The following is a 53,984-nucleotide window of genomic DNA, read 5'->3' as shown; positions in this document are numbered from 1 at the left end:
GCGAGGGCCTGTGCATTGGCATGGTCGTCGGCGAGGCGGTCGACGTGGTGGTCGAGCGCGTAGATGCAGGCGGCGGCGCAGATTCCGGCCTGGCGCATCGAGCCGCCGAGACGCTGCTTCCACTGCCAGACCGCGTCGATGAAGGTGCGCGAGCCTGCGAGCACGCCGCCGATCGGCGCGCCGAGGCCCTTGGAGAAATCGATCCAGGCCGAGTCCCAGCCGGCGGTCATGTCGCGCGGAGAGATACCACTGGCGACGGTGGCATTGAGCAGGCGCGCGCCGTCCATGTGAGTGACGAGGCCATGCTGCTTGGCAATCGCGACGATCTCGTCGAGCGCGGCCTTCTTCCAGATCGTGCCGCCGCCGATGTTGGCGGTCTGCTCGACGCTCACGACGGTCTGCGGCGGCTGGTAGCGCGTGCGCGGATGCAGCGCCTTGCGAAAGGTTTCCGGCGTGAACTGGCCGTCGGGTCCCTTGAGCTGCGTGACCTGGAAGCCGCCGATCGCGGCATGCGCGCCGCCTTCGCGGGCGATGATGTGCGCGGTCTCATGCGCGAGGATCTCGTCGCCGGGGCGGCAATGCACCAGCGTCGCGGTGACGTTGCACATCGTGCCCGAGGGCATGTAGACCGCGGCTTCCTTGCCGAGCAGATCCGCAACGCGCTCGCACAGCGCATTCACGGTCGGATCGTCGCCGACCTGCTCGTCGCCGACCTCGGCGCGCGCCATGGCATCGCGCATCGCAGCCGTCGGCTTGGTCTGCGTGTCCGAGAGCAGATTGATGCGCACCGGCGGCGCCTTGGGATCAACAGGGGGAGGGGTGTAGAGCATGGCTGGTCTCGTCATTCGTTTAGTCGAATAGTTGCGGTCTGATGTCTTGCGCACCGTGAAGGACGGCGCGGATTTCGACGTGGTCGGTCTGCATCGTGTAGAAGATCAGATGGGATGGGAAGCGGAAACGTGGGTAGCCGACCGCGAGTTCGTCCACTTGCTGGCCGATGAGAGGGAAATCGGCGAGACGTCCGAACGAGCGGATCAGGCCTGCATAATAGGCTTCGGCCTGATACTTTCCGAAGCGGCTCTCGGTGAAATCGTAAATGTCGATCAGATCGGCCCGGGTACGCTCCGATAGCCGGTACTCAGCCATGGCGCCGCCGAGCAACACGTCGCCGCGCGGCAGCGAGGATATCTTCCGGAGTGTCCGAAGTGAAATTGTTGCAATCGGGCTGAGCGAACAGGGCTTGATATCGGCGGACCTGCTCGTCGCGGGGCAGCTTGGCCCATGCCTCGAGCTCCGCTTCCGAAGGCGTTGCCGATGGAACGATATTAGTGAGCTGGTCGGCAGTCTGGGACATCAATAATTGTAGGATACCATAAAAAAAGGCCCCGGAAACCGGGGCCTTTGAATGTCGTTCTGCCGTGCTTATCAGCGCGAATAGAATTCGACGACCAGATGGGGCTCCATCTGCACCGGGAACGGCACGTCGGAGAGGCCGGGGATGCGGATGTACTTAGCAGTCATCTTGCCGTGGTCGACTTCGAGATAGTCGGGCGTGTCGCGCTCGGGGAGCTGGCTGGCTTCGAGCACATGGGCCAGCTGCTTGGAGGCTTCCTTGACCTCGATCACGTCGCCGACCTTGAGCTGATAGCTCGAGATGTTGACCTTGCGGCCGTTCACCTTGATGTGGCCGTGGTTGATGAACTGGCGGGCGGCAAAGATCGTCGAGACGAACTTGGCGCGGTACACGACCGCGTCGAGACGGCGCTCGAGCAGACCGATCAGGTTCTCGCCGGTGTCACCCTTGAGGCGGCTCGCCTCGACATAGATGCCGTGGAACTGACGCTCGCTGATGTTGGCGTAGTAGCCCTTCAGCTTCTGCTTGGCGCGCAGCTGCACGCCGAAGTCGGAGAGCTTGCCCTTGCGGCGCTGGCCGTGCTGGCCGGGGCCGTACTCGCGGCGGTTCACGGGGCTCTTCGGGCGGCCCCAGATGTTCTGGCCCATACGGCGATCGATCTTGTACTTCGCCTCACTGCGCTTAGTCATCGCGTCCTCTTCGGTTGCATGGTTTGAGGAAACGCGCCCTCCTGTGTGACGGGATGGATCCCGGCACCGACAGGTCCGATCCCCAAAGCTCAAGGGAGTGGACCACGGGTCGCGAAACGCTTCGCGGGCCGAAATCGGCCCGCGAGCAGGCGGCTTTTAGGGGAGTTTGGGGTTCGCTGTCAATGCGAATGGCCCGGAATCACGTCCCGACCGCCCGGATCGGCTTTGCGCCGGCCGCTCGCAATTCGGCAGCGATTTCAGTGTTCAGGACCTGTTCCAGCCGGGTCAGGACCCGGGCAATGGGGGCAGCGTCCGTGACCCGGTGATCCCAGCGGATCACGACGTGGATGGTCTGGTCGGGCTCGACCAATCCGTAGCTGACGATGAAGGGGCCCGGCGTGACCGGATGGAGCTCGCCGCCGCCATAGGCGGCCACCGAGCTGACCGCGAAGCTGCCGAACCAGTTGCCGCGCTGCCGGCCGAAATTCAGGCCGATGGCCCAGGACAGGCGGCGCAGCGGCAGCGGCAGGCGGGTCGCCCGCATGATCTTGCGGAACATCGGGACGTCGTCAATCGGTGCCGTCTTGGCGCGCCGGATCTCCGCCTCGACCGCGGCCAGTGCCATGGCCTCGGGCGCCGCGATTCGCTGCGGCATCACGCATTCCTCGCCAGCCTCGACCCGGGCAATTGCCACCAGAGCCACGCTCCTGGGCAGCTCGTAGAGCGTGGGACGGGGCCATTTGGCGTAGACGGTGCGCAGGATCGGCTCGTCCCTGGCGACCAGGGCGAAGGCCTTGACGAACATCGCGGCCCAGCCGGCGGGCGCGGCTGCGCCGGCGCGGGCCTCCAGCAGGGGGCGGATCTGGAGCGAACGAGACAGCGACACGAACGGCACGTCCATCGACGCCCGCATGAGGTCGCAAATCAGGCGGCGCGGCAGCGAAATGGTTTTGGGCGTCCCGCGCATCGCTCGTTCAATTCCCGCAGATGAAAAAATGTGCAGCGAGCGGGTTCCCGCTCGCCGCCTGCTTTAGCACGAACCAACCCGCCTGGGGTCGGTCGGTTCGACGCATCAGGGCGCCGGCGAGGCCAGCGGCTTGGTCTTGTCGACGACGTAAACTCCCAGCACTTTCATAGCCTTATCGCCATGAGCCTTGGCGTCATGCACGACACCTGCCGGGATCTGGTAGGAATCGCCGGCTTTCAGGGTTTTCTCGGGCTGCCCATCAATCAGGAGGTTCAGCTCGCCTTCCAGGACGTAGCCGGTCTCGATGCCGGGATGGGTATGACGTCCGGCGGTGCCCCCGGCCGGGATTTCCGCGATGGCAGTGACGGTATTATGGCCCTCCGGGAATTCGACCTTCTGAAGCGGAGTGCGCTTGATTCCGGGCTGCTGGGCGAAGGCGGCCACGGCAAGGCCGGCAAAGGTCAAAGCGAGCAAAGTCTTTTTGAGCATGGTTGTTTTCCTCCCGGGCGCGACCCTAGCAGCGTCGCGGTTCCCGGCAAGGTGGCAATCAGCTCGCTCAGCGCTTGATGCCGTCGAACGCCCCCATGATGCCGCGCTGGAAAAGCGACCAGTCGAAGCCGAGCGCGATGGCGCGGTAGCCGCGATCGACAAGCGCGTTGGCCTGGTCGGCGGTGCGGGCAACGCCGCCGATCGGCACGCCGCTTCTGAGAATGCCGGCCTCCGCGCGCGCGACCAGCTCCAGCAATTCCGGATCGTCCATCTGGCCGCGCTTGTTGATGGACGTCGCGAGATCGCCGGGGCCGATCACCGCGACGTCGATGCCCGGCGTCGCCATGATCTCGTCGATGCGGTTGACAGCCTCGACATGCTCGATGGTGATCATGCAGATCATCTCGTCGTCGGCGCTGGCCATGTAGTCCGGCATCGACTGGCCCCAGCGGAACGGGGCATGGAAGGGACCCCAGAGCCGATCGCCGCGCGGCGGATAGCGTACGCTGCGCACCGCCTTTTCGGCGTCCGCGCGGCTGGTGATCATCGGGAAGTTGATACCGAAGGCACCGATGTCCATCGGCGCCTTGGCAAGCCACGGCTCGTTGGCCGCGATCCGCACCAGGGGCGTGCACGGCGTGCCCGTCGTCGCGGCGATCATCGCGTGCGCTTCGGTCAGCCCGATCGGTCCATGCTCGAGATCGACGATGATCCAGTCGAGCGAGCGCGCCATGATCTGCACCATCTGCACGCTCGGGATGGTCGCGATCGCGCCGAAGGCGGGGCGCCCGTCGCGCCAGAGCTGGCGGAGACGGTTGAGTGGCGTGGACGGGATCGACATGGAAAGGCCTGCAGCTAGGTGACTACGGCAAAGCCTAGCAGCGCAGCACCGAGGCGCAAGGTCAGGCCAGCGCGCGCCCGCCGAAGAACGGCGTCAGCGTGGCCGAAAGGCCGTGCGCGCGGTTCGAGGTGAAGATCATCTCGGCGCCGGACTGCACGATGTCGCCAGTGCGCGGGCCGAGTAGATCCGAGACGCGGCGGGCGATTGCCGGCGCCGGATCGATCCAGTCGACCGGCCAGGGTGCCAGCCGCTTCAGACGGTCCAGCAGCAGCGGATAATGGGTGCAGGCGAGCACGATTGTATCGGTGCGTGCGCCGGCGTCCTCGGCATCGCCGACGAAGCAGGGGGCGAGCTCGGCAAGGACGTCGCCGTCGCTGATCGGGTGGCCGCCAAGCGCGGCTTCGGCGAGCGAGGCGAGCTCGGGTGAGCCGACCAGCGTCACCTCGCAGCCTTGCGCGAAATCGCGGATCAGGGCCTTGGTGTATTCGCGCTTCACCGTTCCCTTCGTGCCGAGCACCGAGACGCGGCGGGTCCTCGACTGTGCGCAGGCCGGCTTGATCGCCGGCACGGTGCCGACGAAGGGCACGGAATAGGCGGCGCGCAAGTGAGACAGGACCAGGGTGGACGCCGTGTTGCAGGCGATGACGACGATATCAGGGTCATGCGTGCCGATCAGCTCCCCCATCAGCGGCACGACGCGGGCGATGATCTCGTCCTCGCTGTGGTGGCCGTAGGGGAAGAAGGCGTCGTCGGCGACGTAGACAAAGTGCGCGTCGGCGCGCGCCGCCACGACCTCACGCAGCACCGTGAGCCCGCCAAGGCCGGAATCGAACATCAGGATCGTCGGAGAATTGGTCACGTCATTACCCTAGCCCACCATGGTTACCATTCGGTTTTTGGGGCGGTTTTGCGGCGGAGCACCCAGAACGCGTTGGCGAGGTTCATTTCGCGTGCCCGATCATATCCGCAAAATTCCGGGGGAGAGGGAAGTACGACGCACACCTCTCCGAACGAGGGCGTAAGATACCTCGCGGCTGGTCCAATTTGCGCTTCCAGGAGGCGTCATGCTCACTGTCCATCATCTCGGCAAATCGCAGTCCGAGCGCATCGTCTGGCTCTGTGAGGAGCTGGCCATTCCTTACGAGCTGAAGCGCTACACCCGCGATCCCGTCACCATGCTGGCGCCGCCCGACTACAAGGCGCTGCATCCGATCGGGGCGGCGCCGGTGATCACCGACGGCGATCTCGTGCTGGCCGAATCCGGCGCCATCGTCGACTACATCATGGCCAGATATGGCAATGGGCGCCTCGTGCCCCGGCCCGATGATCCGGATTTCGCCCAGTTCCTGTACTGGTTTCACTTTGCCAACGGCACGCTGCAGGCCGGCATGGGCCGCCTGATGATCCTGAGCCGGCTCAAGCTCGCCGAGGACAATTCGATGCTGGTCGCCACCAAAGGGCGCGTCGACCGTGCCTTCGATCTGGTCGATGCGCGCGTCCGCGATGCCGAATATCTGGCCGGCACCACCTTCACCACCGCCGACATCATGATCGGCTTCTCGCTCACCACGATGCGCTACTTCCAGCGTTATGACCTCCAGCGTTGCCCGAACGTGGTCAAATATCTCGGCCGCATCGGCGGTCGTCCAGCCTATCGGCGCGCAATGGAGAAGGGCGATCCGGGCATGGCGCTGCTGCTGAGCTGAGTGTCGGTCACGCGATCCTGTTCGTCGTGGCGGCCCGTTCCGTCGCCAGCTGCTTCTGCAGGCGATCGATGTTCTGCAGGAGGCGCTGGCTGGTCAGCACCAGGAAATAATAGCCGAATTGCGGATCCTGGAAGTAGATCTCGAGCAGCCGGTCATAGGTGATCGTGAGCACCTGGCCGTCTTCGATGCATTCGATCGTTCCGGTGCGCCGGTTATCGGGCGTCAGGAAGCCGAGCTCGCCCATCAGTGCGCCCGGCCCGATCTCGACGTTGATCTCCTTGACCAGGAACTTGCCGGTGACCGTGAGGAGCATTTCCTTCGCCGAATCGCCCAGCTTGAACAGCGTGTCGCCGCGGCGATATCTGCGCTCGGTCATGAAGGGCTTGAGCCATTCGATCGACATGTCGCCTTCGGCGGCATGGCGCGCCTTCTTGACCAGCTTGAGCATCTGCCGCAGGCGCAAGGCGTTGATCGGAAGCATCAGCAGATAGAGCAGGAACGTTGCGACGTTGGCGGACAGCGCGCCGAAGATCGCAAAGAACGCGCAGCCGATCATGTTGGCGACGCGCAGCGGCACCATCGTCCGCATCAAGAGGGTGGCGACGAAGAAGACCGCCCCGACCACGGCGAACATATTGGCCAGCGTGATGTTGCTGACGAAGATCTCCAGCAGCCGGTTGAAGATCGCGTCGTAGGTGACGTTGTTGGGATCGAGGCCCATCTGCACCAGGATCTTCGCGATCCTGAGGTTGTCCGTGGCCGCCTCGAGAATGCGGTCGAGGATCGAGGAAATGTCTGCGCTGCCGGACGGCATGGTACTAATCCCGCGTAAGGCCTTCAGTCCTGGTCGGTGTGCTCGACACGTATAGCCGAAATCGCATGACGGCCGCCTGAAATGAAGCCTTCAGCCGCCATGTCGCAAGAGGCAAATTTTAGCCCGATCGGGCGTTTCGGCAATTGCCCGTTGGTTGTCCGGTAGCCCGCGGCGGCCGTGATTCGGGCAGGGGCGGCGGCGCGGAGGGGGCTGCTGCCCCAGGGCGGGGGCGATCTTCGGCTTATGGCTTGGCGGCGGGCTGCACGACCTGCTGCTCGATGAGGCCAAGATGTCCCGGCAGTGAGCCGGCGCGCAGCATCATGGCCACGCTGCTCGCTTCCTCCAGGGTGAAATTGCCGGAGATCTGCCCCGAGCCGCCGGTGATGGGTTCGCGGATCACGGGGGCGGAGATCACCCTGTCGTCGAGCACGATGGCGAAGGGTTTTCCGATATTCTCTGCGGTGATATGGGCGAAGCGGCGCGTGCCGCGGCCGTTGAAGCGGAACGAGGCGATCGGGTCCTTCGTGCCGCTCGCAAATCCCGGGCCCGCATGGCTGATGTCGTCGCCCTCGAGCGCGCTGTCCCTGGCAACGAGATAGGGCTTGTTGTCCTTGAGGCCGAGCAGGACTTCCGTGCCCGCCGGAGGCGTGGCGGATTGTGCCTGCTCCGGCGCCATCGAGAGATCGATCAGGCGGAAGCTGACCTTGACCTTCCTGGCAAAGGTCGCGGTGATCCGTTCGGGCTCCATCATGCCGGGCAGGAAGATGCGAATGCGATCCGTTCCATCCGGCTGGACGCTGGCGAGCTTGATGCCGGCGTCCTTGAGGCGCTGCTCGATCATGGCGATGGAATCGTCGACGAGATCGCGCAGCCGCGCAGCCGATGCGGCATCGGTCGGCGCGAGCCTGACCAGCCCGTCGCCGCCATCCGTCACGGTGAGCGCGTGCGAGGGCAGTCCCTCCGCATCTGATGCGAGCTTGCGGGCGAGTTGCTCGCGGCCCTTGGCGTCCGCGATCCTCAATTCGACGCCGCCGTCGCGGATCGCAAGGCCCGAAAAGGCGACCTTGCCTTCGCGCAGAGTCTTGTAGACGTCGTCGCGCAAATCCGTGACGACGCTCTGGCGCAAACCCTCGCTGTCCACCTTGTAGATGATGCGCGAGCCGCCCAGCTTCTCCATCTTGTCGGCGACGAAGGCCGCGATCTTGGCGCGCATCTTGTCGAACTGGCTGTCGGCGAGCGCGGTGCAGGGCAGGGCGATGGCCGGGACGAGGACGAGCGCGACGATCAGCCGTGTGAAGCGGTCTCGCAGGGGCCCAATCATGATAACCTCGAGTTTTGCGGCAGGACGCTGGCAAGAAAGTCCAGTGCCGGTTTTTGGTCCCCGGATCGGGCGTGGAGGTTCAATGGCCGTCCAGGCCGAGCCTGATCGCCGCACTCGTTAGGGAATGGACGAACGCCAAATCATCCATCATTCTGTCCGCGCTCGACCGGTCACCGGTCCGGGCCTCGTCGACCCAAAATGTCAAAAGACAGGAGGCGGGGAAATGAACCTGAGGGAGGACGGAATTCCATGGCGGGCATCCACGCGCTCGATCGGCTCATCGGCAACGACTATCCTGATCTTCAGACCGACGCGGAGGTGCAGGCCTTCCAGCAGGTGCCCTACGCCGAGCGCATCGCAGCCGAGAGCACTTACGACGCCATCACGTTAGGCGCGGCGCGCAACCCCGACGGAGCGGCGCTCCAGTTTCTGCAGAATGCCGATCCCGCCGACACGCCGGTCGTGGTCACGTACCGTGATTTCATTGCGCGCGTCACGCAGGCCGCCAACATGTTTCACGCGCTCGGCGCGGAGAAGGGCGACGTCATCAGCTTCATGCTGCCGCTGGTGCCCGATGCCTTCGTGACGCTGTTCGGCGCGGAGGCCGCCGGCATCGCCAATCCCGTTAATCCGCTGCTCGAACCGCACCAGATCGCGGAAATCCTGGAAGCTGCGAACACCAAGATCCTGGTCGCGCTCGGGCCGATGCCGGGCACCGACATCTGGCAGAAGGTCGAGCAGATCCGCCCGCAGCTCAAGCACCTCAAGGCGATCGTGCAGGTGTTCGGCGGCGGCGATCCGGACAAGGGCATCTTCGCCTTTGGCGACCTGATCAAGCAGCAGCCGTCGGATCGGCTCGTCAGCGGGCGCAAGATTCGCGGCAGTGACATCGCCGCCTATTTCCACACCGGCGGCACCACCGGCACGCCGAAGCTGGTGCGGCACACCCATACCAACCAGGTCTATCAGGCCTGGGCGCTCAATCTGCTGCTGAAGGGGAAGCCCGGGACCAATTTGCTGTTCGGCATGCCGCTGTTTCACGTCGGGGGATCGCTGACACAGGTGCTGACGATGCTGTCGAGCGGGGGCTCGCTGGTCGTGCTGTCGCCGAGCGGCTGGCGCAATCAGAATGCGGTGAAGAACATCTGGGGACTGGTCGAGCGCTTCAAGCCCGAGGCGCTGTCGAGCGTGCCGACGGTGCTGGCTGCAACGCTCGCGGTGCCGCCGGGCAATGCCGATATCTCCAGCCTGAAATATGCCGCCGGCGGCGGTTCGGCGATCCCCGTCGCCGTCGGCTCTGCGATCCAGGAGAAACTGAAGCTGCCGGTGGTCGAAGTCTACGGCATGACCGAGACGTCGAGCGTGCACACGCTGGCTTATCCGTCACGACCGATCCGGCTCGGCTCCGTCGGCTTGCCGATGCCTTATGCGCGCGTGCGCATCGTGCAGCTCGACGCCGACGGCCGCCTGATCCGCGACTGCAAGCCTGACGAGATCGGCGTCGTCATCATGGCCGGGCCGGGCGTGTTCAGCGGCTACCTCAACGACGAGCACAACAAGGGCGCCTTCATCGACGACGTCTGGGTCAATTCCGGCGATCTCGGCCGGCTCGATGCCGACGGCTATCTCTGGATCACCGGCCGCGCCAAGGACCTGGTGATCCGCGGCGGCCACAACATCGACCCGGCGCCGATCGAGGAGATCATGTTCCGCCATCCCGCGGTCGGCTTCGCTGCCGTGGTCGGCCAGCCCGACGCCTATGCCGGCGAATTGCCTGTGGGCTACGTGCAGTTGAAGCCGGGCGCCAAGGTCGAGCCGGGCGAACTGGAAACGTGGGTGCGCGAGCGCACGCCGGAGCGGGCCGCCGTCCCGGTGCAGGTCATCCCGATCGATCCGATGCCGGTGACCGGTGTCGGCAAGGTGTTCAAGCCGCAGCTGCGCTGGGACGCGGCCGAGCGCGTCTTCACCAAGGTGCTCGCGCCACTGGTCGAGCGCGGCATCGATTGCAAGGTCAAGGTCGGTGCCCATGGCAGCCACGGGTCCATCGCGACTGTCACGCTGACGGGGTTGGCGGAGGATCAGCGCGAAGCGGTTGCGGGCGAAGTGCACACACTGCTCGCGCCGTTCGTAATGCGCCATGAGGTGGTGCAGGCATAGGTGCTTGCGTTGGATTGTAGCCCGGTTGAGCGGAGCGATATCCGGGGAAGCTAGCTGTCCCGGGTGTCGCTTTCGCTCACCCGGGCTACAGCAGCGTACGGGCGGCCCTAGCCCGCCGGCATTCGCGTCTCGACCAGACGCGCCCAGAACGAGGCGCCGTGGCCCAAGATGTTGTCGTTGAAGACATAGGACGGATGGTGGCACTCGTTGCCGTCACCCATGCCGACCAGCACCATGGCGCCGGGGCGCGCCTCCAGCATGAACGAGAAGTCCTCCGCGCCCATCATGGGGATGAACTTGTCGTTGACGCGATCGGCGCCGACGATGTCGCGGGCGACGTCGGCGGCAAGGCCGGCCTCGCGGGCATGGTTCATCGTCACGGGATACATCCGCGTGTATTTGGTCTCGGCCGACCCGCCATAGGCGCGGGCGACGCTGTCGGCGACTTCGCCGATGCGGCGCTCGACGAGATCGCGCACCTCGGGGTCGAGCGTGCGCACGGTGCCGCCGAGCTCGGCGATTTCAGGGATGATGTTGAAGGCCGTGCCGGAGTGGAATTGCGTGATCGAGATGACCGCCGACTTCAGCGGATCGACGTTGCGCGCCACGATCGATTGCAGCGCATTGACGATCTGCGAGCCGATCAGCACGCTGTCGACGGATTTGTGCGGACCCGCGCCGGCGTGGCCGCCCTTGCCGTGCACCGTGATCTGGATGTTGTCGGAGGAGGCGAGCATCGCGCCGGGTGTGGTGGCGAAATGCCCTTCCGGCAGGTTCGGCATGTTGTGCATGCCGTAGACCTCCTGGATGTTCCAGCGCGTCATCAGCCCGTCCTCGACCATGGCCTTGCCGCCGCCACCGCCTTCCTCGGCGGGCTGGAAGATCAGGACCGCGGTGCCGTCGAAATTGCGCGTCTCGGTCAGGTACTTTGCGGCGCCGAGCAGCATCGCGGTGTGGCCGTCATGGCCGCAGGCGTGCATCTTGCCGGGGACCTTTGAGGCGTAGGCGACGCCCGAGGTTTCCAGGATCGGCAGTGCGTCCATGTCGGCGCGCAGGCCAATGGTCTTGCCGGAAGCGGACTTGCGGCCGCGGACCACGCCGACCACGCCTGTGCGGCCGATACCCGTCACCACCTCGTCGCAGCCAAACTCGCGCAGCTTGTCGGCGACGATGCCGGCGGTGCGATGGACCTCGTAGAGCAGTTCCGGGTTCTCGTGGAAGTCATGGCGCCAGGCGGCCATTTCGTCGGAGAGGGCGGCAACGCGGTTGACGATGGGCATAGGGGATCCGTTTCTTGTTCGTAGGGCGGGTCAGCGTAGCGTAACCCGCCGCGATGCTGGGACGGAAGGCGGATTACGCTGCGCTCATCCGCCCTACGCGAAGTTGTCAGCTTTCCCCGAACACGCGCTTGAAGATCGTGTCGACGTGTTTCAGGTGATAGCCGAGGTCGAACTGCTCCTCGATCTCGGCGTCGGTGAGATATTTCTTCACCTCCGCGTCCTTCTTCAGGAGCTGGAGGAAGTCGCCTTCGCCGCGCCAGACCGGCATCGCATTGCGCTGCACGAGCTTGTAGGAATCCTCGCGGCTTGCGCCCTTCTGCGTCAGCGCCAGCAGCACGCGCTGCGAATGGACGAGGCCGCCGAGACGGTCGAGGTTCTTCTGCATGTTGGCGGGGTACACCAGCAGCTTCTCGATCAGGCCGGCGAGGCGCACCAGCGCGAAGTCGAGCGTCACGGTCGCATCGGGGCCCATCATGCGCTCGGCCGAGGAGTGCGAGATGTCGCGCTCGTGCCAGAGCACGACGTTCTCCAGCGCCGGCGTCACATAGGCCCGCACCATGCGCGACAGTCCGGTGAGATTCTCCGACAGCACCGGGTTGCGCTTGTGCGGCATCGCGGAAGAACCCTTCTGCCCCTCGGAGAAGAACTCTTCGGCCTCCAGCACCTCAGTGCGCTGCATGTGGCGGATCTCCACCGCAATGCGCTCGACCGAAGAGGCGATCACGCCGAGCGTCGAGAAATACATCGCGTGGCGGTCGCGCGGGATCACCTGGGTCGAGATCGGTTCGGGGACGAGGCCCATCGCCTTGGCGACATGTTCTTCCACGCGCGGATCGATCTGCGCGAAAGTGCCGACCGCGCCCGAGATGGCGCAGGTCGCGACCTCCTTGCGCGCCGCGATCAGGCGTTCCTTGGCGCGCGTGAACTCGGCATAGGCGTAAGCGAGCTTGAGACCGAACGTCACCGGCTCGGCGTGGATGCCGTGGCTGCGGCCGATGGTCGGCGTCATCTTGTGCTCGAAGGCGCGCTTCTTCAGCGCGGCCAGCACCTTGTCGAGGTCGGCGAGCAAGAGGTCCGCGGCGCGGGTGAGCTGGACGTTGAGGCAGGTGTCGAGCACGTCCGAGGACGTCATGCCCTGGTGGACGAAGCGCGCCTCGGGGCCCACGATCTCGGCGAGGTGGGTGAGGAAGGCGATGACGTCGTGCTTGGTCTCGCGCTCGATCTCGTCGATGCGGGCGACGTCGAAAGTGGCGTTCTTGGCCTTGGCCCAGACCGTCTTGGCGGCCTCCTTGGGGATGGTCCCGAGCTCGGCGAGGGCGTCCGCCGCGTGCGCCTCGATCTCGAACCAGATCTTGAACCGGGTCTGCGGCTCCCAGATCGAGGCCATTTCGGGACGGGTATAGCGGGGGATCATGGGATGGCTCCAGGAAGGTGGGCGGCGGCCCAAGGAATGGTCCGAGGGGCAGGCCGGCCGGAATGTTTTTTACGCCGTGATTTAACAGAGCAGGGAGGGCGAAACAAACGATCCAACCCCGGAACGGGGTTTTGGGAGGGCTAATCCACCGCTGGGGCCGAGCCGGCCCGCCGGTGGTCAAAAATCTGCTGTCAATCACGGATCATTGACTGACAGATATTGAAATCTGTCAGCGAGACATGTATATCCGTACCCGGACGCTCCGATTGGGCGTCCCGCGACAAGCCCCGGAAAGCCCGACATCCAAAGCGGATCGGAGGGCAAATTGAAGAACGGGACCGCGGACGAATGGAGACTTAAGACGATGACGACCGAAATCCTCAATTTGACCGGCGTGATTGGGTATTGGCTCAATTTGCTGGTGGCGCGCCAGATCGCGGCGCAGGCTGCAAAACTGCCTCATTAAGGCATAGGCTTTCCGAAACGACCGGCCAGGGCGCTTCGGAAGCAGCCTTACTGCCGGGTAACTGAGCCCTGAACGGGAACATGGTGCTGGCATGAATGAAGCTGTTGTCTTGACGCCGGAGCGGATCCTCGAAGTGACCGAGGACGTGCTCAGGCGCTTTGGACTTGCCAAGGCCACCGTGGTCGACGTGGCCCGTGCGCTCGATGTGAGCCACGGCAGCGTCTATCGCCATTTCCCGAGCAAGGCCTCGCTGCGCGAGGCCGTTGCCAAACGCTGGCTGGACCGCATCGACGCGCCGTTGCGCCAGATCGCCGGGGAGCAGGGTCCGGCGCCGGCGAGGCTCGACCGCTGGCTGCGCACGCTGTTCGCCGCCAAGCGTTCGCGCGTGCTCGACGACCCCGAGATGTTCGAGACCTATCTGACGCTGGCGCGCGAGGCCTGCGCCGCCGTGAAGTGTCACAAGGACACCATGATCGACCAGATCGCGGCGATCCTGACCGACGGCGTGAAGCAGGGCGTGTTTGACGTGGCCGACACGAAGACCACAGCGCGCGCGATCTTCGATGCGACCGTCCGTTTCCATCATCCGGCCCATGCAGACGAGTGGAAGGATGCCGATCTCTCCGCGCGCGTCGATGCGACCCTGGCGCTGGTGCTGCGCGGATTGAAAGTCTGTTAGACCGCTGCTGCTGGTCGCTACGCTGCGGCCGATCAACCTCTCGCCTTGTGAAGAAGTGCGCCGGTGCGAAGCGACGGCGAAGACGTTCGCGGGCGGAAAGCGCCGTCGGATGACGGTACGACCGGCGGGCTCTCCGGATAGGCATTGATGGCGATCTCGACGTCGTCCTTTGACCGCTTTCGAAGGCGCTCGAATGCCAGCTCCTGACCGAGCATGGGGCAGCGGAAATGGACGACAGCGGTATCCGGCAGGCGGCAGAGCTCGTCGATGAGTTCGCCCACCGTGATGATCGAGGGAGGGGCGACTGCTTTGTGATGACCCTTACTCATGACCTTTAACTCCTTCACTCTGCTGCTAACCGGAACGGAATAGGCTCTGTTCCAATCAGCCCGGCAGATTGAGAAATTTCACGCCATTCGAAGGATTGCGGCAGTCCTGCTGCTAAATCCTCGTCAGCCCGCACGTCGCGGCGAGCCGCACCAGCTGCGCATCGGTGCGTGCGCCGGTCTTGGTCTTGATCAGGTAGTGATAGTTCTGCACCGTCTTCACACTGAGATTGAGATGCGTCGCGATCTGCTCGGTGGTGGCGCCGCCTGCGAACTGGCGCAAGATCTCGATCTCGCGCTCGCCCAGCTGATCCAGCACCGAACCCGACGACAGGCTGTCTTCAGCGAGGATATGCGCGATATCGTCGCTCATGGCGCGTTCGCCGCGGGCCACGCTGCGGATGGCGCCGACCACCGAGGACGGCTCGCTGCTCTTGGTGACGAAGCCGCTGGCGCCGGCGCTGAAGGCGGCTTTCACCAGCACGGCCTCGTTGTGCATGGTGAAGACCAGGATCCGCGCCCGCGGGCTGCGCGCGCGGATGTTGCGGATCGCCTCCAGCCCGCTCGCGCCCGGCATCGAGATGTCGAGCACGACGACGTCGGGGTCGTGCGCCTTGAACGCGCCATAGGCGTCCGCGGCATTGTCGGCTTCCGCCACGACGTGGAGGTCGCCCTGGCTCTCCAGCACGCGCCGGTAGCCCTGCCGGACGATCGGATGGTCGTCGACGAGCAGCACGGAGATGCCTGTTGCTGCCACCTCGCTCATGCCCGCCTCACGCAGCGAGCGGGATGGTGGCGGCAACGCTGAGGCCGCCGCGGGCCGGCAGGATCGAGAGCGTTCCCCCGGCAGCCGTGACGCGCTCGCGGATGCCGGTGAGGCCGAAGCCGGCCGATTGGGCGACGCGTTCCGCATCGCCACCGCCGTCGTCCTCGACGCGGATCAGCAGCGCGTTGTCGTCGCCGGCCCGACGCTCGATGCGCAAGGTGATCTCGCGCGCCGCGCTGTGGCGCAACGCGTTGGTCAGGCATTCCTGGGCGACGCGATAGGCCGTGGTGGCGGCTGCTCCCCGCACGTTCGTCAGGTCGCCCCTGAGATCGAGCTGGATGGTCGGCCGCGCCGCGCTCTGCGAGCGCCAGCTGTCGACGAGATTGACGAGGCTCGCCTCGAGCCCGAGCTCCTCGGGCAGGGGATTGCGCAGGCGCTTCAGCGCGTCGCGGAGCGAGGCCATCAAATGATGGGTGGCTTGCGAGATCATGCGCGCATCCTGGGCGATGCCGCTGTCGGTGTTTCCTTTCGCACTGGCCGTCTCGATCGTGTTGGCGAAGGCGAGGATAGCGGAGAGATTTTGCCCGAACTCGTCGTGCAACTCGCGGGCGAGGGCGCGGCGCTCATCGTCGCGGATCTCGATCAGGCGCCGCGTCAGCGACGCGCGCTGCTCGGTGGCTTCCTCCAGGCGGGTGCCGAGCTCGCCGACGGCGTTGCCGATCATCGTCAGCTCCATCGAGCGGAAACGCGGCAGCCTGGTGCGATATTGGCCGCGCGCCATGCGCTGCAAGGCGGTCACGATCGCGCGCGCGGGGGCCAGCGCATGCGCGATCGCCAGCGATGCCAGCAGCGCGATCGCCGCCGCCATCAACAGCGCGACATCGATCACGTTGAGGATGTATTCCCAGGCGAGCGAGATAGCGGCCGCTGTGTCCGGCGTCGCGACCACCGTGCCGGCCGAAGCGGCGCGGGGACTGACCGGCCGAACCACCTCGGCGTGGCTGCCGAGGAAGAACGGCACGATCGATGCGAACCAGCGCGGCGGGGTCTTGCCGAGCCCCTCGCTCTGGCCGCAGAGCGGCTTTTCGAATGCGATGGCCGGCTGGAACTCGACGCAGACGCCCGGCGAAATCAGCTTCATCGTCTCCAATGTGCGCCATTCCGGAACTGGCAGAAGCTGCTCGCGCGTTCTGCTGCTGCGCAACAAGAACTCATGCCAGTACAAGGCCTGAAGGGCCTGCGCGATCCGCTGCGCGGAGGCCGCGGTCGCCCTGTCGACGCTGCGATAGGCGTCGATTGTGGCCCATACGGTCGCGGCTCCGAGGCAAAGCGCCACGATGAGCAGCAGACGGGCGACGAGCTGAAGCACGAGGCGCATGCGATCACCCTCAACGTTTGATAAGGTCAGCCTAACAACGCCGCCGCGCCTTGCCAATCGCAGGGTTCTGCACGATCGCAGTTCGGGCAAATTTCCCAAGCCGGATTGGGCATGGGTCTTTGGACCTGAGAAGGCGGCTTTGATCTAATCGGGTGGAAATCTTGATGGGCCGATCGTTGCGGCCGAGGAGCGGTGCAGCATGAGTTCGATGACGATTGGACCGATCGCGCCTGTCACGACCGACCCATCCGAGCGCAGCGCGCTCCTGTTCTGGATGATCTTCACCGGGCTCTCGATCTTCGCCGTCGTGCTGCTGTGGCGGTTCGGGCTGATCCACCTGATGCTGACCTCGGACCGCACCTACATTTCGAGCGTCATCGCGCTGCTCTATATCCTCACCTGCGGCCACTGCTTCCTGCGCACGCGGGCGATCGCGCGGGAAGGCGCGGCGGCGCGGCGCTGCCGTACGGCGCTCGCGGCGCCCGACGGCGGCAAGGTCCTCGATGCGCGTGCAACGGCGCTGCCGCGCGGGCTGGTGCGGGATCACATCGAAAGCCTGGTGACCAAGGCCGCCGCGCAGGACTATCGCCCTGTGGATCAGACGCTGCTGCTGCGAACACTCGCCGATCGCCTGCGCGGCTCCAACGGATTCGGCGCCTTCGTTTCGGACACGCTGATGAAGCTCGGCCTGCTCGGCACCATCGTTGGTTTCATCATCATGCTGGCGCCGATCGCGGGGCTGGATGCCGCCGACAAGGTCGCGATGCGCTCCTCGATGGGGCTGATGAGCGACGGCATGGCGGTCGCGATGTACACGACGCTTGCCGGCCTCGTCGGCTCGATCCTGGTCCGTATCCAGTACTACATGCTGGATGCCGCGACCCAGAAGGTGTTCTCCGACGCGGTGGTGCTGACCGAGACCTATGTGACGCCGGTGCTCGAGCGCAAAGGCGCCGGATCGCCGTCATGATGGATGATTTCGGTCTCTATCCGCGCGAGGAGCCGTTCGATCCGCTGGGCGTGATGCTGTTCAAGGCGCTCCAGGTGATCGCGTTCCTGTTCTTCCTTGCACTGCTCGCGGTCTCTCCGGACGCCAAGGACGGCAAGATCGATTCCAAGGCGGAGTTCATCATCACGCTGGACTGGCCGGACAATCACCCCGACGATCTCGATCTGTTCGTGCAGGATCCCGCCGGCAACATCGCCTGGTATCGCCACCGCGAGGCAGGTTTCCTCACGCTCGACCGCGACGACCGCGGCGGCGCCAACGACTTCATAATGGTCGCCGGCAAGAAGATCGCCTCGCCCATCCGCGAGGAGATCGTGACGCTGCGCGGCATGATCGCCGGTGAATACACTGTCAACGTCTCGCATTTCGTCGCCACCACCGGCGAGCCCGTGACGGCGAATGTGAAGGTGCAGAAACTCAATCCGACAGCGCAGGTCGTGTTCGACAACAAGTTCACGCTCGACCACACCGGCGACGAGAAGACCGCGGTGCGATTCCGGCTCGACACGGAGGGCAAGGTCGTCGATGTGAATCAGCGGCCGAAATCGCTGCTCGAGACGTTCCGCAGCAGCTGGCGCAACGGGGCCGATCTCGACCCGAGGACGGGTGTGAGCAGCAACGCCAAGAGGATACGCCGTGACTGATCTGCAAACGGTCATCCTCACGCTGTCGGTCGCCTACGCCGTGATCGGCGCGCTGCTGCTGGTCGTACTGGTCTATGCGCGGCTGCACTGGTCGCTGAAGGCGATCGCGGTGGTCGTGACCAGCGCCTTCTATGTCGTCAGCTTCAGCGAGATGCGCGGCCTGCTCGGCTGGGCCAGTACCGACCGGCTGCCGACGACATTCAAGCTGCTGAAGTCCCGCATCGTCGAGCCGCACTCGCTTCAGGGCGATCCCGGCTCGATCTATCTGTGGGTCGAGCAGCTCGACGAGGACAATCGTCCGAGCGGCATCCCGCGGGCCTTCCGTGTGCCCTACAACGATGGGCTCGCCGACAAGACCCATGCCGCGGAAAACGAGATCGCGCTGGGACATCCGCAAGGCGGTCGCGCCGCCGATTTCGGCGGCGGCGATGGCAGCCTCCTCGACATGGTCCGTGAATATGTGACGCCCAAGACGATCATGGAGACCACCGGCGGCGATTCCTCGACCGGCGAGTTCATCGCCCCGCCGGCCGGCGCACAAGGCGCCGTGTTCACCCCGCTGCCGCCGCCCCGAATGCCCCCGAAGGACGAGCAATAGGCTCTGCGCGATCGTCCGCGGGGGGCTGGTAATCGGTGCGGCGCTGGCGCATGTCTTGACCTCCCTCAATTTGGCCGTATCGGGCTTCAATAAGAATTGAAGGGTGGAGGGTGCGTGCTTCTCGCTGTCTTCTCGGATATCCACGGCAACAGGCAGGCCTTCGAGGCCTGCCTGAAGGTCGCGCGTGCGAAGGGCGCGGAGCGGTTCGTCCTGCTCGGCGATTTCGTCGGTTATGGCGCCGATCCGGAATGGGTGGTGGACACCGCGATGGAGCTCGTGGCCCAAGGTGCTATCGCCGTGCGCGGCAATCACGACCAGGCGGTCAACTCCTCGGCAGAGACGATGAACGCCGAGGCGCAGGTCGCAATCGAATGGACCCGCGGCCGGCTTGGCGCAGCGCAGCGCCGATTCCTGAGCGAATTGCCGATGCTGGTCGAGGACAGCGACCTTCTCTTCGTGCATTCGGAAGCCTCTCACCCGCAGCGCTGGCACTATGTCCGATCCACCGTGGACGCCGCCAAGAGCCTGATCGCGACCCCCGCCCATGTCACCTTCTGCGGTCATATCCATCGTCCCGCGCTCTATTCGATGTCGGTGACGGCGAAGATGACGAGCTTCGTGCCGAAGACCGACGTCTCGGTGCAGCTTCTGCGCGGACGGCAATGGCTCGCCGTGCTCGGCTCGGTCGGCCAGCCCCGCGACAGCGATCCGTCGGCAGCCTTCGTCTTGTTCGACACTGAGTCCTGCCAGATCACCTATTGCCGCGCGCCCTACGATATCGCGACCGCGGCAGGCAGAATTCGCGACAACGGTCTGCCGCACTGGCTCGCCGACCGGCTGTCGCAGGGGCGCTAGAGGCCGATGCCGAAATCACTGGTCACAACAGGCGCGGTGATCGATGGCTACACCATCGGTGAATGCGTCCATGCCGGCGGCATGGCGACGCTGTGGACCGTTACCCATCCCGGCATCGACGTGCCGCTGCTGATGAAGATCCCGCGGGTCTCGGAGGGCGAGGACCCCGCCGCGATCGTCTCCTTCGAGATGGAGATGATGATCCTGCCGCGGCTCGCGGGTCCGCACGTCCCGACCTGCTTCGGTACCGGCGATTTCGCGCACCAGGCCTATGTCGTGATCGAGCGCATCGGCGGCACCACGCTCTACAAGCGACTGCCTGAGCTCCCGCTGCCTTATGACGAGGCGCGGCAGCTCGTCGCCAGGATCGCAACCGCGCTGGCCGATCTGCACCGCCAGAACGTGATCCATCACGACATCAAGCCGAGCAGCATCATGTTCCGCGAGAGCGGCGAGGCGGTGCTGATCGACTACGGCCTGTCGCATCACAATCACTTGCCGGATCTGTTGCAGGAGGAGTTCCGCCTGCCTTACGGCACCGCGCCCTACATGGCGCCCGAGCGACTGTCCGGGGTGCGCGACGATCCGCGCAGCGATCTGTTTTCGCTCGGCGTGCTGCTCTATTTCTTCACCACCGGCGAACGGCCGTTCGGCGAGGGTGAGACGCTGCGGGCGATGCGGCGCCGGCTGTGGCGCGATCCGCATCCGCCGCGAAGCTTGCGCGCCGACTATCCGCCCTGGCTGCAGGAGGTGGTGCTGCGGTGTCTCGAGATCGAGCCGGTGTGGCGCTATCCGACGGCGTCCCAGCTCGCCTTCGATCTCGCCCATCCCGATCAGGTCAAGCTCACCACGCGTGCTGAGCGGGTCAAGCGCGACCCGCTCAGCGTCGCCTGGCGTCGCCGCTTCAATCTGGGCGTCATGGCGCCGCGCGCGAAATCGGATGTCGCCGCGCAAATCGCGTCGAGCCCGATCCTCGCTGTCGCGCTCGACACGGTGGAAGGCGCGCCGGAGCTCAACGAGGCGCTGCGCGTGACCACCGAGCGCATCCTCGCCACCTTGCCGTCAGCGCGGCTCGCTTGCGTCAACGTGCTCAAGCTGAACCGGATCGCGATCGACCGTACCCTGGACGAGCAGGGGTCCAACAAGCATATCGACCGCTTGGTGGCGCTGCGGCATTGGGCGACGCCGCTCAAATTGGATGAGAGCCGGCTGTCGGCTCATGTGCTGGAGGCGGTTGATCCCGCTGCCGCGATCCTGGAGTTCGCCGAGGTCAACCACGTCGACCACGTCATCATCGGCGCGCGCCAAGGCTCGTTCCGCCGCACGCTGCTCGGCAGCGTCTCGGCCAAGGTGGCCTCGGAAGCGGCCTGCACCGTCACCGTGGTGCGGCCGCCGCGGATGGCTGGGGATGTCGGCGAGACCGACGCCGGCGAAGGGCCGGGATAGGCCCGCCGGCTTGAAGGGCGGTCAGGCCGCGTGGGCGGAATGAGCGACGCGCTTGCGGCGGATCGGCCAGGAGAATTGCGGGCCGGGCTCGCCGTGATCCGGGCTGCCGCCGAAATACTGGATGATCTCGCGGCAGGGCTCGCAATTGAACAGGTTACGCGACGCGGATGCCTTGGTCATTTCCTTCAGGCAGTTCGGGCAGTGCGGTTTCATGGAGTGGTCCGAAAAAAGTAAAGTCTCAGTGTCGGTGCTGCGAGGCAAACGAATGATCGGGGTCCGTCGTGTCGAGCGCGGCGTCGTCGTCCAGCCTGCTATCGGTGCTCTCGAGGCGGCCGAAGAAATAATCGAGGCCCGGATGTGGGCGCCGCGGGATCCGGCACCTGCGCTTCGGCTGACGCTTCACGAGTGCGATCTGCATGGCGCTCAGACCCGGCGACGGTGAAGGTGAATGATGCGGGCAGAAGCCTCGGCCTTCACCGGTCGCACCGCGTAGAGGCTACGAGCCGCAATCGCTGCATTGAACGCCAACCACAACGCTACGCCAGTCCAAACCAGGGTCGTCGTCATGATGTCCTCCCGTCAAAAGCAGGCAGGACTCACTTGCGGTGATTTGCGCGAATCAATGAAGTCCGGATGAGTACGGATCACCATTGCAATTTTAGGTATTGGGCGCTGCAGCACCCGTAAAAGCCGCGGGATTTCGCCTCGTCCGCGTGCGCTGTTTGATCCGGCTCAAATCGCTTCGCCGCGGGCCCCGAGCGCCGCGTTGCGGATCGCGGCGATGTTGGTCCTGTAGGCCTCCTGCGTGCCGCCCCGGAATACGGATGTGCCGGCGACGAAGGCGTTGGCGCCGGCCGCGGCGAGCGCGCCGGCGACATCGGGGCCGACGCCGCCGTCGACCTCGATGTCGATCGGTCGTCCCGCCGTCATCGCGCGGATGTCGCGAATCTTTCCGATCGCGGAGGGAATGAAGGCCTGACCGCCGAAGCCGGGATTGACCGACATCACCAGCACGAGGTCGACAAGATCGAGGACGTATTCGAGCGCGCTGACCGGCGTGCCTGGATTGAGCGAGACGCCGGCCTTCTTGCCGAGCGCGCGGATGGCCTGCAGCGAACGGTGCAAATGGGGACCAGCCTCCGCGTGCACGGTGATGTGGTCGCAGCCGGCCTTCGCAAAGGCCTCGAGATAGGGGTCACAGGGCGAGATCATCAGATGCGCGTCGAACACCTTCTTGGTGTGGGGGCGCATCGCCTTGATGATGTCGGGGCCGTAGGAAATGTTCGGAACGAAATGGCCGTCCATCACGTCGAGATGGATCCAGTCGGCGCCGGCGGCATCCACGGCGCGCACCTCCTCGCCGAGCCTGGAGAAATCCGAAGCCAGAATCGAGGGCGCGATTGCCAGGGGGCGGGGGGCGAAGGCTTGGATCATGGCGCGGTTTCCCGGAGGCGGGGCGTGAAAGATGGCCTCGCCTAACATGGGCCTCCATGGCGGGCAATGCAGGGGAGGCGTGCTTCCTGTGGGCGGAAAAATCTGCCGCGGCCGGCACGAATTGCCGGTAATCCCAAGCCGTCCAAAGCGCAACGGTCGCGGATATCATTGAGCTTTTTACGCTGGCACGACGCTTGCTGACGTCACCTGCAGAACATTGGCCGCGGCGTGCCGCATCGGTTGGAGTTGTGCAATGTTGTTTGCCCTTGGTGCCGTCGGTGCCGTGTCGAGCGCACTCGACGCGATTCAGACGCTGACGAACTCGAAATCGTCCGCCTCGACGCACAAGACGGGGGCGGCGCAGGGTGCAACCAATCCCTTTGCCATCGACAGCGGCAGCAGCAACACGACCAGCGGCGCGACCTCGTCGGTCAACTCGGGCAAATATCCGCAGATCGCGCCGGAGATGATGAACGCGTTGTTCGCCGCGCAAAGCCAGTCCTCTGACACCACCAGCACGGCCAGCTCGACCTCGTCGAACTCCACGTCGACCTCCTCGACGTCAACGAGCCGTGAGGCCGCGCTCAAGCACCTGTTCTCCCAGATCGACGGGGACGGCGACGGCAACATCACCAAGTCCGAGTTCGAGGACGCGCTGGGTGCCGGCGGAACCAACCTCGCGCAGGCCGACGACGTATTCTCCAAGCTGGACTCGAACGCGGACGGCAGCGTGAGCCTGGACGAGATGTCGAAGGCGCTGAAGAGCGGTCACCACGGCCACCATCACGCGCAAGGTGCCGACGGCTCGGGCGATGGATCGGATTCCTCGTCGAATTCCAAGGGTGGATCGACCTCGACCACGACGACCGCTGCCGACGGCTCGACCACGACGACCGTCACCTATGCCGACGGCTTCAAGATGTCGACGACGGTGCCGGGCGCCTCCAGCCCGCGCAATTCGGCTTACGATCTGTTCGCGCAGTTGATGCAGCAGCAAGGCGGCCAGGGGCAAGGCGCTTCGGCGGCTGCCGGTTCGTCGATGTCGATGAGCGTGTGAGCCACCATCCGGGATCAGCCGGCATATTCGCGCGTGATGTCACGATAGGCATAGCGGTCACGGATTTCGTGGTTGAAGAACGCGCCCTTTGAGCGCGCTTCCCGGAACGCTGCGGCGACCTCGGGTGGAACGTTCTCGTAGACATAGAGGCGTCCGCTGACGAAGGTCACCTTCAGCTCCCGCGTGTCGGGCGCATAGCGAACGAAGCGGATTACGGACGACGGCATGGCGGTACACCTGAGGCCGCCAGGGTAACGCCGTCTCGGCCGTTTCGTTTCTAACCGAACCTGTCCTTCCACGCCGGCTGTGCCCCCGGGAACGGCAGCGCGGTCGCGCTGTACACGGCGCGGGCGATCGCGCGCGCGACCACGTTGGCGGCGACCGTGCCGAGCTCGGTGAGGCCGACCAGCGGCTCGATCGGCTTCTCGCCGGTCGCAGCCGCAAACAGCACGTCGCCATCGGTCGGTGCGTGCACCGGATAGATGGCGCGGGCAAAGCCGGTGTGCGCGATCATCGCCAGACGCTTGGCCTGGGGTTTGGTCAGCACCGCGTCGGTGACGACGGCGCCGATGGTGGTGTTTTCGCGCGCGCTCGCCGCGGGACCGCCCTTGATGCGCATCCGGAGCATGTCGTCGGTGAATTTGTCGGGCAGGCCGCGCCCGCCGAACTCGCTGCCGATTTCGAACGGTGCCGCCCAGAACCACGGCCCGTTGCCGACGGTCACGCTGCCCACCGCGTTGACGGCGACGATCGCCGCGACCTTCACGCCGTCAGGTGTCGCCGCCGACGCCGAGCCGAGCCCGCCCTTGAACGTCGCGGTGGTGGCCCCCAAGCCGGCGCCGACGCTGCCGAGCGGGAAGTCGGCGCTGGCAGCGGCCGCGGCGGCGTAGCCAAGGTCGCGATAGGGCGAGAAGCGTCCCCAGGCCTTGTCGCCGCCGTTGAGGAGGTCGAACAGGATGGCCCCCGGCACGATCGGAATCAGCGCCTCGCGAACGCGATGGCCGCGCCCCTGCTCGGCGAGCCATGCCTGGATGCCGCCGCCGGCATCGAGACCGAAAGCAGAGCCGCCGGACAGCGCGATCGCGTCGACGCGCTCGACGGTGTTGGCGAGATCGAGCAGCGCATCCTCGCGCGTGCCGGGACCGCCGCCGCGCACGTCGATCGCCGCGACCGCGGGCTGGTCGAAGATGATTGCGGTCGTGCCGGTGGCGACTTTGGCATCCTCGGCATGGCCGACGCGGACCCCGGCAATGTCGGTGAGCAGATCCTTCAAGGTGGCCTCGCGCGCTGAAAGGAGTTCGCCTTGCGATAGCGCAGGGACGCCGCAGGCTCAACTCGCCAGTGCCGTCCTGAGCATCTTGGCGAGTTCGGACTTGCGGTAGGGCTTTGCCAGCAGCAGCACGCCGGAATCGAGCCGGCCGTGATGGACGATGGCATTCTCGGTGTAGCCCGAGGTGAACAATGTCTTCAGGTCGGGACGGCGGCGAGCGGCCTCGTCGGCGAGCTGACGGCCGTTCATGTTGCCGGGCATGATGATGTCGGTGAAGAGCAGGTCGATGGTCTTGTCGCTGTCGATGATGGTCAGGGCCTCCGCGCCGTTGGCGGCCTCGAGCGCGGTATAGCCGAGGCTCTTGACCTGGGTCACCACATATTGCCGCACCAGGGCGTCGTCCTCGACGATCAGGATCTTCTCGTTGCCGCCGGTGATGGGCGCGTTCTGCTGCGCCTCGAACTCGGTCTCCTGCACCCCGGTCGAGCGCGGCAGGTAGATCTTCACGCTCGTGCCGTGGCCTACCTCGCTATAGATCTTGATGTGGCCGCCCGACTGCTTGACGAAACCGAACACCATGCTCAAGCCGAGGCCGGTGCCCTTGCCGACCTCCTTGGTGGTGAAGAACGGGTCGAACACCCGGTCGATCAGGTCCGGCGGAATCCCGCTGCCGGTGTCGCTGACGGCAATCATCACGTAATTGCCGGCGACGACGTCGGGGTTCATGCTGGCATAGCCGTCGTCGAGAAAGATGTTGCGGGTCTCCAGCACCAAGGTGCCGCCCTCGGGCATGGCGTCACGCGCGTTCAATGCGAGATTGAGGATCGCGGTGGATAGCTGGCCGGGATCGACCAGCGTCGGCCAGGCGTCCTCGGTGAGCTGCGGCATGATCGTGATCTGCTCGCCCAGCGTCGGATGCAGCAGTTTGGCGGCTTCGAGCGCCAGCGCGTTGACGTCGATCTCGCGAGGCTGGAGCGGCTGCTTGCGGGCGAAGGCCAGCAGATGCTTGGTCAACTGGGCGCCGCGCTCGGCGGCGTCGTCGATCAGCTTGGTGATTGCAGCCAGCTCGGGGCGGTCGGCAACCGCGTCGGCCAGGATGCCGATCGTGCCGGTGATGACGGTCAGCACGTTGTTGAAGTCGTGCGCGACGCCGCCGGTCAGCTGGCCGATGGAGTCCATCTTCTGGACCTGCCGGAACTGGGCTTCGGCGGCCTGCTTCTCCGTGAGGTCCCGGCCGATGAAGAAATGGCGCTTCACCGGCTCGGACCAGGTGCCCATCCAGTTCAGCGTGACCTCGTGACCGTCGTAATGATAGTAGCGCGCCTCGAAGCTGCGCTTGACCGCGCCGCGCCGTGCCGCCCGCATCTCGTCGCGCGTCCTCTCGAGGTCGTCAGGGTGGATGAACTCGGTCGCGCTGTGCCCGATCATGTCGTCCGGGCTGAAGCCGAGGATGTCCTTCACGCTCGGGCTGACCTGGATGAAATTGCCGAAACCATCGGTCACCAGGATCAGGTCTTGCGAGGTCTCGAAGATGCGCTGACGCTCCTCGGTCTCGCGGCGCAGCTTCTCGCGCGCCTGTTTCTCCTCCGTGATGTCATGGGCGATCTTGGAGGCCCCGATGATCTCTCCGTTGTCCGATCTCAAGGGTGATACGTTCAGGACGACGTCGAGCGCGCGGCCATCCTTGCGAATCCGCACCGTCTCGTGCTGGGCAATCGATTCGTTGCCGGCGATCTGGTTGAGGATGCTCCTGACTTCGCCTTTTCGGTCCGGCGGCACGATGATGTCGATCGACCTGCCGACGGCCTCCGCGGCGGAATAGCCGAACAGATGCTCGGCGGCCTTGTTCCAGCCGGTGATGATGCCGTCGAGCGTCTTCGTGATGATGGCATCGTTGGAGGATTCGACGACGGCGCCGTACAGGGCGAGGCGCTTGCCGTAATAGTCGCGTTCCGACGCCGATTGCTGGCGCAGCCTGCCGACGAGGCCGACGGTGTGCAACTGAAGGCGGACGTTCTCGATCAGCAGCACCGCGAGCACGAAGCTCGACGCGCAGAGGCCATAGAGGCGGCCGGCGTAGAAACCGAGATCGAAGCGCGCGACGTTGACGATCGCGGACAGCGCGATGTCGAACAGCCATGCGCACATCACGACCATGAGCCAGACGTCGATCACCGAATGCGGGCGGCGGAACCAGAGCGATACCAGCGCGGCGAAGCTCAGCGACCACACGAAGGACACGACGCCGATCATGGTCGGTGTGTAACGGCCGTCGCGGAGCAGAACCGGCAACAAATCGTGCTGGGCGGTGACGATCCAGGCGAAGGCGCCCATGGTTGCGACGACGCCGAGCACGGTCGCGTAGATCGCGGTGCTGGTCGGGCCCTGGATCCTGGGGCCGCCGTCCTGTTCCTTCAGCCAGGCATAGCCCAGCACGAACAACGGGAAGACGCCGTGCCAGATCATATAGAGCCAGACCGTGGTCTGGCTGCCCGCGCCAAACAGCCCGGTCGGCGTGAACAGGCCGGGGAAGGTGAGGGCATGGACCAGCGCAGCCGCGGCGGTGAACAGGTAGCCGGTCGACAGCCACAGCAGGGCGCGGGTCCGCACCACCGAAAACTGCGACAGCAGCAGCACGGCCGTGATGATGTCGCTGACGGCCAGCGCCGATTGATAGCTCGCGACAAAGGCCGGAACCGGCGGCAGCGGGATACCTGCGAACGGAACGGCCAATGCGAACAGGATCGAGGAGATGCCGACGATCCACAAAGCCGCGGTCCGGTCCGTCGACGCGGCCGGCAGAGTCGAAAGAAATGTGCTTCGGTCGATCGCAGGCGCGTTCATCTCGTGCAGACCCGTTTTGAGCATCTCCGCAGTTCCAAGATCGGCAGTCCTGACCTCCTACGGTAGCCCGTTCCGGGCGCGTGTCGTGAACTGATACCGCGACGACTCAACCGAAGGTTACAGCTTACTTAATTTGAGGGGGAACGCGGAATGGGGACCAGGTAAGATGCGCTTTACTGGGTGGTGTCATAATGCCCTGCCACGGTGCCGGGTTCCAGGTTCGAATCATATCATTTGATCGATCTGCGGGAGTTGTTCCCATGCCTCGCGTTCTCATCATCGACGACCAGAAGGACGTCCGCGCGATGGTCGCGATCGTGCTTCGGGTCAACCATTACGAGGTTGCCGAGGCTGGAAGCGGTGCGGCCGGGCTGAAAACCTTCGCAGAAGGCCGCTTTGACGCGGTGATCGTCGATATTTTCCTCGGCGATATCAGCGGTGTCGACGTCATTGCGACCCTGCGCGAGCGCGCACCGGGGCTTCCCGTCGTTGCCATGTCCGGAATGACGGCGCTGGATTTCATGGAGCAGTCGCCCCACCTCGCCAGCGTGATTTGCCTGCAGAAGCCGTTTCGTCCGAACGATCTCCTGCAGGCGCTTCGCAAGGCCCAGGCCGCGGCCGCCGGCGAGCTGCCCGCAGCCGTTTGATCCTGCCACAAAGAAAACGCCCCGGGGCAAGCCGGGGCGTGATGATGATCGCATGGCGGGACTTGAGTCCCGGAGCCGCGCTCAGGTGCCGTTGCCCTTGATCTCGGAGTAGCCGCCCTTGGCGTCCCATTTGTAGACGACGTAGTCGATCTGCTTGATGTCGCCCTTGGCGTCATACTCGATCGGGCCGATCACGGTGTCCCACTTGCCGGCCTTCATCGCCTCCATGACCTTCTTGGCGTCGGTGGTGCCGGCCTTCTTGGCCGCCTGTGACCAGACCTGCATCGCCGCATAGGTGTAGAGGGTGTAGCCCTCCGGATCGATGTTCTTGGCCTTGAAGGCGTCGACGATCTTCTTGGCGGTCGGCTTGTTGCGCGGATCGGGGCCAAAGGTGAACAGGGTGCCTTCGCCGGCGGGGCCGGTGATCGAGGCGTACTCCTTGTCGGCAAGCGCGTCGCCGGCCATCAGCACGGTCTTGAGGCCCTGGTCGCGCATCTGACGCAGGATCAGGCCGCTCTCCTGGTGGTAACCGCCGACATAGACGAGGTCGATATTGTCGCGCTTCAGGCGCGAGACGATCGCGTTGAAGTCCTTGTCGCCCTTGTTGTAGGACTCGTACATCTTCTCGGTGACGCCCGCTTTGTTGAGCGCCTTCTTGGTCTCGTCGGCAAGACCCTTGCCGTAGGTGGTCTTGTCGTTGAGGATCGCGATGTTCTTGCCCTTGTAGTTCTTGGCGATGTACTGCGCCGCGATCAGGCCTTGCTGGTCGTCACGGCCGCAGACGCGTGCCACGTTCCAAAGCTTGCGCTCGGTGAAGAGCGGGTTGGTCGAGGCGGGGGTGATCTGCAGGACGTTGCCGTCCGCATAGGCCTCCGAGGCGGGGATCGACGACGAGGAGCAATAGTGCCCGGCGACGAAGGGCATCTTGGCGCCGGCGATCTTTTCGGCGATCGAGCGCGCCTGCTTCGGGTCGCACGCGTCGTCTTCGACGGACAGCGCGAGCTTCTTGCCGTTGACGCCGCCGGCGGCATTGATATCGGCCACGGCCATTTCGGCGCCGTTCTTCATCTGGCGGCCGAAGGCGGACTCGCCGCCGGTCATCGGGCCTGCGACTGCGACGGTGACATCCTGCGCGAATGCCGCGCTCGACAGCGCGATCGATACGCCGAATGCCAGACCGATGAGCTTCAGTGATTTCATGAGATACCTCGCGGGTGGTCGCCTGTGGACGTTGCCGGGCATGCCCGGTTCAAACCGGCGCCATTCTTGAATGAATCTCAGGAGAAGTCACCGGCAAAATACGGGCATTGGCGCAGATATCTCGCCGCATTCGGCCGCACGCCGGCTGGCTTGTGGTTCGGTCAGCCGTGCCGGCCGCCCTCCAGATAGGCGGCGCGAATCTCGGGGCGCTGCAACAATTCGGCGCCGGTGCCGGCCAGCGTGATCAGGCCATTGACCATGACATAGCCGCGATGGGCGAGCTTGAGGGCATGGTTGGCGTTCTGCTCGACGATCAGGACGGTCAGGCCGTCCTGGCGGTTCAGGGTGCGGATCGCATCGAAGATCTGGCGCGCGATCAGCGGCGCGAGGCCCAGCGAGGGCTCGTCGAGCAGCAGCAGGCGAGGACGGCTCATCAAGGCGCGGCCGATCGCCAGCATCTGCTGCTCGCCGCCGGACAGGGTTCCGCCGCGCTGGGCGTAGCGTTCCTTCAGCCGCGGAAACAGCGTGAAGACACGCTGGAGCGTGGCCTCGCGTTCGGTCTCGGTGCATTCGGTGGCGTCCGCCCCCATCTGGAGGTTTTCCGCCACGCTCATGCGCGGGAAGATGCGGCGGCCCTCCGGGGATTGGGCGATGCGCAAATGCGCGATCGCGTGCGTGGGGACGTCGGTGATGTCGCGGCCTTCATACAGGATCTGGCCGGCACGGGCGCGCGGCTTGCCGAAGATCGTCATCATCAGGGTCGACTTGCCGGCGCCGTTGGCGCCGATCAGGGCCACGATCTCGCCGGCATTGATCTCGACGTCGACGCCCTTCAGCGCCTCGATCTTGCCGTAGGCGGCGCGCAAGCCGCGGATCACGAGCAGAGGAGAAGGTGCCGGCGTCACGAGCCGCCCTCCATCACAGCAGCCGCCTCTTCCTCGTCGGCGCCGAGATAGGCGGCGATCACCTTGGGATCGTCGCGGATCTCGCGCGGCGTGCCTTCCGCGATCTTGACGCCATGGTCCATCACCACGATGTGGTCGGAGATCTCCATCACGACCGACATATCGTGCTCGATCAGGAGGATCGAGGTGCCGAGTTCATCGCGGATCGAGAGCAGGAGCTCGCTCAAGGCCGCGCTCTCGCGCGCGTTGAGGCCGGCGGCGGGCTCGTCCAGGCACAGAAGCGCGGGCTCGGTGCACATGGCGCGCGCGATCTCGAGCCGGCGCTGGTCGCCATAGGCGAAATTGCCGGCGGCATCGTCGGCACGGTCGAGCAGGTTGACCCGCTTGAGCCAGTCGATGGCGAGGTCGATGGCGCGTTTTTCGGCGTCACGGTAAGTAGGAACGCCGAGGAGACCGAGGAGAGTGAATCCGGAGGCGCGCATCAGCGCGTTATGCTGCGCCACCATTAAGTTTTCCAGCGCAGTCATGCCGGGAAACAGCCTGATGTTCTGGAAGGTGCGGGCGACCTTGGCCTGCTTGGCAATGCGGAAATCATTCAGCCGCTCCAGCGCGACCGTCCTGCCGTCGTCATGGGTGAGGTGGATGGCGCCGCCGCTCGGCTTGTAGAAGCCGGTGATGCAGTTGAACACGGTGGTCTTGCCGGCGCCGTTCGGTCCGATCAGGGCGGTGATCTTCTTGCGCGCTGCCGAGAATGACAGGTCCTGCACGGCGACGATGCCGCCGAAGCGCATGGTGAGCCGGTCGACGTCGAGAATCTTGTCGTCGCTCATCCGTGACCTTCCTTGACGAGGTCGGAAGAGATCGCGTGCGCCTTGGTGAGATAGACGGTCGGGGCGCGATGGCCGACCAGGCCACGCGGCCGCCAGATCATGATCAGCACCATGGCCATGCCGAACACCAGCATGCGATAGGTTTCGAGACTGCGGAACAGCTCGAAGCCGCCGATCATGGCGAGCGCGGACAGCGCCACGCCGAGCTGTGAGCCCATGCCGCCGAGCACGACGATGGCGAGCACCAGCGCCGATTCCTGGAAGGTGAAGGATTCCGGGCTGATGAAGCCCTGGCGAGTGGCGAAGAACGCGCCGGCAAAGCCGCCGAACATCGCACCCGTCGCGAACGCCGTGAGCTTGGTGGTCGTGGTGTTGATGCCGAGCGCGCGGCAGGCGACCTCGTCCTCGCGCAAGGCTTCCCAGGCGCGCCCGATCGGCAGGCGGCGCAGGCGGATCGTCGCCCAGTTGGTGAGCAGCGCAAGCGCCAGGATCAGATAGAACAGGAAGACGATGCGGTGCGTCGGCGAATATTCGATGCCGAGCTTGGCGGCGAGGCCGTCATCGCTGTTGTCGAGCGGGATGCCGAAGAAGGTGGGGCGGGGAATGCCGGAGACGCCGTTGGGGCCGCCGGTGAGCTCCTGCCAGTTGATGATGACGAGGCGGATGATCTCGCCAAAGGCGAGCGTCACGATGGCGAGATAGTCGCCGCGCAGGCGCAGCACGGGGAAGCCGAGCAGGACGCCCCAGAACGCCGCGAGGATGCCGGCGAGCGGCAGGCAGATCCAGAACGACCAGCCGAAATTGGTCGCAAGCAGCCCGTAGGAATAGGCGCCGACCGCGTAGAAGGCGACGTAGCCGAGATCGAGCAGGCCCGCGAGCCCGACCACGACGTTCAACCCCCAGCCCAGCATGACATAGGTGAGCACCAGGATCGCAAGGTCGAGGATGTAGCGCTGGTTATAGAAGATCACCGGCACCAGCAGCGTGAAGATCAAAAGCGCCGGAGCGAGATAGCGGCCGATGAACGACATGCCGTTCGAGACCGCCGGTGGCACCAGTTTCTCGGCGCCGGTCGGGCCGATCCATTGCCGCAGCACCTCGATGACGATCGAGCCGCCGAACACTGCAGCGACGAGGGACGCGAGCTCGCCGAAGCGCGTCCAATAAGTGAGCTGGCCGGAGGCGCCCGCCTCGGTGCGGATGCCGACCATCAACGAGAACAGCACCAGCGCGACCAGCGCGTTGACCAAAGCCGTCTTCAGGATGGCGGGGATGCCAGATTTGGCCTTCATGGGTGAGGAAGCTGCCACGCGCGACCGTCAGACTTTTTCGACTTCGGGACGACCGAGCAAGCCGGTCGGCATGAAGATCAGCACGACGATCAGGATCGAGAACGCCGCGACGTCCTTGTATTCGACCGAGAAATAGGCCGACCAGAACGTCTCGATCAGGCCGATCGCAAGGCCGCCGAGCATGGCGCCGGGCAGCGAGCCGATGCCGCCGAGCACGGCGGCGGTGAACGCCTTGATGCCCGCGACGAAGCCCATGAAGAAATCGACGAGGCCGTAATAGAGCAGGTACATCAGGCCCGCGACCGCGGCGAGCGCGGCACCGATCACGAAGGTCATGGAGATGGTGCGGTCGACGTCGACCCCGAGCAGCGCCGCCATGGTCTGGTCCTGCTCGCAGGCGCGCATGTCGCGCCCGAGCCGGGTGCGCGACACCAGCCAGGTGAAGAGGGCCAGCAGCACGATGGTGGTGACGACCACCATGATCTGGATGTTGGAGAGCTGGATCACGAAACCGTCCGTGCTCTCGTGCAGGGTGTAGCCGCCGGTGATGAAGGGCGGGATCGGCTTGACGCGCGCGCCCTGCGCCACCTGCGAATAGTTGGTCAGCACGAAGGACATTCCGATCGCCGACAGCATCGGGGCGAGGCGAAAGGAATGGCGCAGCGGCCGGTAGGCGATGCGCTCGATGGTCCAGCCATAAAGCGCGGTGATCGCCATCGAGACGAGCAGCACGACGAGCAGGATCAGCGGTATCGCGGTCAGCCCGAGCGAGATCAGGATCAGGAAGGTGATCAAGGCAATGAAGCCGCCGATCATGAAGACGTCGCCATGGGCGAAGTTGATCATGCCGACGATGCCGTAGACCATCGTATAGCCGATGGCGATCAGGCCGTAGATCGAGCCCAGGACGAGACCGTTGATGAGCTGCTGGGTGAAATAATCCATGGGCTGCCGTACCAAACCTGACGCGGGCTCAAGGTGAGCTCTGAGGAGAGTGGGTTGGAGTGTGGTTTGAGCGTGTTTTTATTGGGCCCCGGCAGCCCCTCAGCGTTCTTGCCGTTTTGTAACAGGAGGGAACTGACGGCTGCAACAGCTCACGCGATGGCAGGAGGTCTTGTACAGAGGTGATTTGGAGCACGGGTTCCGCAGCTGTGAGGAACTGGGTTCCGCAGAGCAACCAAAATGGCCGCCGGCCGTTGTCTCGGCTCTGACGTCCAACAAGGGAGTTCCCCGAATGACGAAGCAGCAGAACCAGAATCCGGGTCAGCAGAGTCAGAACCCCGGCCAGCAGCGCCCCGGGCAGCAGCAGGGCGGTGGTCAGAAACCCGGACAGCAGCAGCAGAACGACCCGATGCGCCAGGGCGATCGGCCCGGCCAGCAGCAGGGCGGCCAGCGCGACCAGGAATAGCGAGTTTGGGAGCCGAGGAGTAGAGAGGGCCCCGCCGGAAGGCGGGGCCTTTTTTCTTTTGGGTCAATCGCTTGTCCGCGTCATTCCGGGATCGTGCGTTAGCGCCAGACCTGGAATCTCGAGATTCCGGGTTCGGTTTTGCGAGCCCGCCCCGGAATGACGATCGCGAGGGGCAGTTAAGGTAAACAAAGGGTTTAAATTGCCGCCACAGTCTGATGCGAGTTAGCTCCCCGCAAAGCCTTCGGTCGAAGGCGAACGGCAGGCGAAGCGGGAAGCGGCTATGTTCGGGAATTGGCGGATCGGCTCGGTCAACGGCGCGCTGCTGGCGGCCTATTTCATCCCGGCCTGGGCGCTTGTCGCCTTCAACATCATCATCGCACCCGTGCATGGCCTCTACGAGCGGCCGAGCGTCGCGGTTGCGCTGTACCTGAGCGACCATCTCCAGATGGCCGGCATGGACACGGTGCGCGCCGCGTGGCTGCTGGCGTTGGGCCGGCTGACGGTCGTGGCGTTCTTTGCGATCTATCTCGCGCTGCTCTGCATTCCTCGCATCCGCAGGAATGGCGGCAGCGACGAGGCGCTCGGCATTGCCCTGGCGATCGGCAGCCTGATCTCGTTCGCCAGCATGGTCATGGCCTCGAAGGTCGGCGAGATGGCTGCGCTCCGGCTGCACGCAACCGAGCTGCTGCTCCTGCTCGGCGCCGCCATCGTGGTGGTGATCGAACGGCCCGAGACCGCGCCCAAGACGGTCCACAAGGCGGTTCAAGAGACCGCCACGATCGCAGCTCCCCTAGGCCTTGAGCAGGCCGAGCTCCTGCACAATCGCTGAGGCTTCCTTGACGGCGTGGTTCACTGCCGGCACGCCGCAATAGATCGCCTGCTGCAGCAGGATTTCCTTGATGTCGTCGGGCGTGAAGCCGCCTTCGGCGAGCGCCGCGCGCACGTGCAGGCGGAATTCGTCCCATTGGCCGAGCGCAACCATGGTGCCGATCACCAGCACCCGCCGCGTGCGCTCGTCGAAATGCGGCCGCGTCCAGATCTCGCCCCAGGCGTAGCGCGTGATCATGTCCTGGAAATCGCTGTTGAAGGCGTTGCGGTTCGCGATCGACTTGTCGACCCAGGCATTGCCCAGCACCTTGCGGCGAACGTTCATGCCGGCATCGCGGCGCTTCTGGTCGTCCATTCTGTCCTCCGGGATGACGAAGATGGTGGCTAGCGCTGCGTCAAGAATCCCACCACCGCATCCGTGAACGCGTGCGGCTGCTCGATGTTGGAAATATGTGCGGCGTCGATGATGGTCATGCTCGCGCCGGGAATCTTCGAGCGGATCAATTCACCTGCCGAGATCGGCGTCGCCATGTCGTGGCGGCCGGCGATCACCAGCGTCGGACTCTTGATCTTGGGAAGCAGCTCGCGCTGGTCCAGCGTCGACAGCGCTTCGCAGCAGGCGAGATAACCTTCGACCGGCGAGGCGAGCAGCATCGATTTCATCCTGGCGGTGATGTCGGGCTCGCGCTCGCGAAAATCCTGCGTCAGCCAGCCCGCGATCACGGCATCGGCGACTGCGGCGATGCCGCCCTTCTTCACGGCGTCGATGCGTTCCAGCCATTTGGTCGGCTCGGCATAATAGCAGGAGGTGTTGGCGAGGATGAGCTTGCCGAAGCGTTCCGGTGCGTTGGCGCCCAGCCACTGCCCGACCATGCCGCCCATCGACAGGCCGCACCAATGCACCTTCTCGATGTTGAGGTCGTCGAGGATCGCGAGCACGTCGCGGCCGAAGCGCTCCATCGTATAGGGGCCGGGCGGAACGTTGGACTTGCCATGGCCGCGGCGGTCATAGCGAATGACGCGGAACACCTGTGTCAGCGCCTTCATCTGCGGCTCCCACATCTGCAGCGTGCAGCCGAGCGAGTTGGAGAGCATCAAGGTCGGCCCGCCGTCGCGGCCCTCGACGGAGACGTTGAGCAGGCATCCGTCGGCATCGATCATGGGCATGCGGCGTCTCCGTCGTATCTTGCAGTTCTTATTCGCGGTCGAGGCTGTCGAGCAGCCGGTCGATCAGGGCTTGGGAAGCCCCTTGATAGGCCATCGGCTCGAACAATGCCGCAATTTTTTCCGGCGAAAGCTGCGCGGTGACTAGCGAATCGGCCAGCAGCACCTCGCGCAGATGCTTCTTCTCGGCGACCGCGCGCTTGCTGGCGGCCTCGACGAGATGATGCGCATCGCTCTTGCCGATCGTCTCGGCCAGCGCAAAGGTGATCGCCTCTGCCATGATCAGCCCGTGCGTCGCATCGAGATTGCTGCGCATGCGCGCGGCGTCGACGTCGAGGCCCTCCGCGATGTCGACGATGGCGGCCAGTGCGCCCGAGGTGACCAGCATCAATTGCGGCAGCGTCGGCCACTCCGCGTGCCAGGGACCGGCGCTGCGCTCGTGGTCCTGCACTTGAGCCGCGAAGATCGTGGCGGCAAGCTGCGGAGCCATGGTGGCGGCGCCCAGCGCGCTTGCGGCAGCGACCGGGTTGCGCTTGTGCGGCATGGTCGAGGAGCCGCCGCGGCCTTCGCCGGCCGGTTCGAATGCTTCGGCGACATCGGTCTGCATCATCAGCGAGACGTCGCGCGCGATCTTGCCGCAGCTTCCCGCCAGAATGGCGAAGCAGGACGCGGCCTCCGCGATCCGGTCGCGATGGGTGTGCCAGGGCGCTTCCGGCAGCGGCAGGTCGAGCTCGCGCGCGAGGCGTTCCGCTACCGCAAGGCCCTTGTCGCCGAGGGCCGCGAGCGTGCCGGCCGCGCCGCCGAATTGCAGCGCGAGACCCTCGCGGCGCAGCCGCCGCAGGCGGCAGCGGGCGCGGGCGAGGCTCGAGGCATATTCTGCGGCCTTCAGGCCGAACGGCATCGGCAGTGCGTGCTGGAGCCAGGTCCGTGCCACCATCGCGGTATTGCGATGGCTGCGCGCCAGGGCGGCAAAGCCCTTGATGGCGCGGCTGAGGTCGGTGTCCAGCGCATCGATGCCGGCGCGAAGCGTAAGCATGGTCGCGGTGTCGATGACATCCTGGCTGGTCGCACCCCAATGCACATAGCGCGCGGCCTCCTTGTCGGCCTTGCCGACATTGGCCGTCAGGGCCTTGACCAGGGGAATCGCGAGATTGCCCGATCGCGTCGCGGCCTCCGCCAGTGCGGTCATGTCAATGGAATCGGCCTTGCACGCGGCCTCGATCGGGCCCACGGCGGATGCCGGAATCACGTCCGTGGCGGCCTCGGCGCGGGCCAGGGCTGCCTCGAAATCAAGCATGTTCTGCAGGGTCGACCGGTCGTCGCAGACGGCGCGCATGGCGGCGCTCGACAGCATCGGTGCGAGCAGGGGGGAGAGGGATGTGGTCATATTGCGCGCGACCTAATCATCATGGCCCGGCTGTGCCAATCCCCCACCGCCCGCACACGTCTTTTTGCAGTTGCGAATATGCATTGCACGTGACCGGGCACCGGCCTTTCCTTTGCCGCCTCCCTGCGTTACTTGATCAGCACTATAGTTACGCGATCCGGGAGGCACCCTCATGGCCATGACGATGAACGGCGAAGTCCAGCTTGCGGCGTCGCGCGAGGCCGTGTGGGCCAAGCTCAACGATCCCGAGGTGCTGAAGGCCTGCATCCCCGGCTGCGAGGAGCTCGAGAAGACCGACGACGGCGGCTTTCGCGCAACGGCGAAAATGAAGGTCGGCCCGGTGTCGGCGCGCTTTAAGGGCAAGGTCACGCTGTCCGATCTCGACCCGCCGAACGGCTACAAGATTTCGGGTGAGGGCGAGGGCGGGGTTGCCGGCTTCGCCAAGGGTGGCGCGGTGGTCAAGCTGGCGGAGAAGGACGGCGGCACGCTGCTTTCCTACGAGGTCGAGGCACAGATCGGCGGCAAGTTGGCGCAGCTCGGCCAGCGCCTCATCAACGGCGCCGCCAAGAAGCTCGCCGACGAGTTTTTCGCGAACTTCGCCAAGGCCGTACAGAGCTGAAGGTCATCGCCTTCGGCATGGCGGCTTGCGCCCTGGGCGATGTTGCCCCGGGGCATAATGGCCCATATGATGGGTTGGAATAATTATAAGAACCGCTTCGATGGGACCCGTCGGGGCGCTGATAGAGAGTGCTTATGGCAAAAATCTCCCTCATCGTGAACGGCAATCCTGTTACGGCCAACGTCGATCCCCGCACCCTGTTGGTGCAGTTCCTGCGCGAAAATCTGCGCCTGACCGGCACCCATGTCGGCTGCGACACCTCGCAGTGCGGCGCCTGCGTCGTGCATCTCGATGGCAAGGCCGTGAAGTCCTGCACCACGCTCGCGGTGATGGCCGACGGCCACGAGGTCAAGACGATCGAAGGGCTGGCCGCCGACGGCGCGCCGCTGCATCCGATGCAGGAGGCCTTCCGCGAGCACCACGGCCTGCAATGCGGCTTCTGCACGCCGGGCATGATCATGACCGCGATCGACATCGTGCATCGCAAGGGCCACGAGCTCGACGACCATACGATCCGGGAAGAGCTGGAAGGCAATCTCTGCCGCTGCACCGGCTACCAGAACATCGTCGCCTCGATCTCCGCCGGCGCCAAGGCGATGGCCAAATCCGACCTCGCGTAACGCGCATCCCGCGATCAGGACATTCAGATGTACGAATTCAAATACCATCGCCCCGGGACCGTGCGGCAGGCCGCCAACCTCCTGGTGAAGAACGAAGACGCCAAGGTGATCGCCGGCGGCCACACGCTGATTCCCGTCATGAAGCAGCGCCTGGCGAGCCCGCCGCATCTGGTCGACCTCTCCCACATCGAGGGGCTCAACACGATCGAGATGAAGGGCCGTTCGCTGGTGATCGGCGCCACCGCCAGGCACGCTGAGGTCGCGACCTCCGCGATCGTCGGCGAGGCGATCCCGGCGCTGGCCAATCTCGCAAGCCAGATCGGTGACCCCGCCGTGCGCCACAAGGGCACGATCGGCGGCTCGCTCGCCAACAACGATCCGACCGCGGACTATCCGGCTGCCGTGCTCGCGCTGGGCGCGACCATCGTCACCAACAAGCGCCGCCTCAAGGCCGAAGAGTTTTTCCAGGGCCTGTTCACGACCGCGCTCGAAGCCGACGAGATCATCACCAAGGTGATGTTCCCGCTGCCGAAGAAGGCGGCCTACATCAAGTTCCGCAACCAGGCCTCGCGCTATGCGCTGGTCGGCGTGTTCGTGGCACGGCGTCCGTCGGACGTCCGGGTGGCCGTGACCGGTGCCGGCTCCGAAGGCGTGTTCCGCGTCGAGGCGTTTGAGGAAGCCCTCAAGAAGCGCTTCGCGTCGAAGGCGATTGAAGGCATCGCGGTGCCGGCGGAAGGTCTCAACAGCGACATCCACGGCAGTGCCGAATACCGCGCGCATCTCATCGGTGTGCTGACGCGGCGCGCGCTCGATGCCGCCAACGCCAAGGAGTGAGGTGATCTCACGCCTCGGCCCAAACTTGTCCCCGGTGAGGGCGTAGCGAGACTGGCTATTTCATGACTTCAGCGGCCAACACTTCCGGGGCCAATACTTCAGTTGTATTGCCGGCATCGGTCGATGCGATGCTCGAACTCCTGACCTCGCGCGGCTATCTCGCCGAGCGATCGCTGGCGACGGTGACGTACCTCTCGCTGCGCATGGGCCGGCCGCTGTTCCTGGAAGGCGAGGCCGGTGTCGGCAAGACGGAGATCGCCAAGGTGCTCTCGGCGGCGCTGGGGCGGAAGCTGATCCGTCTGCAATGCTACGAAGGCCTCGACGTCTCCTCGGCGGTCTATGAGTGGAATAGCGCCGCGCAGATGATCGCTATCCGGATGGCTGAAGCCGCCGGCGACACCGACCGCGATCAGCTCTCGAGCGACATCTTCGCCGACCGCTACATGATCAAGCGGCCGCTGCTCCAGGCACTGGAGCCCGACGTCGCGGGCCCGCCGGTCCTCTTGATCGACGAACTCGACCGGGCCGACGAGGCGTTCGAGGCTTACCTGCTCGAAATCCTCAGCGACTTCCAGGTGACGATCCCCGAATTCGGCACCTTGAAGGCGCCAAGCCCGCCGATCGTCATCATCACCTCCAACCGCACCCGCGAGATTCACGACGCGCTGAAGCGGCGCTGTCTCTATCACTGGGTCGATTATCCCGCCGCCGAGCGCGAGCTTGCGATCGTCAAGTCGCGCGTGCCCGGCATCTCGGCAAAGCTGTCGCAGCAGGTCGTGCGCTTCGTGCAAGCTTTGCGCGACCAGGACTTCTACAAGTCGCCGGGCGTCGCCGAGACCATCGACTGGGCCACCGCTTTGTCCGAGCTCGACGCCCGCTCGCTGACCCCGCAAGTGGTCGGCGACACGCTGGGCGCGTTGCTGAAGTATCAGGACGACATCACCCGCATGCAGGGCGACACCCTGCAGAAGGTGCTGAAGGACGCGACGAGCGAGAATTGATCGTCGTCGTTCCGGGGCGATGCGCGGCATCGAACCCGGAACCTCGAGATTCCGGGTTCGTCGCTGCGCGACGCCCCGGAATGACGGAGCGGGGATAGACCATGGCCATCAACCACCTTGCCCCGGAGCAGACCGAGCAGTTCGCCGACAACATCGTCGGCTTTGCCCGCGCGCTGCGTGCTGCGGGCATGCCGGTAGGGCCGGGTGCCGTCATCGACGCCATGAGCGCGCTCCAGGTCATCGACATCGGCAACCGCGCCGACGTCTTCACCACGCTGGAGGCAATCTTCGTCAAGCGCCATGAGCACGCGCTGATCTTCAAGCAAGCCTTCAACCTGTTCTTCCGCGCCTCCGAGGAGTGGAAGCACATGCTGGATTCGGTGCCGCTGCCGGACGAGGCCAAGAAGAAGCCGCAGGCCGGCTCCCGCCGCGTGCAGGAGGCGATGTCGCAGCCGCGCATGACAGAGACGCCGCAGCATCAGGAGCAGGATCTGCGCCTGTCGGTCTCCGACAGGGAAATCCTCCAGAAGAAGGATTTTGCCCAGATGAGTGCGGCCGAGATCACCGAGGCGCTGCGCGCCATCGAACGGATGAGGTTGCCGCAGGCCGAGCTTTTGACGCGCCGCTATCTGCCCGATCCGCGCGGGCTTCGGCTCGACCTCCGCCGCACGCTGCGTGCGTCCTTGCGCACCGGCGGCGACATCATCGACATCCATCGCCTCGGGCGGATCGAGAAGCCGGCGCCGATCGTGGCGCTGCTCGACATCTCGGGCTCGATGAGCGAGTACACCCGCCTGTTCCTGCACTTCCTTCACGCCATCGGCGACGCCCGCAAGCGCGTTTCGGTATTCCTGTTCGGCACCCGCCTCACCAACGTCACCCGCGCGCTGCGCCAGCGCGATCCCGACGAGGCGCTGGCGAGCTGCTCGGCCTCGGTCGAGGACTGGGCCGGCGGTACCCGGATCTCGGCCTCGCTGCACAACTTCAACAAATTATGGGCGCGGCGCGTGCTGAGCCAGGGCGCCATCGTGCTCCTGATCTCGGACGGGCTGGAGCGGGAGGCCGATTCCAAGCTCGCCTTCGAGATGGACCGGCTGCATCGCTCCTGCCGCCGGCTGATCTGGCTCAACCCGCTCTTGCGGTTCGGCGGCTTCGAGGCCAAGGCGCAGGGCATCAAAATGATGCTCCCGCACGTTGACGAATTCCGCCCGGTACATAATTTGAGTTCGATCCAGGAGCTGATCACGACGCTCTCCCGGCCGCTGCCGCCGCATCACCGCAGCCTGATCCGTTCCGCAGCTTGAGAGGCCAGCCATGCTCGATCGCGACGAGGATATCCTGAAGGCGGCGGAGGACTGGCAGAAGGCCGGCCATGGCGTCGCGCTGGCGACGGTCGTCGAGACCTGGGGCTCGGCGCCGCGCCCGGCGGGCTCGAGCCTCGTCATCAACGACGAGGGCACGTTCCTGGGCTCGGTCTCCGGCGGCTGCGTCGAAGGCGCCGTGGTCACCGAGGCCATGGATGTGATCCAGACCGGCAAACCCCGGATGCTGGAGTTCGGCGTGGCCGACGAGACGGCCTGGAATGTCGGGCTGTCCTGCGGCGGCACCATCCGCGTCTTCGTCGAGAAGGTCGGTTAGCCGTGAAGCTCGAGATCCTGCACGAACTCAATGCCGAGCGGGCCGCGCGCCGGCCGGCGATCCTGGTGACGGACACCGGGAGCGGCGAGCAGCGCCTGGTGAAGGCCAAGGACTTTGCCAAAGATCCGCTGCGGGCCGAGCTGGAGAAGCAGCTTCGCATGGGCAAGAGCGCCAGTGTCGAGGCCGGTGGCAAGAAGCTGTTCCTCAACGTCTACGCCCCGACCGCGAAGCTCGTCATCGTGGGCGCGGTGCATATCAGCCAGGCCTTGGCGCCGCTGGCGCGCTCGCTCGGTTACGACGTCACGGTGGTCGATCCGCGCACGGCCTTTGCGAGCCCCGAGCGCTTCCCCGATATTCCGCTGGTGGCCGAATGGCCTGATACCGCGCTGCCGCCGCTCAATGTCGATGCCTACACCGCCTTCGTCGCGGTGACGCACGATCCCAAGATCGACGATCCCGCGCTGTTGCATGCCTTCGAGCGCGGTTGTTTCTATATCGGCGCGCTCGGCTCGCGGAAAACGCACGCCAAGCGCGGCGAGCGGCTGCGGGCGCAGGGTGCGAAGGAGAGCGACATCGCGCGCATCCACGCGCCGATCGGGCTTGCAATCGGCGCGGTCTCCCCGTCCGAGATCGCGGTCGCGATCATGGCAGAGATCACGGCGGTGCTCCGCCTGCCTCCCAAGGAAAAAGAAGAAGCGGCATGAAATTTGGCCCAGCGAGTCCCAAGGATGCGATCGGCGGGGTGACCGTCCATACCCTGCGCCAGGGGCCGCTGGTGCTGAAGAAAGGCACGACGATCGGCCCCGCCGAGGTCGAGCAGCTCACGCGCGCGGGCATCAAGGACATCGTCGTGGTGCGCATGGAGAAGGGCGACGTCTCCGAGGACGTTGCGGCTGCCGGCATTGCGCTGGCCGTCGGCGGCGAGGGCATCCATGTCGAGCGCGCCTTCACCGGCCGCGCCAATCTGTTTGCCGCGCGCCCCGGCGTGCTGGTGATCGACCGCGCCGCGGTCGACCGCATCAACAATATCGACGAAGCCATCACCTTTGCGACGCTCTCCGCCTACAAGCCGGTGGTCGAGGGCGAGATGGTCGGCACCGTCAAGATCATCCCGTTCGGCGTCGAAGAAGGCTTGCGCGATGCCGCGGTGAAGGCGGCGGGCAAGGACGTGCTCAGAATCGCGCCTTACGTGATCCAGCGTGTCGGCGTGGTCTCGACCCTGCTGCCGGGCCTGTCCTCCAAGGTGATCGACAAGACGCTGCGCGTCACCGCCGAGCGGCTCGCGCCTGCGGGGGCCAGCATCATCGCCGAGCGGCGTGTCCAGCACGATGAACGCGAACTGTCAGCCGCGATCAAGGAATTGCTCGCGCTGGGGGCCGAGCTCGTCATCGTGTTCGGAGCGTCCGCCATCGCCGATCGCCGTGACGTCATCCCCGCGGCCGTCACCGGCATTGGCGGCGAGATCGAGCATTTCGGCATGCCGGTCGATCCCGGCAATCTCTTGCTAATCGCGCGCGCCGGCGGCGTGCCGGTGCTGGGCGCACCGGGCTGCGCCCGCTCACCTGTCGAGAACGGGTTCGACTGGGTCCTGATGCGGCTTCTTGCCGGCATCAAGGTGACGCGCGCCGAGCTGATGGGCATGGGCGTCGGCGGCCTCCTGATGGAGATCGTCACGCGCCCGCAGCCGCGCGCAAAACCCGAGACCGAGGGCAACAGCCAGGTCGCGGCCATCGTGCTCGCGGCGGGTCGTTCGACCCGGATGGGCGGACCGAACAAGCTGCTTGCCGAACTCGACGGAAAAAAGCTGGTGCGCCTCGCGACCGAGCAGGCGCTGGCCTCGAAGGCGTCCGAGGTGATCGTGGTCGTCGGGCATCAGGCCGAGCTGGTCGAGCAGGCACTGCAGGGCCTGAAGGTGAAATTCGTCCGCAATCCGGATTTCGCCGGCGGCATTGCAAGCTCGGTCAAATCAGGCATCGCGGCCGTGCCGGAATCTTGCGACGGCGCGCTGATCTGTCTCGGCGACATGCCGCTGATCGATGCCGGCCTGATCGACCGCCTCATCGACGGCTTTGCGCCGGACCGCGGCAACCTCATCGTCGTGCCCGTCAGCGAAGGCCGCCGCGGCAATCCCGTGCTGTGGTCGCGGCGGTTCTTCAAGGAATTGATGACGCTCGACGGCGACGTCGGCGCGCGGCATCTGATCGCCAAGCATACCGAGGCGGTGGCCGACGTGCCGGTGGATGGCGAGAGCGCCTTCCTCGATATCGACACGCCTCAGGCGCTTGAAGCGGCCCGGCGGGGATGACGGTGCCGTAGGGTGGATTAACCGAAGGCGTATTCCACCTGTCCGCGGCAACAGAAGGCGGTGGATTGCGCTTCGCTAATCCGCCCTGTCGAAGCCACGCCTAAAGCCCGCCAACCACTTTGAGCACCAGTGCCGGAGCTGGCCCCGAGAGATCGTGGACCAGCGTTGCCGTCATCGCGTCGCTTTCGCAGATGAAGGCGTGACTGAGAGCATAGGTTCGGTCGGACACCGTGAACGCCAGCTTGATGCCGCCGCAGAGGTGCTCCACGCTGTTCTTTTTCGATGAGCGGACCGGCTTGAAGAGGTCGTGCAGGCCGCTTCCGCCGACCATCAGCGGTACGTTCTCGCAACCTTCGCATCCGGTCGGCAGTTGCTTTTGCAGCTCAGCCACGTCGCTGGCCGGACTGAGAAATGTCTCGGAGAGAAGAATTGCCGGAGACAGCCTGAGCAGGCGCGTCTGCAACAGGCGAATGTCGGGTTCGAGGTTGAGCTCCTGGGCCTTCTTGATGTGCCCGCCAATTCTTTCGACGATCTGTCGATCCTGAACGTTCTCTGGCTTGATCTCGTTGACGGCATTTGCCGCAGCCAGGACGGCGATGATGGGCGCGTTCTTCGGCGGCATCGTTGCAACCTGGAGCCGTGTGCTGGTGTCAATGCCGTTGCGGAATTCTTCGTTCTTGTTCGAGAACCGTTCCTTGACCTCGGCTGCGCTCTTCCAGCCCTTGGCGATCACGGTAACCTGCGCTCCCTTAGGAATTGTGCCGTAAACGCAGATGGAAGACCGCCCCCGATCCGGACAGGCGTAAGCGTCGCGAAACAGGGCGCCTTGTTGCGCGGCGGAGCAAACGGATGTCGCCGACAGGACGGCGAGTATGACGAGCAAAAGGTACTTCATAGCGATCGAGCTTCTCCGGCTGCTGCGGCAAGCCTAAACAGGCGGGCGCGATCAGGCCAGAGGGTTTTGAGTCGCAACGTCTGTTGGCGCGATGAGGTGCCGTCAAGGGGGCCGCACTGACCGTCCCCTCGCGGAAACGAAAGAGGTGGATGGCGCGTCGCCAATCCACCTCGCGCACGTTTCTGGCTCGTCTACTTCTTGGTGTTCGAAAGCTTCTCGACCCCGCCGGCTTTCAGCTCGACGCCTTGCTTCGTCAGCTGCGCCTTGTTGCCGCTGCTGAACGTGAATGTATCAGCCCCGGCGCTGATGCCGTTCCATGCGACGGCTTCGCCGAGGGACACATACCACAGTCCCTGAAAGCCGGTCGCGGCGTTGAGCTGTCCGGTCCAGACCGTGGTCGAACCACAGCCGAGAAAATTCACCGAGAAACTGATCGCAGTGCCGGAATTGCCATAGGCCAGCCACCCCGTGACGGGCAGCGGCTTGCCCCTCATCGCAGCTGTTTGCTGCGTTGTTGGTATAGGTCCCTGTGATCGCGCCCGAGTTTTGGGCGAAGTTGGTGATTGCCAGGGTCGAGCCATATTGGTTGGTCCAGGTCCAGCTCACTGCCTGCGCATGCGGACGGAAGTCCGATCAGACAGGCCGACCCTATCATTCCCAGCAGCATTGTTTGTTTGGACGCATGGTCGCCTCCCTTGGCCCTGCTTGCCGCGTGGCGACCTTAAATAATACGATGGAAAATACAACTTTAGAGTGTATCTCCGGCATCACTAGTCCAGCATCGCTTTTCAACCACCCGTTCACCAAGTGGAAACGACCGCCGCTTAGAGTTGCCTCCACCTGCCTTGGGGGGAGGGGTTTTTCCATGGCTTCGAACGTCGTCGCGCGCCGTTGCGCGATGTTTTTCTTTGTCTTTTCAGTTGCCGTCACGGGCGCCCGCTACATCACCGAAGCTCATGCCGCTGGCGCGTTTGCGGTCGGCAAGTGCGGCGCTTATGGCCAGGCCTTCGATTATGGTCACGAGCACGACGCGCGCGCCGCGGCGCAGAAGCAGTGCAAGGGCGATTGCACCACCGTGACGATGAAGCGCGCCTGCGCGGCAATGTCGGTCGATCTCGCCAATCCCTGCGGCGCCTATGGCTACGCCGTCAAGCCGAAGATTTCCGCCTCGCTCAACGCCGCCACGCGTGAATGCTACAAATACGGCGGCAAGGAATGCGTGATCCGCGCCTGGGCCTGCGACGCCAAGGGTTGATTTCTATTGCTGTCATTCCGGGGCGATGCGTAGCATCGAACCCGGAATCCATTCATCCACTTGCTTGGTGGCGCAATGGATAGCTCGCGCCAATTGGCGCGCCTGGAATGACACTGAGGAACCATATGCAGTTCGACACCAAGATCGCCGTCGTGATCCGTACCGATCTTCAGGCCTGGCAGAAGCTCAACGTCGCGTCCTTTCTCACCAGCGGCATCGCCGCGGCTTTTCCCGAATGCATCGGCGAAGCCTATGAAGACGCCTCAGGCACGAAATATCATGCGCTGATAGGTCAGCCGATCCTGATCTATGGCGCCGACGGTCCGGCATTGTCGCGCGCGCTGGACCGTGCGCTCACGCGCAACGTCAAGCCGGCGGTCTATACCGAGGAGATGTTCAGCACCACGCACGACGCCGCCAACCGCGAGGCGGTGAGGGCAGTAGCGCGCGACGATCTCAATCTCGTCGGCATCGCCATGCGCGCCGAGCGCAAGGTGATCGACAAGATCCTCGACGGCCTCAAGTTCCACAACTGACAATTCGACATTCGCGCAGCGTCATTGTGGTGTCATGATGGAGCTGGTCTTGCGCAAACTTTGTGCTGTTTGACCCCCGTCAAAGGAGCACCGCGGCGGCATCGTTAGTCTGCTTCCAAAGCGCAGAGGAGCAGCAGATGCCGACCATGAAAGCCGCAATCGTCAAGCAATTCGGCAAGCCACTGGTGATCGAGGACGTGCCGGTGCCGCAGCCCGGTCCCGGCGAGGTCCTGGTGAAGGTCAAGGCGTGCGGTGTCTGTCATACCGATCTGCACGCGGCCTCCGGCGACTGGCCGGTGAAGCCGGTGCCGCCCTTCATTCCCGGCCACGAGGCGGCCGGCATCGTCGCCGCGCTCGGGCCCGGCGTGAAGAATCTGAAGGTGGGAGATGCCGTGGGGGTCGCCTGGCTGCATGATGCCTGCATGTCCTGCGAATATTGCGAGACCGGCTGGGAGACCCTGTGCGAGCACCAGCACAACACCGGCTACAGCGTCAACGGCGGCTTCGCCGAATATGTCATCGCCTCGGCCGCCTTTGCCGCGAAGCTGCCCGCGACGGTCGACTTCGCCGCCATCGCGCCGATCCTGTGCGCCGGCGTCACCACCTACAAGGGATTGAAGGAGACCGAAGCCAGGCCCGGCGAGTGGGTGGTGATCTCGGGCGTCGGCGGGCTCGGCCATGTCGCAATCCAGTACGCCAAGGCGATGGGCCTCAAGGTTGCCGCCGTCGACATCGCCGAGGACAAGCTTGCGCTCGCGCGCGAGACCGGCGCCGATCTCGCGGTCAATGCGCTCGCTGATGGCGCGGTCGACAAGGTTCTCGCGGCAACCGGTGGCGGGGCTCACGGTGTGCTGGTGACGGCGGTTTCGACCGCCGCGTTCGGCCAGGCGCTGAAGATGGTGCGCCGGAAGGGCACCGTCAGCCTCGTCGGCCTGCCGCCGGGCGAATTTCCGACGCCGATCTTCGACGTCGTCCTCAAGCGCATCACGGTGCGCGGCTCGATCGTCGGCACGCGGCGCGACCTCGACGAAGCCGTCGCATTCGCTGCGGACGGCAAGGTCAAGGCCGAGGTGACGAAGGTGCCTCTCACGCAAATCAACGAGGTCTTCGACCGGATGAAAGCCGGCAAGATCGACGGCCGGATGGTGCTGGATTTCGGCTAGCGCCTCAGCCTGTCGGCATGCCTGCAAACGTCATCAGGCTGGGATCGATCTGATCCCAGTTGTGACCGCGCGCGGCAAACGTGACCACCTGCGGCTTGTAGCGGGCCGGCTCGTCGAGGCTTCCGGCGCGGATCGTGAAGACGCCTGGGTGCGCTGCGAAGGTCATGTACACAGCCACGCCGCACTGCGTGCAGAAGCCGCGCGTCTTCACGTTGCCGCTGTCGGCGACCATGTCCCAATGCTTGGCATCGCCGGTGAGCGTGACCCCAGCGCGCGCGAACGTCGCGTATGAGCCATGCGCACCGCCGCTTTCGCGTTGGCAGTCCCGGCACTGGCAGTGATTGCTGAACAGCGGCTCGCCGGCAATCGAGTAGCGGATCGCGCCGCAGGCGCAGCCGCCGGTATAGGGCTTGTCCATCGCGAGGCTTCCTTACTTGTCTTCGCCCGAGATGGCATCGAGGCGCTGCAGCACCTTGACCCAGCCGTCGTTCATGTTGCGGTAAGCGGTATCGTTCTTCGGCGTCACGAAGCCGGAATGCACCACGCGCACGCGCGTCCCTGCCTCGACCGGTGTGAGCGACCAGGTGACGACCGTATCCAGCGCCGAGCCGTAACCGGTATTACCCTCGTCGCCGCCCTTCCATGCATAGGCAAAGCGCTGGTTCGGCACGACCTCCAGAACGCGGCACTGGATCGTGCCATCCCACGCGCCGGCTGGATTGGTCTTGAACGTGAAGGTGTTGCCTTCGACGGCCTCGAAACCGGTCGGCGGCATCAGCCAGCGCGCGATCAACTGGGCACTGGTCAGCGCCTTCCAGATCGTCGCGACCGCGTGAGGGAAGACCTCGTCGATGACGATGTCTTGAGTTTGGACTTTGGAAGCAACTGCACTCACGGATCGATCTCCTTCAAGAGGTCACGCAGGTTCTGGAAACGCTCGCGCCAGAACACGCCGTAATGGTCCATCCAGCTGACCAGGGGCTCGAGCCCTTGCGGCGCGGCGCGGTAATAGACGTTGCGGCCCTCGGCACGCTCGGCGACGAGGCCGGCCTGCTTGAGGGACTTCAGGTGCTGCGAGATCGCGCCCTGGGTCACGCCGCTGCCGCGTGTCAGCTCGGCGACGCTGATCTCCTTGCTCTCGAAGACGCGCTCGAACACGGCGCGGCGAGTCGGATCGGCCAGAGCGCGCATCACGGTGGTGACGGAATTGGGAGCCGCTTCGATCATGGATTTCAATTAGCAATCGCTAATGAATTAGTCAAGGCTAATTCGTTGTGGGGAATACATCTGCTCTGTTGTCTTGACTATGACTGACCAGTCAGTCATAAATTTGGAATGACTCAGAAGCCCTCCAAAGCCGCCTTGTCATCCGCAGCTCGTGCCGGCGCAAAAGGCGTTGCGCGCGCAGGCAGCGAAGGGATGCCCGCGTCGAACCGCGCTGCGCGCGCGCTGGAGCGGCGCGCGGCGATCGTGGAGGCCGCGATGGAGGAATTCATCGCCCGCGGCTTTGCCGCGACGCGGCTCGACGACATCGCCAAGCGTGCCGGTGTCGCCAAGGGCACGATCTACCTGCACTTCAAGGACAAGGAATCGATGTTCGAGGAGCTGGTGCGCATCGTGATCGTGCCGGTGGTGGAGCGGCTGACGAGGTTGCCGCCGCCGACGGGCTCGGTGCGCGACCTCGTCGAGGCCTTTGCCGGCAACTTCCTCAAAGAGGTCATCGGCACCAGGCGCGGCGATCTGGTGCGGCTGATCGTGGCGGAGGGGCCGCGCTTTCCGGCCGTCGCCGACTTCTATTATCGCGAGGTCGTCTCGCGCGGCGTCGCCGCCATGCGCGCCCTGATCGAGCTCGGCATTGCCCGCGGCGAGATCCGTCAGAAGGACCTCGCGCGCTATCCGCAGATCCTGGTCGCTCCGGCGATGATCGCGGTGATCTGGCAGAGCCTGTTTGCACGGCATGCGCCGCTCGACGCGCAGGAGATGGTGCGCGTCCATCTCGATTTGATTTTTGGCGAACGGAGGACGACATGAGGTCGTCGCACGCACTTCTCAGTATTGCATTGGTTCTCGCGCTCGCGACCTCTCTGGCCGGCTGCAACGAGAAGCGCGATCCCGGCTTCCAGGGCTGGGTCGAGGCCGACATGATCTTCGTCAGCCCCGACGAAGCGGGGCGGGTGACCAAGCTCAATATCCGCGAGGGCGATGAGGTCAAGGTCGGCGACGCCCTGTATTCCGTCGACGACGATCTTCAGCTTGCCGATCTCAATCAGCAAAAGGCGACGCTGGCGAATGCGCAGCAGACCTATGATCGCGCGGCCTCATTGAGCAAGACCGGCTCGGGCACCCAGGCCAATCTCGACTCCGCTGTTTCGGCATTGCGCGTCGCGGAGGCGCGGGTGGCGACGTCTGAAACACGGATGGCGCGGCGCAAGGGCTTTGCGCCGGTCGCCGGCACCATCCAGCAGATCTATTTCCGCGAGGGAGAGATGGTGGCGGCGCAGCGGCCGGTGCTGTCGATCATGCCGCCCGGCAATATGAAGCTGCGTTTCTTCGTGCCGGAGACCGCGCTGCCGAAGCTTTCGATCGGCGATACGGTGCGCGTCTCCTGCGACAATTGCGCGGCCGATCTCACCGCAAAGGTCTATTTCATCGCAACCTCGGCCGAATACACCCCGCCTGTCATCTACAGCCTCGAGGAGCGCAAAAAGCTGGTCTATTTGATCCAGGCGCGGCCCTCGCGCCCTGATGCCCTGCGGGTCGGACAGCCGATCGACGTCTATCTCAATCCCAAGACTCCGGTGGCGGACAAGCGATGAACGGTGGCAACGGCATCGCGATCGACGTCAAGGGCCTGACGAAATCGTTCGGCGGCCGCGAGGTCGTGCACGATTTGTCGATGCAGGTGAAGCGCGGCTCGATCTACGGCTTCCTCGGTCCCAACGGTTCGGGCAAGACCACGACCATCCGCATCCTCTGCGGGTTGCTCACGCCCGATAGTGGCGAGGGCACCTGCCTTGGCTACGACATCCTGAAAGATGCCGAGAAGATCAAGCGTCAGGTCGGCTATATGACCCAGCGTTTCAGCCTGTATCAGGATCTCTCCGTGCGCGAGAACCTAGAATTCGTCGCGCGGCTCTATGGCCTCACTGACGCGCGAGGCGCCGCGCGCGACATGATCAAGCGGCTCGGGCTATCCGGGCGCGAGGAGCAACTCGCGGGCGAGCTCTCGGGCGGCTGGAAGCAGCGGTTGGCGCTGGGGGCGTGCACGCTGCCCAATCCACAATTGCTGCTGCTGGACGAGCCCACCGCCGGCGTCGATCCCAAGGCGCGGCGCGATTTCTGGAACGAGATCCACGCGCTGGCCGCCGAGGGCCTCACCGTGCTGGTGTCGACCCATTACATGGACGAAGCCGAGCGCTGCCACGAGATCGCATACATCGCCTACGGCCATCTGCTGACCCACGGCACGGTGGAGGAGGTGATAGCGAAATCCGCGCTGACGACCTACACGGTGACGGGCGAGGACCTCAACGCTCTCGCGGCCGAGCTCACCGGCAAATCCGGGATCGACATGGTGGCACCGTTCGGTACCTCGCTGCACGTTTCGGGGCGCGATGTCGCCGCGCTCGAAGCCAGTATTGGGCCGTGGCGGGAAGGAAGCGGCCTGCACTGGCACAAATCGTCGCCCTCGCTGGAAGACGTGTTCATCGAGCTGATGGGGCGCTCCAAGGATAATTTCCAATGAGCGCCGTCGAACATTCCGGACCACGGCGCGACATCCGGGAGCGCTTCGGCTTCCTGCGGCGCTCCTATGCGATGCTGATCAAGGAGTTCATCCAGCTGAGGCGCGACCGCGTCTCGTTTGCGATGATCGTGATGCTGCCCGTGATGCAGCTGATGTTGTTCGGCTATGCCATCAACACGACGCCGCACCATCTGCCGAGCGCGGTGTTGCTCCAGGAGGATTCCGATCTCGCCCGCTCGATCCTGAAGGCGCTGGAGAACACGGCCTATTTCCGCTTCCTCTATGAGGTGCACGATGTCGAGGATTTCGACAACCTCCTGAAATCCGGCAAGGTGCTGTTCGGCGTCGAGATCCCGCGCGGCTTCGAGCGCGCTGTGCGGCGCGGCGACAGGCCGGCGCTGCTGGTCGCGGCCGATGCGACCGATCCGGTGGCGGCGAGCTCGGCGATCGGCTCGCTCGGCATGGTCGTGCAGACCGCGCTCAAGCACGATCTCTATATCGGCGATCCCCCCGAGATGCCGTTCGAGATCCGCGCGCATGCCCGCTACAATCCGGCAGCTAGCTCCAGCCTCAACATCGTGCCGGGTCTCGTCGGCACCATCCTCACCATGACCATGCTGATCTTCACCGCGCTGTCGGTGACGCGCGAGGTCGAGCGCGGCACCATGGAGAGCCTGTTGTCGATGCCGATCAAGCCAGTCGAGGTGATGTTCGGCAAGATCGTGCCTTACGTGCTGGTCGGCTTCGTCCAGGCCTTCCTCATCATCGGCATCGGCGTCGGCCTGTTCGGCGTCCCCGTGCTCGGCAATCTGTTCCTGCTGGCGCTGCTCTCGACATTGTTCATCACCACCAATCTGTCGATCGGCTACACGATCTCGACCGTGGTGCAGAACCAGCTCCAGGCCATGCAGATGTCGATGATGTTCTTCCTGCCGAGCATCCTGCTGTCCGGCTTCATGTTCCCGTTCGCGGGGATGCCGACCTGGGCGCAATATGTCGGCGAATGCCTGCCGCTGACCCATTATCTGCGAATCGTCCGGGCCATCATGCTGAAGGGCGCCACCATGCAGAATCTGCGCTTCGACACGCTGGCGCTGGCGGCCCTGATGCTGCTCGCCATGACCATCGCCGTGACGCGCTTCCGCCGCACGCTGGATTGAGGCAAACTGTCTCGCTGTCATTCCGGGGCGATGCGCTAGCATCGAGACCGGAATCTCGAGATTCCGGGCGTTCACGGCTTCGCCGCGCCCCCGGAATGACAAGGGGGCGGAAATGGTCAGGTTTGCGAGCAGGAAGACACGGCACCACGCGGTGCTGTCGGAGGATTTTGAGCGCGAGCTGACGCGGGAAGTGCTGCGCACCGAGCTGCTTCGGGTGCGCGCGCTGATCATGACGGGCTGCATCATGATGGTGTTGCTCACCGCGATCTATCTGATCGAGCCCAGTGTGGTGAACCGGGTCTGGCGCGGAACGGAGGGGATCGTCGAGGTCTACGGCCTTCTGGTCGGCTTCATCCTGTTCGAAGTCTGGGTCCACACCCAGATCAGGAAGAATCTCCGCCTCGATCGCGACCTGCCCGTATTCCGGCGTTACATCGGCACGCTGATCGAGACGTCGCTGCCTACGCTGATTCTCGTTCTGCAGATCCGGACGATGGGCGCGGCCCAGGCGCTCGGCTTCGCCGTGCCGCTGATGTACTTCATTTTCGTCATCCTCTCGACCCTGCGGCTCGACTTCTGGCTCTCCGCATTCACGGGTTTCGTGGCCGCGGCCGGGCTTCTCTCCGTCGCGCTGTACTTCAACTCGGCTGACGAGGCCGGCGACCCCCTGATCTATCTGCACGCCGTGCGCAGCGTCGTCATCCTGATCTGTGGCGTGCTGGCGGGCGCCGTCGGCGCCCAGTTGCGC

62 protein-coding genes and 1 pseudogene (2 of these 63 cut by a window edge) are annotated in these 53,984 nt (G+C 65.0%); 28 read left to right on the top strand and 35 right to left on the bottom strand.

Going from position 1 to position 53,984, the window contains the following annotated elements; genetic code table 11:
- The 7 genes from XH83_RS23670 to murI all read right to left on the bottom strand — a co-directional run.
- On the bottom strand, positions 1–830 hold the 5' portion of the coding sequence (locus XH83_RS23670) for a low specificity L-threonine aldolase (protein ID WP_194403131.1). It extends 238 nt beyond the left edge of the window; the window shows 830 of its 1,068 coding nt (coding positions 1–830); the start codon lies at positions 828–830; its stop codon lies off the left edge, out of view.
- Between the two features lie 19 nt (positions 831–849).
- A complete protein-coding gene (locus XH83_RS23665; RefSeq protein WP_246776308.1) occupies positions 850–1,164 on the bottom strand; it encodes a type II toxin-antitoxin system RelE/ParE family toxin in 315 nt (104 codons plus the stop codon).
- Between the two features lie 261 nt (positions 1,165–1,425).
- Positions 1,426–2,043, bottom strand: a complete 618-nt coding sequence (gene rpsD / locus XH83_RS23660) for a 30S ribosomal protein S4 (RefSeq protein ID WP_027548656.1) — start codon at positions 2,041–2,043, stop codon at positions 1,426–1,428.
- 199 nt (positions 2,044–2,242) lie between these two features.
- Positions 2,243–3,010: an acyltransferase gene (locus XH83_RS23655; RefSeq protein WP_194403130.1), complete on the bottom strand. Its 768-nt coding sequence runs from the start codon at positions 3,008–3,010 to the stop codon at positions 2,243–2,245.
- Between the two features lie 105 nt (positions 3,011–3,115).
- Positions 3,116–3,499: a cupin domain-containing protein gene (locus XH83_RS23650; RefSeq protein ID WP_194403129.1), complete on the bottom strand. Its 384-nt coding sequence runs from the start codon at positions 3,497–3,499 to the stop codon at positions 3,116–3,118.
- Positions 3,500–3,566: 67 nt separating this feature from the next.
- Positions 3,567–4,340: an HpcH/HpaI aldolase/citrate lyase family protein gene (locus tag XH83_RS23645; protein WP_194403128.1), complete on the bottom strand. Its 774-nt coding sequence runs from the start codon at positions 4,338–4,340 to the stop codon at positions 3,567–3,569.
- Between the two features lie 61 nt (positions 4,341–4,401).
- A complete protein-coding gene (gene murI, locus XH83_RS23640; protein WP_194403127.1) occupies positions 4,402–5,199 on the bottom strand; it encodes a glutamate racemase in 798 nt (265 codons plus the stop codon).
- 205 nt (positions 5,200–5,404) lie between these two features.
- On the opposite strand from murI, the gene XH83_RS23635 reads away from it, so the two are divergent.
- Positions 5,405–6,046, top strand: a complete 642-nt coding sequence (locus tag XH83_RS23635; RefSeq protein ID WP_194403126.1) for a glutathione S-transferase family protein — start codon at positions 5,405–5,407, stop codon at positions 6,044–6,046.
- A 7-nt stretch (positions 6,047–6,053) separates the two neighbouring features.
- On the opposite strand, the gene XH83_RS23630 is transcribed toward XH83_RS23635, so the two are convergent.
- Both XH83_RS23630 and XH83_RS23625 read right to left on the bottom strand, forming a co-directional pair.
- Positions 6,054–6,860, bottom strand: a complete 807-nt coding sequence (locus tag XH83_RS23630; protein ID WP_194403125.1) for a Crp/Fnr family transcriptional regulator — start codon at positions 6,858–6,860, stop codon at positions 6,054–6,056.
- Between the two features lie 241 nt (positions 6,861–7,101).
- On the bottom strand, positions 7,102–8,181 hold the full coding sequence (locus XH83_RS23625; protein WP_194403124.1) for a preprotein translocase subunit SecD: 1,080 nt from the start codon (positions 8,179–8,181) through the stop codon (positions 7,102–7,104).
- 249 nt (positions 8,182–8,430) lie between these two features.
- Here XH83_RS23625 and XH83_RS23620 point away from each other — a divergent pair, with 249 nt between their 5' ends.
- Entirely contained in the window at positions 8,431–10,338 is a 1,908-nt protein-coding gene (locus XH83_RS23620) for an acyl-CoA synthetase (RefSeq protein ID WP_194403123.1), read from the top strand.
- Between the two features lie 107 nt (positions 10,339–10,445).
- Here XH83_RS23620 and XH83_RS23615 read toward each other — a convergent pair whose 3' ends face one another.
- Both XH83_RS23615 and purB read right to left on the bottom strand, forming a co-directional pair.
- Positions 10,446–11,618, bottom strand: a complete 1,173-nt coding sequence (locus XH83_RS23615) for a M20 aminoacylase family protein (protein ID WP_194403122.1) — start codon at positions 11,616–11,618, stop codon at positions 10,446–10,448.
- A gap of 106 nt (positions 11,619–11,724) precedes the next feature.
- Positions 11,725–13,032, bottom strand: a complete 1,308-nt coding sequence (gene purB / locus XH83_RS23610; RefSeq protein WP_194403121.1) for an adenylosuccinate lyase — start codon at positions 13,030–13,032, stop codon at positions 11,725–11,727.
- A 557-nt stretch (positions 13,033–13,589) separates the two neighbouring features.
- Here purB and XH83_RS23605 point away from each other — a divergent pair.
- Entirely contained in the window at positions 13,590–14,177 is a 588-nt protein-coding gene (locus XH83_RS23605) for a TetR family transcriptional regulator (RefSeq protein ID WP_194403120.1), read from the top strand.
- A gap of 32 nt (positions 14,178–14,209) precedes the next feature.
- Here XH83_RS23605 and XH83_RS23600 read toward each other — a convergent pair whose 3' ends face one another.
- The 3 genes from XH83_RS23600 to XH83_RS23590 form a co-directional block, all read right to left on the bottom strand.
- A complete protein-coding gene (locus XH83_RS23600) occupies positions 14,210–14,506 on the bottom strand; it encodes a hypothetical protein (RefSeq protein WP_194403119.1) in 297 nt (98 codons plus the stop codon).
- Positions 14,507–14,618: 112 nt separating this feature from the next.
- Positions 14,619–15,269: a response regulator transcription factor gene (locus XH83_RS23595; RefSeq protein ID WP_194403118.1), complete on the bottom strand. Its 651-nt coding sequence runs from the start codon at positions 15,267–15,269 to the stop codon at positions 14,619–14,621.
- 7 nt (positions 15,270–15,276) lie between these two features.
- The gene (locus tag XH83_RS23590) at positions 15,277–16,647 is read right to left on the bottom strand and encodes a sensor histidine kinase (RefSeq protein ID WP_194403117.1); all 1,371 of its coding nucleotides are present in this window, start codon (positions 16,645–16,647) and stop codon (positions 15,277–15,279) included.
- A gap of 199 nt (positions 16,648–16,846) precedes the next feature.
- Here XH83_RS23590 and XH83_RS23585 point away from each other — a divergent pair, with 199 nt between their 5' ends.
- The 5 genes from XH83_RS23585 to XH83_RS23565 all read left to right on the top strand — a co-directional run bounded on the left by XH83_RS23585 (position 16,847) and on the right by XH83_RS23565 (position 21,199).
- The gene (locus tag XH83_RS23585) at positions 16,847–17,617 is read left to right on the top strand and encodes a MotA/TolQ/ExbB proton channel family protein (protein ID WP_194403116.1); all 771 of its coding nucleotides are present in this window, start codon (positions 16,847–16,849) and stop codon (positions 17,615–17,617) included.
- On the top strand, positions 17,614–18,300 hold the full coding sequence (locus XH83_RS23580) for a hypothetical protein (RefSeq protein WP_194403115.1): 687 nt from the start codon (positions 17,614–17,616) through the stop codon (positions 18,298–18,300). Before XH83_RS23585 ends, XH83_RS23580 begins: the two co-directional genes overlap by 4 nt.
- Positions 18,293–18,898 carry a hypothetical protein gene (locus tag XH83_RS23575; protein ID WP_194403114.1) on the top strand — a complete coding sequence of 202 codons (606 nt, stop codon included), beginning with the start codon at positions 18,293–18,295 and terminating at the stop codon, positions 18,896–18,898. Before XH83_RS23580 ends, XH83_RS23575 begins: the two co-directional genes overlap by 8 nt.
- 114 nt (positions 18,899–19,012) lie before the next feature.
- Positions 19,013–19,753, top strand: a complete 741-nt coding sequence (locus XH83_RS23570) for a metallophosphoesterase (RefSeq protein WP_194403113.1) — start codon at positions 19,013–19,015, stop codon at positions 19,751–19,753.
- A gap of 6 nt (positions 19,754–19,759) precedes the next feature.
- On the top strand, positions 19,760–21,199 hold the full coding sequence (locus XH83_RS23565; protein ID WP_194403112.1) for a bifunctional serine/threonine-protein kinase/universal stress protein: 1,440 nt from the start codon (positions 19,760–19,762) through the stop codon (positions 21,197–21,199).
- A gap of 21 nt (positions 21,200–21,220) precedes the next feature.
- Here XH83_RS23565 and XH83_RS23560 read toward each other — a convergent pair whose 3' ends face one another.
- From XH83_RS23560 to rpe, 4 genes are all read right to left on the bottom strand, one after another.
- The gene (locus XH83_RS23560) at positions 21,221–21,412 is read right to left on the bottom strand and encodes a hypothetical protein (RefSeq protein WP_194403111.1); all 192 of its coding nucleotides are present in this window, start codon (positions 21,410–21,412) and stop codon (positions 21,221–21,223) included.
- A 25-nt stretch (positions 21,413–21,437) separates the two neighbouring features.
- Positions 21,438–21,617, bottom strand: a complete 180-nt coding sequence (locus XH83_RS23555) for a hypothetical protein (protein WP_194403110.1) — start codon at positions 21,615–21,617, stop codon at positions 21,438–21,440.
- 5 nt (positions 21,618–21,622) lie between these two features.
- The gene (locus XH83_RS23550) at positions 21,623–21,766 is read right to left on the bottom strand and encodes a hypothetical protein (RefSeq protein WP_194403109.1); all 144 of its coding nucleotides are present in this window, start codon (positions 21,764–21,766) and stop codon (positions 21,623–21,625) included.
- A gap of 165 nt (positions 21,767–21,931) precedes the next feature.
- Positions 21,932–22,633: a ribulose-phosphate 3-epimerase gene (gene rpe / locus XH83_RS23545; RefSeq protein WP_194403108.1), complete on the bottom strand. Its 702-nt coding sequence runs from the start codon at positions 22,631–22,633 to the stop codon at positions 21,932–21,934.
- A 253-nt stretch (positions 22,634–22,886) separates the two neighbouring features.
- Here rpe and XH83_RS23540 point away from each other — a divergent pair, with 253 nt between their 5' ends.
- Positions 22,887–23,690: an EF-hand domain-containing protein gene (locus XH83_RS23540; RefSeq protein WP_194403107.1), complete on the top strand. Its 804-nt coding sequence runs from the start codon at positions 22,887–22,889 to the stop codon at positions 23,688–23,690.
- A 14-nt stretch (positions 23,691–23,704) separates the two neighbouring features.
- On the opposite strand, the gene XH83_RS23535 is transcribed toward XH83_RS23540, so the two are convergent.
- From XH83_RS23535 to XH83_RS23525, 3 genes are read right to left on the bottom strand one after another with little or no spacing between them, the layout of a single operon-like run.
- Positions 23,705–23,917 (bottom strand): KTSC domain-containing protein, encoded by a 213-nt coding sequence (locus tag XH83_RS23535; RefSeq protein ID WP_194403106.1) that lies wholly within the window; start codon positions 23,915–23,917, stop codon positions 23,705–23,707.
- A gap of 50 nt (positions 23,918–23,967) precedes the next feature.
- The gene (locus XH83_RS23530; RefSeq protein ID WP_194403105.1) at positions 23,968–24,963 is read right to left on the bottom strand and encodes a P1 family peptidase; all 996 of its coding nucleotides are present in this window, start codon (positions 24,961–24,963) and stop codon (positions 23,968–23,970) included.
- A 57-nt stretch (positions 24,964–25,020) separates the two neighbouring features.
- The gene (locus XH83_RS23525; RefSeq protein ID WP_194403104.1) at positions 25,021–27,828 is read right to left on the bottom strand and encodes a PAS domain S-box protein; all 2,808 of its coding nucleotides are present in this window, start codon (positions 27,826–27,828) and stop codon (positions 25,021–25,023) included.
- 236 nt (positions 27,829–28,064) lie between these two features.
- Here XH83_RS23525 and XH83_RS23520 point away from each other — a divergent pair, with 236 nt between their 5' ends.
- Positions 28,065–28,451: a response regulator gene (locus XH83_RS23520; protein ID WP_194403103.1), complete on the top strand. Its 387-nt coding sequence runs from the start codon at positions 28,065–28,067 to the stop codon at positions 28,449–28,451.
- Between the two features lie 81 nt (positions 28,452–28,532).
- Here XH83_RS23520 and XH83_RS23515 read toward each other — a convergent pair whose 3' ends face one another.
- The 5 genes from XH83_RS23515 to XH83_RS23495 form a co-directional block, all read right to left on the bottom strand.
- On the bottom strand, positions 28,533–29,651 hold the full coding sequence (locus XH83_RS23515; protein ID WP_194403102.1) for a branched-chain amino acid ABC transporter substrate-binding protein: 1,119 nt from the start codon (positions 29,649–29,651) through the stop codon (positions 28,533–28,535).
- 161 nt (positions 29,652–29,812) lie between these two features.
- Positions 29,813–30,556: an ABC transporter ATP-binding protein gene (locus tag XH83_RS23510; protein ID WP_194403101.1), complete on the bottom strand. Its 744-nt coding sequence runs from the start codon at positions 30,554–30,556 to the stop codon at positions 29,813–29,815.
- Positions 30,553–31,386: an ABC transporter ATP-binding protein gene (locus XH83_RS23505; protein ID WP_194403100.1), complete on the bottom strand. Its 834-nt coding sequence runs from the start codon at positions 31,384–31,386 to the stop codon at positions 30,553–30,555. The genes XH83_RS23510 and XH83_RS23505 overlap by 4 nt, the downstream gene beginning before the upstream one ends.
- The gene (livM, locus tag XH83_RS23500; protein WP_194403099.1) at positions 31,383–32,678 is read right to left on the bottom strand and encodes a high-affinity branched-chain amino acid ABC transporter permease LivM; all 1,296 of its coding nucleotides are present in this window, start codon (positions 32,676–32,678) and stop codon (positions 31,383–31,385) included. Before livM ends, XH83_RS23505 begins: the two co-directional genes overlap by 4 nt.
- A 27-nt stretch (positions 32,679–32,705) precedes the next feature.
- On the bottom strand, positions 32,706–33,623 hold the full coding sequence (locus XH83_RS23495) for a branched-chain amino acid ABC transporter permease LivH (protein ID WP_194403098.1): 918 nt from the start codon (positions 33,621–33,623) through the stop codon (positions 32,706–32,708).
- Positions 33,624–33,912: 289 nt separating this feature from the next.
- Here XH83_RS23495 and XH83_RS23490 point away from each other — a divergent pair, with 289 nt between their 5' ends.
- The gene (locus XH83_RS23490) at positions 33,913–34,086 is read left to right on the top strand and encodes a hypothetical protein (RefSeq protein WP_181769418.1); all 174 of its coding nucleotides are present in this window, start codon (positions 33,913–33,915) and stop codon (positions 34,084–34,086) included.
- A gap of 280 nt (positions 34,087–34,366) precedes the next feature.
- A complete protein-coding gene (locus XH83_RS23485; protein ID WP_194403097.1) occupies positions 34,367–34,915 on the top strand; it encodes a hypothetical protein in 549 nt (182 codons plus the stop codon).
- On the opposite strand, the gene XH83_RS23480 is transcribed toward XH83_RS23485, so the two are convergent.
- From XH83_RS23480 to XH83_RS23470, 3 genes are read right to left on the bottom strand one after another with little or no spacing between them, the layout of a single operon-like run.
- Positions 34,877–35,269 (bottom strand): carboxymuconolactone decarboxylase family protein, encoded by a 393-nt coding sequence (locus tag XH83_RS23480; RefSeq protein ID WP_194403096.1) that lies wholly within the window; start codon positions 35,267–35,269, stop codon positions 34,877–34,879. The two genes, XH83_RS23485 and XH83_RS23480, sit on opposite strands and share 39 nt — an antisense overlap.
- Before the next feature lie 29 nt (positions 35,270–35,298).
- Positions 35,299–36,081: a 3-oxoadipate enol-lactonase gene (gene pcaD / locus XH83_RS23475; protein WP_194403095.1), complete on the bottom strand. Its 783-nt coding sequence runs from the start codon at positions 36,079–36,081 to the stop codon at positions 35,299–35,301.
- A gap of 28 nt (positions 36,082–36,109) precedes the next feature.
- On the bottom strand, positions 36,110–37,465 hold the full coding sequence (locus tag XH83_RS23470) for a 3-carboxy-cis,cis-muconate cycloisomerase (RefSeq protein WP_194403094.1): 1,356 nt from the start codon (positions 37,463–37,465) through the stop codon (positions 36,110–36,112).
- A gap of 172 nt (positions 37,466–37,637) precedes the next feature.
- Between XH83_RS23470 and XH83_RS23465 the strand changes: the two genes are divergently transcribed.
- From XH83_RS23465 to XH83_RS23430, 8 genes are all read left to right on the top strand, one after another.
- Complete coding sequence (locus XH83_RS23465) at positions 37,638–38,084, top strand: carbon monoxide dehydrogenase subunit G (protein ID WP_194403093.1); 447 nt, start codon at positions 37,638–37,640, stop codon at positions 38,082–38,084.
- Positions 38,085–38,218: 134 nt separating this feature from the next.
- On the top strand, positions 38,219–38,704 hold the full coding sequence (locus XH83_RS23460) for a (2Fe-2S)-binding protein (RefSeq protein ID WP_014494194.1): 486 nt from the start codon (positions 38,219–38,221) through the stop codon (positions 38,702–38,704).
- 27 nt (positions 38,705–38,731) lie between these two features.
- Entirely contained in the window at positions 38,732–39,538 is an 807-nt protein-coding gene (locus tag XH83_RS23455; protein WP_194403092.1) for a xanthine dehydrogenase family protein subunit M, read from the top strand.
- Between the two features lie 62 nt (positions 39,539–39,600).
- Positions 39,601–40,539, top strand: a complete 939-nt coding sequence (locus tag XH83_RS23450; protein ID WP_194403091.1) for a MoxR family ATPase — start codon at positions 39,601–39,603, stop codon at positions 40,537–40,539.
- 101 nt (positions 40,540–40,640) lie between these two features.
- The gene (locus tag XH83_RS23445; RefSeq protein ID WP_194403090.1) at positions 40,641–41,843 is read left to right on the top strand and encodes a VWA domain-containing protein; all 1,203 of its coding nucleotides are present in this window, start codon (positions 40,641–40,643) and stop codon (positions 41,841–41,843) included.
- A gap of 10 nt (positions 41,844–41,853) precedes the next feature.
- Complete coding sequence (locus XH83_RS23440) at positions 41,854–42,177, top strand: XdhC family protein (protein ID WP_194403089.1); 324 nt, start codon at positions 41,854–41,856, stop codon at positions 42,175–42,177.
- A 2-nt stretch (positions 42,178–42,179) separates the two neighbouring features.
- Positions 42,180–42,881 carry an XdhC family protein gene (locus XH83_RS23435; RefSeq protein ID WP_194403088.1) on the top strand — a complete coding sequence of 234 codons (702 nt, stop codon included), beginning with the start codon at positions 42,180–42,182 and terminating at the stop codon, positions 42,879–42,881.
- Positions 42,878–44,482, top strand: a complete 1,605-nt coding sequence (locus XH83_RS23430; RefSeq protein ID WP_194403087.1) for an NTP transferase domain-containing protein — start codon at positions 42,878–42,880, stop codon at positions 44,480–44,482. Before XH83_RS23435 ends, XH83_RS23430 begins: the two co-directional genes overlap by 4 nt.
- A gap of 100 nt (positions 44,483–44,582) precedes the next feature.
- Here XH83_RS23430 and XH83_RS23425 read toward each other — a convergent pair whose 3' ends face one another.
- The 3 genes and pseudogenes from XH83_RS23425 to XH83_RS40405 form a co-directional block, all read right to left on the bottom strand.
- Positions 44,583–45,377, bottom strand: a complete 795-nt coding sequence (locus XH83_RS23425) for a hypothetical protein (RefSeq protein WP_194403086.1) — start codon at positions 45,375–45,377, stop codon at positions 44,583–44,585.
- Between the two features lie 191 nt (positions 45,378–45,568).
- Positions 45,569–45,871 carry an avidin/streptavidin family protein gene (locus XH83_RS23420; RefSeq protein ID WP_349629336.1) on the bottom strand — a complete coding sequence of 101 codons (303 nt, stop codon included), beginning with the start codon at positions 45,869–45,871 and terminating at the stop codon, positions 45,569–45,571.
- A 52-nt stretch (positions 45,872–45,923) separates the two neighbouring features.
- Positions 45,924–45,983 (bottom strand): annotated as a pseudogene (locus tag XH83_RS40405) (avidin); the annotation flags it as partial.
- 259 nt (positions 45,984–46,242) lie between these two features.
- Here XH83_RS40405 and XH83_RS23415 point away from each other — a divergent pair.
- The 3 genes from XH83_RS23415 (at position 46,243) to adhP (ending at position 48,331) form a co-directional block, all read left to right on the top strand.
- Positions 46,243–46,632 carry a DUF4189 domain-containing protein gene (locus XH83_RS23415; RefSeq protein WP_194403085.1) on the top strand — a complete coding sequence of 130 codons (390 nt, stop codon included), beginning with the start codon at positions 46,243–46,245 and terminating at the stop codon, positions 46,630–46,632.
- Between the two features lie 125 nt (positions 46,633–46,757).
- Positions 46,758–47,168, top strand: coding sequence for a DUF2000 family protein (locus tag XH83_RS23410; protein ID WP_194408378.1), 411 nt, complete (start codon positions 46,758–46,760; stop codon positions 47,166–47,168).
- Between the two features lie 137 nt (positions 47,169–47,305).
- Positions 47,306–48,331, top strand: a complete 1,026-nt coding sequence (adhP, locus tag XH83_RS23405) for an alcohol dehydrogenase AdhP (protein WP_194403084.1) — start codon at positions 47,306–47,308, stop codon at positions 48,329–48,331.
- Positions 48,332–48,335: 4 nt separating this feature from the next.
- Here adhP and XH83_RS23400 read toward each other — a convergent pair whose 3' ends face one another.
- The 3 genes from XH83_RS23400 to XH83_RS23390 are packed head-to-tail and all read right to left on the bottom strand — an operon-like array spanning position 48,336 to position 49,558.
- Positions 48,336–48,749 carry a GFA family protein gene (locus XH83_RS23400; protein ID WP_194403083.1) on the bottom strand — a complete coding sequence of 138 codons (414 nt, stop codon included), beginning with the start codon at positions 48,747–48,749 and terminating at the stop codon, positions 48,336–48,338.
- A gap of 12 nt (positions 48,750–48,761) precedes the next feature.
- On the bottom strand, positions 48,762–49,226 hold the full coding sequence (locus tag XH83_RS23395; protein WP_194403082.1) for an SRPBCC domain-containing protein: 465 nt from the start codon (positions 49,224–49,226) through the stop codon (positions 48,762–48,764).
- Positions 49,223–49,558, bottom strand: a complete 336-nt coding sequence (locus XH83_RS23390; RefSeq protein ID WP_194408377.1) for a helix-turn-helix transcriptional regulator — start codon at positions 49,556–49,558, stop codon at positions 49,223–49,225. Before XH83_RS23390 ends, XH83_RS23395 begins: the two co-directional genes overlap by 4 nt.
- A gap of 108 nt (positions 49,559–49,666) precedes the next feature.
- Here XH83_RS23390 and XH83_RS23385 point away from each other — a divergent pair, with 108 nt between their 5' ends.
- From XH83_RS23385 to XH83_RS23365, 5 genes are all read left to right on the top strand, one after another.
- A complete protein-coding gene (locus XH83_RS23385) occupies positions 49,667–50,362 on the top strand; it encodes a TetR/AcrR family transcriptional regulator (RefSeq protein ID WP_194403081.1) in 696 nt (231 codons plus the stop codon).
- Positions 50,359–51,147 (top strand): HlyD family secretion protein, encoded by a 789-nt coding sequence (locus XH83_RS23380; protein WP_194403080.1) that lies wholly within the window; start codon positions 50,359–50,361, stop codon positions 51,145–51,147. Before XH83_RS23385 ends, XH83_RS23380 begins: the two co-directional genes overlap by 4 nt.
- Complete coding sequence (locus XH83_RS23375) at positions 51,144–52,076, top strand: ABC transporter ATP-binding protein (protein WP_194403079.1); 933 nt, start codon at positions 51,144–51,146, stop codon at positions 52,074–52,076. The genes XH83_RS23380 and XH83_RS23375 overlap by 4 nt, the downstream gene beginning before the upstream one ends.
- Positions 52,073–53,236, top strand: coding sequence for an ABC transporter permease (locus XH83_RS23370; protein ID WP_194403078.1), 1,164 nt, complete (start codon positions 52,073–52,075; stop codon positions 53,234–53,236). Before XH83_RS23375 ends, XH83_RS23370 begins: the two co-directional genes overlap by 4 nt.
- Before the next feature lie 112 nt (positions 53,237–53,348).
- A protein-coding gene (locus XH83_RS23365) for an adenylate/guanylate cyclase domain-containing protein (protein ID WP_194403077.1) crosses the window boundary here: on the top strand, positions 53,349–53,984 show its 5' end (the start). It continues 672 nt past the right edge of the window; 636 of the gene's 1,308 nt are visible here — the first part of the coding sequence; its start codon is at positions 53,349–53,351; its stop codon lies beyond the right edge, outside the window.

It is taken from the genome of Bradyrhizobium sp. CCBAU 53351 (genome assembly GCF_015291745.1).
GTDB lineage: Bacteria > Pseudomonadota > Alphaproteobacteria > Rhizobiales > Xanthobacteraceae > Bradyrhizobium.
This window is presented reverse-complemented; position numbering and strand designations above follow the sequence as displayed.

Bases quoted from the DNA above. Each gene is read 5' to 3' on its own strand.
- XH83_RS23560 (WP_194403111.1), bottom strand. From the start codon at position 21,412: ATGAAACCGCACTGCCCGAACTGCCTGAAGGAAATGACCAAGGCATCC.
- XH83_RS23410 (WP_194408378.1), top strand. From the start codon at position 46,758: ATGCAGTTCGACACCAAGATCGCCGTCGTGATCCGTACCGATCTTCAG.
- XH83_RS23615 (WP_194403122.1), bottom strand. From the start codon at position 11,618: ATGCCCATCGTCAACCGCGTTGCCGCCCTCTCCGACGAAATGGCCGCC.
- XH83_RS23585 (WP_194403116.1), top strand. From the start codon at position 16,847: ATGAGTTCGATGACGATTGGACCGATCGCGCCTGTCACGACCGACCCA.
- pcaD (WP_194403095.1), bottom strand. From the start codon at position 36,081: ATGCCCATGATCGATGCCGACGGATGCCTGCTCAACGTCTCCGTCGAG.
- rpe (WP_194403108.1), bottom strand. From the start codon at position 22,633: ATGATCCAAGCCTTCGCCCCCCGCCCCCTGGCAATCGCGCCCTCGATT.
- XH83_RS23380 (WP_194403080.1), top strand. From the start codon at position 50,359: ATGAGGTCGTCGCACGCACTTCTCAGTATTGCATTGGTTCTCGCGCTC.
- XH83_RS23630 (WP_194403125.1), bottom strand. From the start codon at position 6,860: ATGCCGTCCGGCAGCGCAGACATTTCCTCGATCCTCGACCGCATTCTC.
- XH83_RS23470 (WP_194403094.1), bottom strand. From the start codon at position 37,465: ATGACCACATCCCTCTCCCCCCTGCTCGCACCGATGCTGTCGAGCGCC.
- XH83_RS23540 (WP_194403107.1), top strand. From the start codon at position 22,887: ATGTTGTTTGCCCTTGGTGCCGTCGGTGCCGTGTCGAGCGCACTCGAC.
- XH83_RS23625 (WP_194403124.1), bottom strand. From the start codon at position 8,181: ATGATTGGGCCCCTGCGAGACCGCTTCACACGGCTGATCGTCGCGCTC.
- XH83_RS23490 (WP_181769418.1), top strand. From the start codon at position 33,913: ATGACGAAGCAGCAGAACCAGAATCCGGGTCAGCAGAGTCAGAACCCC.
- XH83_RS23390 (WP_194408377.1), bottom strand. From the start codon at position 49,558: ATGATCGAAGCGGCTCCCAATTCCGTCACCACCGTGATGCGCGCTCTG.
- XH83_RS23460 (WP_014494194.1), top strand. From the start codon at position 38,219: ATGGCAAAAATCTCCCTCATCGTGAACGGCAATCCTGTTACGGCCAAC.
- rpsD (WP_027548656.1), bottom strand. From the start codon at position 2,043: ATGACTAAGCGCAGTGAGGCGAAGTACAAGATCGATCGCCGTATGGGC.
- XH83_RS23535 (WP_194403106.1), bottom strand. From the start codon at position 23,917: ATGCCGTCGTCCGTAATCCGCTTCGTTCGCTATGCGCCCGACACGCGG.
- XH83_RS23455 (WP_194403092.1), top strand. From the start codon at position 38,732: ATGTACGAATTCAAATACCATCGCCCCGGGACCGTGCGGCAGGCCGCC.
- XH83_RS23495 (WP_194403098.1), bottom strand. From the start codon at position 33,623: ATGGATTATTTCACCCAGCAGCTCATCAACGGTCTCGTCCTGGGCTCG.
- XH83_RS23425 (WP_194403086.1), bottom strand. From the start codon at position 45,377: ATGAAGTACCTTTTGCTCGTCATACTCGCCGTCCTGTCGGCGACATCC.
- purB (WP_194403121.1), bottom strand. From the start codon at position 13,032: ATGATCCCCCGCTATACCCGTCCCGAAATGGCCTCGATCTGGGAGCCG.
- XH83_RS23415 (WP_194403085.1), top strand. From the start codon at position 46,243: ATGGCTTCGAACGTCGTCGCGCGCCGTTGCGCGATGTTTTTCTTTGTC.
- XH83_RS23370 (WP_194403078.1), top strand. From the start codon at position 52,073: ATGAGCGCCGTCGAACATTCCGGACCACGGCGCGACATCCGGGAGCGC.
- XH83_RS23590 (WP_194403117.1), bottom strand. From the start codon at position 16,647: ATGCGCCTCGTGCTTCAGCTCGTCGCCCGTCTGCTGCTCATCGTGGCG.
- XH83_RS23430 (WP_194403087.1), top strand. From the start codon at position 42,878: ATGAAATTTGGCCCAGCGAGTCCCAAGGATGCGATCGGCGGGGTGACC.
- XH83_RS23555 (WP_194403110.1), bottom strand. From the start codon at position 21,617: ATGCAGATCGCACTCGTGAAGCGTCAGCCGAAGCGCAGGTGCCGGATC.
- XH83_RS23515 (WP_194403102.1), bottom strand. From the start codon at position 29,651: ATGAAATCACTGAAGCTCATCGGTCTGGCATTCGGCGTATCGATCGCG.
- XH83_RS23440 (WP_194403089.1), top strand. From the start codon at position 41,854: ATGCTCGATCGCGACGAGGATATCCTGAAGGCGGCGGAGGACTGGCAG.
- XH83_RS23375 (WP_194403079.1), top strand. From the start codon at position 51,144: ATGAACGGTGGCAACGGCATCGCGATCGACGTCAAGGGCCTGACGAAA.
- XH83_RS23485 (WP_194403097.1), top strand. From the start codon at position 34,367: ATGTTCGGGAATTGGCGGATCGGCTCGGTCAACGGCGCGCTGCTGGCG.
- XH83_RS23400 (WP_194403083.1), bottom strand. From the start codon at position 48,749: ATGGACAAGCCCTATACCGGCGGCTGCGCCTGCGGCGCGATCCGCTAC.
- XH83_RS23505 (WP_194403100.1), bottom strand. From the start codon at position 31,386: ATGAGCGACGACAAGATTCTCGACGTCGACCGGCTCACCATGCGCTTC.
- XH83_RS23635 (WP_194403126.1), top strand. From the start codon at position 5,405: ATGCTCACTGTCCATCATCTCGGCAAATCGCAGTCCGAGCGCATCGTC.
- XH83_RS23655 (WP_194403130.1), bottom strand. From the start codon at position 3,010: ATGCGCGGGACGCCCAAAACCATTTCGCTGCCGCGCCGCCTGATTTGC.
- XH83_RS23620 (WP_194403123.1), top strand. From the start codon at position 8,431: ATGGCGGGCATCCACGCGCTCGATCGGCTCATCGGCAACGACTATCCT.
- XH83_RS23480 (WP_194403096.1), bottom strand. From the start codon at position 35,269: ATGGACGACCAGAAGCGCCGCGATGCCGGCATGAACGTTCGCCGCAAG.
- XH83_RS23385 (WP_194403081.1), top strand. From the start codon at position 49,667: ATGACTCAGAAGCCCTCCAAAGCCGCCTTGTCATCCGCAGCTCGTGCC.
- XH83_RS23565 (WP_194403112.1), top strand. From the start codon at position 19,760: ATGCCGAAATCACTGGTCACAACAGGCGCGGTGATCGATGGCTACACC.
- adhP (WP_194403084.1), top strand. From the start codon at position 47,306: ATGCCGACCATGAAAGCCGCAATCGTCAAGCAATTCGGCAAGCCACTG.
- XH83_RS23605 (WP_194403120.1), top strand. From the start codon at position 13,590: ATGAATGAAGCTGTTGTCTTGACGCCGGAGCGGATCCTCGAAGTGACC.
- livM (WP_194403099.1), bottom strand. From the start codon at position 32,678: ATGAAGGCCAAATCTGGCATCCCCGCCATCCTGAAGACGGCTTTGGTC.
- XH83_RS23445 (WP_194403090.1), top strand. From the start codon at position 40,641: ATGGCCATCAACCACCTTGCCCCGGAGCAGACCGAGCAGTTCGCCGAC.
- XH83_RS23520 (WP_194403103.1), top strand. From the start codon at position 28,065: ATGCCTCGCGTTCTCATCATCGACGACCAGAAGGACGTCCGCGCGATG.
- XH83_RS23595 (WP_194403118.1), bottom strand. From the start codon at position 15,269: ATGAGCGAGGTGGCAGCAACAGGCATCTCCGTGCTGCTCGTCGACGAC.
- XH83_RS23580 (WP_194403115.1), top strand. From the start codon at position 17,614: ATGATGGATGATTTCGGTCTCTATCCGCGCGAGGAGCCGTTCGATCCG.
- XH83_RS23550 (WP_194403109.1), bottom strand. From the start codon at position 21,766: ATGACGACGACCCTGGTTTGGACTGGCGTAGCGTTGTGGTTGGCGTTC.
- XH83_RS23525 (WP_194403104.1), bottom strand. From the start codon at position 27,828: ATGCTCAAAACGGGTCTGCACGAGATGAACGCGCCTGCGATCGACCGA.
- XH83_RS23450 (WP_194403091.1), top strand. From the start codon at position 39,601: ATGACTTCAGCGGCCAACACTTCCGGGGCCAATACTTCAGTTGTATTG.
- XH83_RS23600 (WP_194403119.1), bottom strand. From the start codon at position 14,506: ATGAGTAAGGGTCATCACAAAGCAGTCGCCCCTCCCTCGATCATCACG.
- XH83_RS23465 (WP_194403093.1), top strand. From the start codon at position 37,638: ATGGCCATGACGATGAACGGCGAAGTCCAGCTTGCGGCGTCGCGCGAG.
- XH83_RS23645 (WP_194403128.1), bottom strand. From the start codon at position 4,340: ATGTCGATCCCGTCCACGCCACTCAACCGTCTCCGCCAGCTCTGGCGC.
- XH83_RS23420 (WP_349629336.1), bottom strand. From the start codon at position 45,871: ATGAGGGGCAAGCCGCTGCCCGTCACGGGGTGGCTGGCCTATGGCAAT.
- XH83_RS23650 (WP_194403129.1), bottom strand. From the start codon at position 3,499: ATGCTCAAAAAGACTTTGCTCGCTTTGACCTTTGCCGGCCTTGCCGTG.